This window comes from Curtobacterium sp. Curtsp22, from assembly GCF_059492135.1.
This window is the reverse complement of the sequence record NZ_CP168519.1, coordinates 963864-1021258: the sequence shown is the minus strand read 5'-3', so window position 1 is coordinate 1021258 and position 57395 is coordinate 963864. Positions and strand designations below refer to the sequence as shown.

The window sequence follows — 57395 nt, the reverse complement described above, 5'->3', positions numbered from 1 at the left end:
GACCTGGTTCGTGGTCTTCGTCGCGTCGATGACGAGCTGGACCGCCGGCGACCGCCCGAAGGTCGTGTAGACGATCTGCCCGCCACGGTCGTCCCGGATCCAGTCGACGTCACCGAGCGAGAAGCACGGCAGGTCGGAGACCGTCGGGACGGCCACACCGCAGTGGTACAGGGCCACCTCGGGGTCGCCCCACGCCGCCGTCGACTGGGCGTTCGTGTTCCGCAGGTCGAACTTCGAGTCGACCGCTGCCGGCAGCCGGACCTGCACGGCCGCGCATGCGGCGGCGTCGGCGGAGGGCGCCGGGGACATCGCGACGGCGTTCGTGCAGCCGGTCAGACCGGCCGCGAGGGCGATCACGACGCCCACGATCGCGGTCTTCCGGGTGGGGCGGCGCACGGTGTCCATCGACGTCCAGGCTACCGTTCTCGTGTGGACGCGACGTACGACGCCTGGGCCGGACCGACCGTGGGGGAGCTCGGCGAACTCGTCGTCCTCGACCGCATCGTGCGCCGGTTGCCCGCCGGAGCGCCGCTGCTCGGCCCCGGCGACGACTGCGCGGTCGTGGCGGCACCGGACGGCCGGTTCGTGGTGACCACGGACATGATGGTGCACGGGCCGGACTTCCGCTGGGCCTGGTCCGCACCCGAGGACGTCGGGTGGAAGGCCGCGGCGACGAACCTGTCCGACGTCGCCGCGATGGGTGCGGTGCCGACCGGTCTCGTGATCGCCCTGGCGGCACCGCAGGACACCCCCGTGGCGGTGCTCGAGTCCTTCGCGGACGGGGTGCGCCTGGCGGTCGACGCCCTGGCGCCCGGCTGCGGTGTCGTCGGCGGGGACCTCTCCACGTCGTCGGCGTTCACGGTGTCGGTGACGGCGTTCGGCGACCTGGAGGGCCGTGCCCCCGTCGTCCGTTCTGGTGCCAGCCCCGGGGACGTCCTCGCCGTCTCGGGGGAGCTCGGGCCGGCGGCGCGTGGGTTGACGCGGCTCTTCCGCGAGGGTGTGGACGCCGGCGGCGAACCCTCCCGCGAGGCGGTCGTGGCGAGCGGCGCGGACACGGACCCCGACGTCGGACGACAGCGGCGCCCGGTCCCGCCGATCGCGGACGGGCCACGCGCGGCGTCCGCGGGTGCGACGGCGATGCTCGACCTCTCCGACGGGCTGGCGATCGACGCCGGACGGCTCGCCCGGGCCAGCCGGGTGACACTGGCGCTCGACGAGGCCTCCGGCACCGGGCCCGTCATCGACGAGGTGGCGCTGCACGGCGGCGAGGACCACGGGCTGCTCGCCGCGTTCCCGCCCGGTGCCCCGCTGCCAGGGGGGTTCCGTCGGATCGGCGTCGTGCTCGACCGGGGCGATGCGGACCTCGTGCGCGGGGGAGTGCCCGTGCCGACGACCGGGTGGGACCCCTACGCCGACTGGGACGGCGCGGCCGGCTGACCGGTTCGCGGGCGCGGGCGGCGTCAGGCGGCGGCGACCACGGCCTCCCACGCGACGGTCTCGCCGTAGCTCCGCTTGCTGAACGGCTCGAGCCCCGCGGGCCACGTCGGCTCGGGGGAGCGCTTGCTCCGCTCCACGACGACCACCGCGGCCGCCGTGAGCCGCGGCACGAGCGTCTCGAGCACCTCGGCCAGCTCGTGCTCGGTGACGTCGTACGGCGGGTCGATGAACACCAGGTCGAACGTCCGCACGGTGCCGCGCAGGTACCCGAGCACCGGCTGCGGCTGCACGTCGATCCGCACGCCGGGAACCCGCTGCTGCACGGCCTTCGCGTTCGCCCGGCAGGCCTGCGCCGCCGCCGACGCACGGTCGACGAGCACGACCTCGACCGCACCGCGGGACGCCGCCTCGAGCCCGAGGGCGCCCGTGCCGGCGTAGAGGTCGGCGACGGAGGTGTCGTCGACGAGCCCGCGTGCCTCGAGCGACGAGAACAGCGCCTCGCGCACCCGGTCGCTCGTCGGCCGGGTGCCGGACTTCGGCACCCGGAGCGTCGTGGAGCCGGCGGCGCCGGCGATGATGCGGGTCATGCAGCCACCGTAGCGGGCCGCCGGGCGCTCCAGGAGTTCTCCACAGGCGGTCCAGGAGGCGCGGATCGCGTCGGTGCCGCCGGGTACCGTTGACGTGTGGTCACGACCGGAACGACAACCGAGCCGGCGGTGCCGGACCTCGGCCCCGCACCGCTCGACGCGCGGTTGTCGACCGTCCTCGGTGGACGGACGGCGAGCGCGATCGAGAAGGCGTTCGGGTACCGCACGGTCGGCGAGTTCCTCGAGCACGCACCCCGGCGCTACGCCGAACGCGGCGCCCTGACCGCGCTCGACTCCCTCGCGATCGGCGAGTCGGTGACGATCGTGGCCGAGGTCGTCGACGTCCGCGAACGGACGATGCGTGCGCGCCGCGGCTCGATCCTCGAAGCCAAGATCGGTGACGGCAAGGGGCTGCTCACCCTGACGTTCTTCAACCAGGGCTGGCGGACGAAGGACCTCGTGCCCGGTGCCCGTGGCATCTTCTCCGGCAAGGTCGGCGACTACCGCGGCGCACGGCAGCTCGCCCACCCCGACTACGAGCTGTTCGACCGCGACGACCCCCGGGCGACGGCGGACCCCGAGTCCGAGGAAGCCATCCGCTTCTCGCGCCAGCCGATCCCGATCTACCCGGCGACGTCGACGCTGACCTCGTGGCAGATCGCCAAGTCGATGGCGATCGTGCTCGACACGCTGCCCGACGTCCCGGACCCGATCCCCGCCCGGGTGCGGACCCGGCTCGACCTCGTGCCGTTCCGCAAGGCCCTCGAACTCCTGCACCGCCCCGAGAAGGTCGCGGACTTCAAGCGCGCGCAGGACGCCCTCCGCTACCGCGAGGCGTTCGTGCTCCAGACCGCCCTCGTGCAGCGCCGGATCGCCGCGCGCGCCACGGCCGCGACGCCGCGCTCCGCCGCGCCCGGCGGGATCCTCGAACGCTTCGACGCCACGCTGCCGTTCACCCTCACGGACGACCAGCGGTCGGTCGGCGCCGAGATCGCCCACGACCTGGCGGCGGACTGGCCGATGCACCGCCTCGTGCAGGGCGAGGTCGGCTCGGGCAAGACCCTCGTGGCGATCCGGGCGATGCTCACCGTGGCCGAGTCCGGCGGGCAGTCGGCGCTCATCGCCCCGACCGAGGTCCTCGCGGCGCAGCACCTCCGGTCGATCGTGAAGTTCCTCGGCCCCGACCTCGCGGCTGAGCTCCGGCCGGTGATCCTCACGGGGTCGCAGTCGACGGACGAACGGCGGCGGGCCCTGCTCGCAGCGGCGTCCGGCAGCTCGCGGCTGGTGGTCGGCACGCACGCGCTCCTCGGCGACCGGGTGGACTTCGCCGAGCTCGGCCTCGTCGTGGTGGACGAGCAGCACCGCTTCGGGGTCGAACAGCGCGAAGCACTCCGCACGAAGGGGGCCACACCGCCGCACGTGCTCGTCCTCACCGCGACGCCCATCCCGCGCACGGTGGCGATGACGGTGTTCGGCGACCTTGACGTCTCGACGATCACCGGGCTGCCCTCCGGCCGCGCCGGCGTCGAGACCTTCACGGTGCCGCTCGCCGAGCACCCGGGCTGGGAGTCCCGCATCTGGACCCGCATGGCCGAGGAACTCGCCGACGGCCGACAGGCCTTCGTGGTGTGCCCGGCGATCGACGACGCCCACACGGAAGACGACGGCGAGCCCGACCCGGCGAACGACGACGCCCCGAAGCGCGCCCCGGCCACCGTGCTCGCCACGGCGGAACGGATGCGGACGATGCCCGTGCTCGCCGACCGCCGGATCGAGGTCCTGCACGGTCGCATGACGGCGGACGAGAAGGACCGCGTGATGACCTCCTTCGCGGCCGGCGTGGTCGACGTCCTCGTGGCGACGACCGTGATCGAGGTCGGCGTCGACGTGCCGAACGCCTCGATGATGGCCGTGCTCGACGCCGACCGGTTCGGCGTCTCGCAGCTCCACCAGCTCCGCGGGCGCATCGGCCGCGGCCAGTACGCCGGCGTGTGCCTGCTCGTGACCGCGGCCGAGGCCGAGACGACCTCGCGGGAACGGGTCGACGCGGTGTCGGCGTCCGACGACGGGTTCGAGCTCGCGCGGGTCGACCTCGAGCTCCGGCGCGAGGGCGACGTGCTCGGCGAACGGCAGTCGGGCGGGCGGTCGTCGCTCAACCTGCTGCGCGTCGTGGAGCACGCCGACCTCATCGTCGACGCGCGCGAGGAAGCCGAGCGCGTGCTGGAGCCCGATCCGCAGCTCGACGGGCACCCCGCGCTCCGCGAAGCCCTGGCCCGGCGGCTCGACGAGTCCGACGCCGCGTTCCTCGGCAAGAACTGAACGCCGGTATCGTCGCTGGCATGGCGCAGATCGCGGTGGTCCCCGGTTCCTTCGATCCCGTGACCCTCGGGCACCTCGACGTGATCGGGCGTGCGGCGGGGCTCTTCGACGAGGTGCACGTGCTCGTCGTGCACAACCCCGACAAGCGGCCCGCGATGTTCGACGCGGTCGACCGTGTCCGCCTCATCGAGGAGTCGCTCGTCGAGACGGGCGTGTCCGACAACGTCCGGGTCGGGGAGTGGACCTCGGGGCTGCTCGTCGACTACTGCCGGCAGGTCGGTGCGAAGGTCCTCGTCAAGGGCGTCCGATCCGGCGAGGACGTCGCGTACGAGACCCCGATGGCGATCATGAACCGCCACCTCGCCGACGTCGAGACGGTGTTCCTGCTGCCCGAGGCCGCCCGCGCCCACGTGTCGAGCTCGCTCATCCGTCAGGTGGCGTCCCTCGGCGGCGACGTGACCCCGTACGTGCCGCAGGTGGTCGCGGCGGCCCTCCACGAGCACACCGGGCGCTGAGCGCCGGACGCACGGAACCGGACACGCCCGCCCCCGCCTCGACTCGCAGGCCCGAGCGATGTAGGCTTGTCGATCGTGTCTTCCCACGTGAACAGCCCCTACGCCCTGCGCGTGCGCGACCTCGCGCACCGGCCGGGCGAGATGCGCGAGCACTCGCTCGACATCGCGGTGCCGGATGCGATGGGAGCGGGTGTCATCTCCGTCCGGGAAGGTGCCGAGATGCACATCGACCTCCGGCTCGAGGGCCTGCACGAGGGCGTCCTCGTCTCCGGGCACGCCAGCGCCGAGGCCGAGGGCGAGTGCTCCCGGTGCCTCATCGACATCAGCGAGCCCGTCGAGGTCGATTTCGCCGAGCTGTTCGCGTATGATGCCTCGGAGGATTTCGACTTCTTCGTTCACGATGACCACGTGGATTGTGAACAGGTCGTTCGAGATGCGGTGGTGCTGGCGCTGCCGTTCCAGCCGGTCTGCCGACCGGACTGCCCAGGCCTCGACCCGGTGACGGGCGAGCGACTGGCCGACATCGGCGAGCAGCGCGCTCACGAGGTCCTGGACCCGCGGTGGGCTGCGCTGAGCGGCATCACCCTCGACGACGCGACGAGCGGCGGCGAGGACACCGACGCAGCCAGCACGACCACGCCCCAGACCACCGAGGGTCAGGAGCGGTCCGACGCCGACCAGGCCGACTGACCGCCGCCCCTCGCCACTGACCACCGACCAACCGAAAGAGAACCACCATGGCCGTTCCCAAGCGCAAGCAGTCCCGTGCCAACACGCACGCCCGTCGTTCGCAGTGGAAGGCCGCGCCGGTCCAGCTCGTGAAGACGATCGAGAACGGCAAGGTCACCTACAGCCTCCCGCACCGCGCCAAGGTCGTCGAGGACTCCGCCGGCACGCCCCTGTACATGGAGTACAAGGGCCGCAAGGTCGCCGACGTCTGATCGGACCACACGCATGACAGCGACGTCCGGCGCCACGGGGTCCCGCCCCGTGGGGCCGGACGTCGTTCGTCTGCAGGGGATCCTCGGGGCCGACATCGACCTCGAGCTCCTGCAGCTCGCCCTGACCCACCGCTCGTACGCGTACGAGCACGGTGGCATCGGGCACAACGAACGCCTCGAGTTCCTCGGGGACTCGATCCTCGGCCAGGCCGTGACCGTGAAGCTCTACCGGTCCTTCCCCGACCTCGACGAAGGCGACCTCGCCAAGCGGCGCGCGAGCCTGGTGTCCACGGTCGCCCTCGCCGAGATCGCCCGCATGATCGGGCTCGGACAGTACCTCCGGCTCGGCAAGGGTGAAGAGCAGACCGGTGGCCGCGACAAGTCGTCGATCCTCGCCGACACGGTCGAGGCCGTGATCGGCGCGACCTACCTCTCCGCCGGCCCCGACCCGGCGACCGCGCTGGTGCTCCGGCTGGTCGAACCGCTCCTCATCGACCCGGACCGCTTCGGCGCCGCGATGGACCCGAAGACGAGCCTGCAGGAACTCGCGTCGAGCCTGTCGCTCGGCAACCCGTCGTACCGCGTGACCGAGGCCGGTCCCGACCACGACAAGACCTTCCACGCCACGGTCGTGCTCCAGGGCGAGGACGTCTCCACCGGTACCGGGTCGAGCAAGAAGACCGCCGAGATGGCAGCGGCGCTCCAGGCGTGGACGCAGCTCTCCGGCCGGGCGGCCTGACCGCGTGCCCGAACTGCCCGAGGTCGAGGTCGTCCGCGCCGGCCTCGAACCCGCCGTCAGCGGCGCGCGGGTCCTGAACGTGGACGTCGTCGACGACCGGGCACTGACCCGGCACGACGGTCCGGCCGAGGACTTCGCCGACCGCCTGACCGGGCGCACCATCGCCGCCGCGGTCCGTCGTGGCAAGTTCCTCTGGATGCCCCTGCAGCCCGAGCACGAGGGCGACCGACCCGAGGCCCTCGTGGCCCACCTCGGCATGAGCGGTCAGATCCTGCTCGGCCGCGGGCGCGAGGCGGCGAAGCACCGACGGATCCTCCTCGACGTCCAGCCCACTGGCACCGACCGCGACGGCTCCCCGGAGCCACCGGTCGAGCTCGAGTTCGTCGACCAGCGCACGTTCGGCTCGATGGCGATCGACGAGATGGTCCCGACGATCGACGGGGCGCCGGCCGGTTCCGCCGGACACGTCGACGAGGTCGATCCCGACGCCGTGTGGCGCCGGAGCATCCCGAAGCAGGTGTCGCACATCGCCCGCGACCCGCTCGACCCCGCGTTCGACGACGACCGCTTCATCGCCACCGCCCGGAAGCGCTCGAGCGGCATCAAGCGCGTCCTGCTCGACCAGGGCGTCGTGAGCGGCATCGGGAACATCTACGCCGACGAGTCCCTCTGGGCGGCCAGGCTGCACTACGACCGGCCGGCCGAGCGGCTGACCCGCGCCGACCTGCACGGCCTCCTGGCCGAGGTGCGGCACGTCCTCGGCCGTGCGCTGGAGGACGGCGGCACGAGCTTCGACGCGCAGTACGTCAACGTGAACGGGCAGTCCGGGTACTTCTCGCAGCGGTTGCACGTGTACGGGCAGCAGGGGAAGCCGTGCCCCCGGTGCGGCACCACGATCGTGCGTGAGGCCTTCATGAACCGATCGAGCCACATCTGCCCCGTGTGCCAACCACGCCCACGCCGTCGCACGCGTTAGCCTGACGCCCAACCAGAGCATCCGGAGACCGCATGTACTTGAAGAGCCTGACCATCAAGGGGTTCAAGTCCTTCGCGCAGCCGACGACGTTCGCGTTCGAACCGGGCGTCACGTGCATCGTCGGCCCGAACGGCTCCGGCAAGTCCAACGTCGTGGACGCCCTCGCCTGGGTGATGGGGGAGCAGGGGGCGAAGACCCTCCGTGGCGGCAAGATGGAGGACGTCATCTTCGCGGGCACCTCGACGCGCGGTCCGCTCGGCCGTGCGCAGGTGCTGCTGACGATCGACAACGCCGACGGCCTGCTGCCGATCGAGTACTCCGAGGTCACGATCTCCCGCACGCTCTTCCGCAACGGCGGCAGCGAGTACGCGATCAACGGCGAGAACTGCCGCCTGCTCGACGTCCAGGAGCTCCTGAGCGACACCGGCCTCGGCCGTGAGATGCACGTCATCGTCGGCCAGGGCCAGCTCGACAAGGTCCTGCACGCGACGCCCGAGGACCGCCGCGGCTTCATCGAGGAGGCCGCGGGCATCCTGAAGCACCGTCGACGCAAGGAGAAGACCCTCCGCAAGCTCGACGCGATGCAGACGAACCTGACGCGCCTGTCCGACCTCGCGGGGGAGATCCGCCGCCAGCTGAAGCCCCTCGGACGCCAGGCCGAGGTGGCGCGCAAGGCCCAGTCGGTCGCCGCGGTCGCCCGTGACGCCAAGGCCCGCATCCTCGCCGACGACGTCGTCCGCCTGCGCCGCGAGCTCCACGAGCACCAGGAGGTCGAGGCCGGACGCAAGTCCGAGCGCATCGTGCTGCAGGAACGGCTCGACCAGACCCGTGCCCGCCAGCAGCACGTCGAGCAGAGCATGGTCGGCGACGACGTCGACCGCGCCCGCACGGTGGTGCACCGGCTGGAGAGCGTGCAGGAGCGGCTCCGCGGCCTGTCGAGCCTGGCGAACCAGCGCCTGATGTTCCTCGCCCAGCAGGCCGACGCACCGCAGCAGGGCCCCACGATCACGCCGGAGCAGGTGCAGGGCGTCCGGAACGAAGCCGACCGGCTCGAGGCGCAGGCGGCGGAGATGACCGGCGGCACGGCCGTGGCGGCGCAGCGGGTGCAGGCGGCCCGTGCGGCGCTCGACGCCCTCGACGAACGGATCGCCGCCCAGGCGGCCCTCGTCTCGCAGCACGACCTCGAGGCCCAGCGCCTCGGGTCCGCGGTGGACGTGGCGACGTCGAAGCGCGGCTCCGCGGCGGCCGACCGGGAACGGCGCGAGCGGGCGCTGGCCGAGGCGGGGGAGCGGTCCGAACGGGCGGCTGCGGCCCTCGCCGAACTCGGCGCGGACCCGTCCGAGGGCATCGACGAGGACGCGCTGACCGCCGCGCTCGAGACCGCCCGCGAGCAGCAGGAAGCGGCCCAGGCGGCGCGTGACGAACTCCGTGACCGCCTGCACGCCCTCGAGCGCGAACGGGACGCCCTGGACGCCCGTGTCGCCGCGCTCGGCATGTCGATCGACGTCCGTGACGGTTCGCAGGCGCTCATCGAGGCCGGGCGCGACGGCATCGTGGGTCGCCTCGCGGACCGTCTCAGCGTGACGCCCGGGTTCGAGGGGGCGATCGCGATCGCCCTCGACGGGCTCGCCGACGCCGTCCTCGCCGACGACCGGTCCGTCGCGCTCGACGCCGTCGCGCACGCCCGCACCGAGGACATCGGACGCATCGACGTCGTGGTCGCCGATGCCGACGCCCCGCCGTCCGGACTGCCCGCGCGGCTCCCGGCCGGGGTCCGCCGCGCACTCGACCTCGTGCAGGGTCCGCCGGCGATCGCCGCGATCCTGCGGGACACGCTCGTCGCCGACACCGACGGGGTCGACCTGGAGGCGGTGCTCACCGCCGCACCGCAGGCCACGGTGGTGACGCGGTCCGGTGACCTCGTCCGTGCGGTCCGCGTGACGGGCGGCGGGGAGCGCGTGACCTCGCGCATCGAACTCGTCGCGGAACGCGACGACGCCGTGACCCGCCGCGACGCGATCGCGCGCGACGCCGAGGACGCGGCCACGCGCCTCCAGGCCGCCCGCACCGCCGTCGAGGACGCACGTCGCGCGGCGGACGACGCGGACGCTGCCTCGCGCGCCCACGCCCGGGCGAAGGCGGAGTACGACCGGACCAGCGCGTCGACCCGCGCGAAGGTGGAGAACGCGGCCGCCGAGGTCGAGCGACTGCGTGCGGCCCTCGCCGAGACCGACGGTGCGGTCGAGGCTGCCGAGGCGGCCCTGGCCGAGGCGGAACGCGCACGCCAGGAGTTCGCCGACCGTCCGCGCCCCGTCGTCGACGCGTCCGAGCGCCCCGGGTTGCAGGACGCGCTCGAGGCCGCACGCGCCGCCGAGATCGAGCAACGCATCCAGGTCGAGACCGTCCGCGAGCGTGTCCGTGCGGAGCGGACCCGCGCCGACCAGCTGGAGCGGCAGCTCGAGGCCGAACGTGCCGCAGCGGCGGAGGCCGCACGACTCGCCGTGATCCGCCGTGGGCAGATCGCCGTCGCCGAGGACGTGCTCGCCGACCTGCCCGGGCTGCTCGGTGCCGTCGACCGGTCCCTCGCCGAGGCCCGCGTGCAGCTCGCCACCGAGGAGGCCGAGCGGTCGAAGCGGAACACCGAGCTCCAGACGATCCGGAACGAGGAGCGCGAACTCCGCGACCGCCTGCAGTCCATCACCGACGGCGTGCACTCGCTCGAGATGGAGATCTACGAGAAGAAGCTGCACGTGTCCGGCGTGCTCGACCGGGCGCAGAGCGAGCTCGGGCTCGTCGAGGCCGTGCTCGTCGCCGAGTACGGGCCACACGTGCCGGTGCCGGTGGACGTCCTGATCGACCCCCGGGTCCTCGCCCGGAAGCACCGCGACGCCGAGCGGGCGGCCGCTGCCGCCGCGGCGGGGACGGCCCTGGACGGCGCGGTGCCGGAGGCGACGGTGGAGGACGGGGCCGAGCCGCGCCTCCAGTCCGACGACTCGCCGACCGACGGCGACTCGCCGACCGACGCCGACCCGACCGACGCCGACCCGACCTCCGACGACGACGACGACCTGGTCGAACCGGTCGACGCGGAGTCGACGCTCCCGGGCGGTCCCGCCCTGCCCGAGTTCGACGCCACCGAGGACGTCGACCCCGCCGACGTCGAGACGGTGCCGTACGTCCGCGCCGACCAGGAGCGACGGCTCAAGGCCGCTGAGCGGGACCTCGGGCAGCTCGGCAAGGTGAACCCGCTCGCGCTCGAGGAGTTCCAGGCGCTCGAACAGCGCCACGCGTTCCTCGCCGAGCAGCTCGAGGACCTGCAGAAGACCCGGACCGACCTGATGACGATCATCGACGAGCTCGACCAGAAGATGCAGACGATCTTCGAGTCCGCGTTCGACGACACGAAGGAGGCGTTCGACGTCATCTTCCCGATCCTCTTCCCCGGCGGCTCCGGGTCGATCACGCTGACGAACCCCGACGACCTGCTGAACACCGGCATCGAGGTGCAGGTGAAGCCCGCTGGCAAGAAGATCGACCGGCTGACCCTGCTGTCCGGCGGCGAGCGGTCCCTGGCCGCGGTGGCGCTGCTCGTGGCGATCTTCACCGCCCGCCCGTCGCCGTTCTACATCATGGACGAGGTCGAGGCGGCGCTCGACGACGCCAACCTCGGGCGGCTGCTGACGGTGTTCGAGCGGCTGCGGGCGTCGTCGCAGCTCATCGTGATCACGCACCAGAAGCGCACGATGGAGATCGCGGACGCGCTGTACGGGGTCTCGATGCGGCAGGACGGCGTCTCCGCCGTCGTCGGCCAGCGCGTGCAGAAGCGGTCGCCGGAGCCGGCGGTCGCGTAGGCCCGAGTCCGAGACTCGGCTCCGCGGACAGTTTCGTGCCCTCGCGACCACGAAACTGTCCGCATGGCCGAGACTCGGCGCACCGCCGGCCTGCGGGACCACAGACGGACGGGAGGCGCGGTGCCAGCTGGCACCGCGCCTCCCGTCCGCCAGGCGGCCGCGACTAGTGCGCGTCGGCCTCGACGGCCTCCTTCGGCTCGCCCGTCGGGGTGAGCCCGCGCTCCTGGCGACGCTTCGACACCACGAGCGACGCCACCGTGGCGACCGCGATCGTCAGCATGATGAAGCCCAGCGAGAACCAGATCGGGATCTCCGGAGCCCACTCGATGTGCTCGCCGCCGTTGATGAAGGGCAGCTCGTTGACGTGCATGGCGTGGAAGACGAGCTTGACGCCGATGAACCCGAGGATGACCGCGAGGCCCTGCCCGAGGTAGATGAGGCGTTCGAGCAGCCCGGCGATGAGGAAGTACAGCTGACGGAGCCCGAGCAGCGAGAACGCGTTCGCGGTGAACACGATGAAGGCGTCCTGCGTCAGCCCGAAGATCGCGGGGATCGAGTCGAGCGCGAAGAGCACGTCGGTGAGGCCGATCGCGACCATCACGAGCAGCATCGGCGTGAAGAGGCGCTTGCCGTCGACCTTCGTGGTGAGGCGGTCGCCGTCGTAGTGGTCCGAGGTCGGGATGACGCGCTTGAGGATGCGGATCAGGCGGGAGTCACCCTCGTCGCCACCGTGGTCGTTGCCGCTGCGGGCCTGCGACCAGGCGAGCCAGAAGAGCAGCGCGCCGAACAGATAGAACACCCACGAGAAGTTGTCGATGATCGTGACGCCGAGGGCGATGAAGATGCCGCGTGCGACGAGGGCGATCGCGACGCCGACGAGCAGGACCTTCTGCTGGAACTCCTTCGGCACGGCGAAGCTCGTCATGATGATGAGGAAGACGAACAGGTTGTCGACCGACAGTGCCTTCTCGGTCAGCCACCCGGCGAAGTACTCACCGCCGGCCTGTCCGCCGCCGAAGACGAGGATGCCGACACCGAAGAGGATCGCGAGCCCGACGTAGAACGCCGACCAGAACGCGGATTCCCTGATGTGCGGGACGTGCGGGGTGCGCACGTGCGAGAAGAAGTCGAACACCAGCAGCGCGAGGATGCCTGCGATGGTGAGGAGCCAGACGAAGAGTGGGACGTCCACGGGTTTCCTTCAGGTCGATGGGCGCAACCAGGTGGTGGGTACGCCGAGGCCTGAAGGTCTCTTCCGCCGCGGTCCGCACGATGTGTCGACCACGACCGGCGCCCCGGGCCCGGATCGTTCCGGACCGTACTGACGGGGACACCGAGGAGGAATACTCCCCTTCGTGGTGTCGAGCGTACCGGGCGCGGCCCACATGCGCCGCGCTCTAAGCTGGGAACATGGCGAGTTCCTGGTCACTGTCCTCCCGGCTGCGCGGGCTGTTCCAGCGCAAGACGATCGACGAGACCACGTGGGAGGACCTCGAGACGGCGCTCATCGGTGCGGACTTCGGCCCGGACATCGCCGACGAGATCATCGAGGACCTCCACGCGCGCGTCGACCGCTACGGCACGACGGACCCCGCCGACCTCCAGCGGATGCTGCGCGAGGTGCTCGAGGAACGGCTGTCGAAGCTCGACACCACGCTGAAGCTCAGCAACCGGCCGGCGGTCGTGCTCGTCGTCGGGGTGAACGGCGTCGGCAAGACCACGACCATCGGCAAGTTCGCGAAGTTCCTCAAGACGTACGACCGCACCGTGCTCGTCGGTGCGGCGGACACCTTCCGCGCCGCCGCGGTCGAGCAGGTCGCGACGTGGGCGGAGCGAGCGGGCGTCGAGGTCGTGCGACCGGCCCAGCCCGGGCAGGACCCGGCGTCGGTCGCCTACCAGACGGTCGAGAAGGCCATCAGGGACAACACCGAGATCGTCGTCATCGACACCGCCGGCCGACTGCACACCAAGGCCGGGCTGATGGACGAGCTCACCAAGATCAAGCGCGTGGTCGAGAAGCAGACCGAGATCGCCGAGGTCCTGCTCGTGCTCGACGCCACGACCGGCCAGAACGGCCTCGCGCAGGCACAGGCGTTCATCGAGGGCGCCGGCGTCACCGGCCTCGTCATCACCAAGCTCGACGGCTCGGCCAAGGCCGGGTTCGTGCTGAGCGTGCAGGAGAAGACGGGCATCCCGATCAAGCTCATCGGCCAGGGCGAGGGCATCAACGACCTCACCGGTTTCACCCCGCACGTGTTCGTGCAGAACCTCGTCGGCTGATTCCGGGTACCGTCTGCGCAGTACAGGGATCGTCCAGGTACACGGAAGGAGCCCTCACATGCCCGCTCTGCTGATCATCGCGATCATCGTCGGCCTCGTCCTGCTCTTCAGCGGCATCTTCGTCGGTGCCCTGAAGTTCCTGCTGTGGGTCGGGATCGTCCTCATCATCCTGGCCGTCATCGGCTGGCTGCTCAGGAGCATCCGCGGTCGCGCGTAGCGACCGACGCGTCCGTCACGGACGCATGCGCGGAACGGGAGGCGCGGTGCCAGCTGGCACCGCGCCTCCCGTCCGTCGTCCGTCCGGTCCCACCGCTCAGACGGCCTGGCGACCCGGCGTCGCGTCGAGCAGGTGGGACAGGTGCTCCGGCACCGTGCCGCCGCGGGTGACCGTGGCACGCGCCCAGAGGCGCCCGGCCCGGTAGGACGACCGGACCAGCGGCCCGGCGAGGACCCCGGCGAAGCCCATCTCCTCGGCCACCTCGCGCAGGGCGACGAACTCCTCGGGTGCGACCCACCGCGCGACCGGCAGATGCCGCGGCGACGGGCGGAGGTACTGCGTCAGCGTGATGATGTCCGTGCCGGCGTCGTACAACCGCTGCAGGGCGTCCTCGATCTCGATGCGCTCCTCGCCCATGCCGAGGATCAGGTTCGACTTCGTGACCAGCCCCGCGTCGCGTCCCTGCGTGATGACGTCGAGGGAGCGCTCGAAGGTGAACGCCGGGCGGATGCGCTTGAAGATCCGGGGCACGGTCTCGACGTTGTGGGCGAAGACCTCGGGGCGGGCGGCGAACACCTGTCCGAGCTGGTCCGGGCGGCCGTTGAAGTCGGGCACGAGGATCTCGACGCCGGTGCCGGGGGAGTGCTCGTGGATCTGGCGGATCGTCTCCGCGTAGAGCCAGGCGCCACCGTCGGGCAGGTCGTCGCGGGCCACACCGGTGACCGTGGCGTACTTGAGGCCCATCTCGGCGACGGAGTCCGCGACCCGGCGGGGCTCGTCGCGGTCGAGCGGCTCGGGCTTGCCGGTGTCGATCTGGCAGAAGTCGCAGCGGCGCGTGCATTGCGAGCCGCCGATGAGGAAGGTGGCCTCGCGGTCCTCCCAGCACTCGAAGATGTTCGGGCAGCCGGCCTCCTGGCAGACGGTGTGCAGCTGCTTGCTCCGCACGAGGCCGGACAGCTCGCGGAACTCCGGGCCCTGGGTGGCGCGGGTCTTGATCCACGCCGGCTTGGTCTCGATCGGGGTCTCGGCATTGCGGGCCTCGACGCGGAGCATCCGGCGGCCTTCGGGGGCGAGGGTCATACGAGGGTCTCCTGTCGTGTGGGCGTGGTGGCGGGCGTGCCCGCGGCGCTGCTGATCCGGTGTCCGGCGTGCATGCCCCGCTCTGCGGCGCGGAGGCGGTCGAGCACCACGGGGACGATCTCGTCGACCGTCACGGTGCGACCTGCTGCGCGGCTGAGGGTGGTCACCCCCGCGTCGCTGATCCCGCACGGCACGATCGCGGCGTAGGCGTCGAGGCTGTTCGTGCAGTTGATCGCGAGGCCGTGGCTCGTCACCCCCTCGGCGACGTGCAGGCCGATCGCGCCGACCTTGGCGTGCGGGGCACCGGCCGGGCCGGGGACCCAGGCGCCGCTGCGTCCCGGGACCCGCTCGGCGAGCACACCCACGGCGGCCGCCGCGTCGACGATGACCTGCTCGAGGTCCCGCACCCAGGCGACGACGTCGAGCGGCTCGGCCAGCCGGACGACCGGGTACGCGACGAGCTGCCCCGGTCCGTGCCAGGTGATCCGTCCGCCGCGGTCGACGTCGACCACGGGGGAGCCGTCCGTCGGCAGGTCGGACGGTTCGGTGCGACGCCCGGCGGTGTACACGGACGGGTGCTCGCACAGGACGACGGCCCCGGGTGAGCGGCCGGCGACGACGTCGGCGTGGAGGGCCCGCTGCAGTGCGAGTCCCTCGGCGTGGTCCAGCAACCCGGACGGGCGCACGATGTCGAGTTCCGGCATGCGCGCCAGGCTACGACAGTTTCTGTACTCCGTCCAACAACGGCATCGACGGGTGTCCGGAGGTCACGGCACGCGGACGTCCTGCCACGTTGCCGTGCGGAGCTCCTCCTCGTACAGCGCACGAGCCCGTGGCAGGTGGCGTCGTTCGACCGCGAAGACGTGCACCGCGATGCCCGCCCACAGCACCCCGGGGAAGAGCGCGAGCACGACGTCCTGCCAGTCGGTCGCGTCGAACAGCTGCGGGACGACCAGCGCGAGGATCAGGACGGCCAGGACCGCGGAGAGCCACGCGAACCAGCTGGTCCGGTCCACGAAGTGTGCGAGCCACCGGACCCGCCGTCGGGCGGGGACGCCGACCGGCTCCGGACCCCCTCGAACCCACTCCCGCAGCGCCCGCTGGGTGGCGTACCCGCCGATGGTGGCCCAGGCGACGACGACGAGGACGGTCACGAGCACCCCTGCGCCGATGCCGACGGCCACGACGGTCGACACCGGGATCGCGAACCGCGACGCGAACACGGCGGCGGCGAACCCGCAGAGCAGTGCGACGGCAGCGGCGCGGGCCCAGCCGCCGAGGTCGATCTCCCGGAGGTGCATGCGACGGACAGTAGTCCGGGGCTTGACCTGAAGCGCGGTTGAGGGTGTCGGGTGGGGCCATGCGCATCCGCCAGGTCCAGCTCGCCACCCGCTCCCTCGACGACACCGCCCGCTGCTACGAGCGACTCGGGTGCGCCGTGCTCGCCGACGACGACTCGGTCCGGGTCACGGTCGGGGCGTCGCAGCTCGTCTTCCGGGAGCTCGACGGGATGACCGGGGCGCACCACCTCGCGTTCACGATCCCGACCGGGACGTTCGCGGACGCGAAGCGCCGGGTGGCCGAGGTCGCGACGGTGCTCGGGGCGGACGGTGCCGACGAGTTCGAGGGGCCGGCGGGCTGGGACTCGCGGTCGGTGTACTTCGAGGGGCCCGACCGGCAGCTGCTCGAGCTCATCGAGCGACGGGAGCTCCCCGACGGCAACGCCGCGCCGACCGCCGGACAGGGCGCGCCGGCCACCGGGCAGGCCGCGCCGCTCGCCCCGCTGTTCGTGTCGGTCAGTGAGGTCGGCATCGCCGTCCCCGACGTCCCCGGGGCGGTCGAGGCCCTCCGCCAGCACGGACTCGACCCCTACGCCAACCCGCCGGGGCCCGACTTCGCCCCCGTCGGCGACGTCGACGGGCTGCTCATCCTGGTGTCGCCCGGTCGGCAGTGGTTCCCGACGCTCGACCGAGCCCCGTCGTCGGCTCCGGTGGTGGTCGATCTCGGGCTCGGCACGACGGTGGAACTCGCCGAGGGCGTCCTCCTGCGGTGAACGGGCGAGAGCGTCCGGGCGGGGCCTTGTAGAATCGACGGATCATGGCGCAATTCGGTTCACTCTCCGATCGGCTGACCGAGACCTTCCGCAACCTGCGGAGCAAGGGTCGGCTGACTCCGTCCGACGTCGACGGCACCGTCCGCGAGATCCGGCGGGCGCTCCTCGACGCCGACGTCGCGCTCGAGGTCGTCAAGGCGTTCACCGCAGCCGTCCGCGAGCGGGCCCTCTCCGACGAGGTCAACCGTGCGCTCAACCCGGCGCAGCAGGTCGTCCAGATCGTCAACGAGGAACTCGTCGGCATCCTCGGCGGCCAGCAGCGGCGTCTCGAGTTCGCGAAGCGGCCCCCGACGGTCATCATGCTCGCGGGCCTCCAGGGCGCCGGCAAGACCACGCTCGCCGGCAAGCTCGGCAAGTGGCTCAAGAAGGACGGCCACACGCCGATGCTCGTCGCGGCGGACCTCCAGCGTCCGAACGCCGTGCAGCAGCTGCAGGTCGTCGGCGAACAGGCCGGCGTGCACGTGTTCGCGCCGGAGCCCGGCAACGGCGTCGGCGACCCGGTCAAGGTCGCGAAGAACGCCATCAAGGCCGCGGTCGACCAGCAGTACGACACCGTCATCGTGGACACCGCCGGTCGTCTCGGCGTCGACGCCGAGCTCATGAAGCAGGCCGCGAACATCCGCAAGGCCGTCGACCCCGACGAGGTCCTCTTCGTCATCGACGCGATGATCGGTCAGGACGCGGTCAACACCGCCCGCGCCTTCCAGGAAGGCGTCGACTTCACCGGCGTCGTCCTCTCGAAGCTCGACGGCGACGCCCGCGGTGGTGCGGCCCTGTCGGTCGCCAGCGTGACCGGCCGTCCGATCATGTTCGCCTCCACGGGCGAGGGGCTCGACGACTTCGAGCCGTTCCACCCGGACCGCATGGCGAGCCGCATCCTCGACCTCGGTGACATCCTCTCCCTCATCGAGCAGGCGCAGGGTGCCTTCGACGAAGAAGAAGCGCGCAAGGTCGCCGAGAAGATCGCGAGCGACTCGTTCACGCTCAACGACTTCCTCGAGCAGATGCAGCAGCTCCGCAAGGCCGGCTCGATCAAGGGCATGCTCGGCATGCTCCCCGGCGCCAAGGGCATGCGCGAGGCGCTCGACAACTTCGACGAGCGCGAGATCGTCCGCACCGAGGCGATCATCCAGTCGATGACCCCGCAGGAGCGCGAGCTGCCGAAGCTCCTCAACGGCTCCCGCCGCCTCCGCATCGCCAAGGGTGCCGGCTCCACCGTGACCGAGGTCAACGCCCTCGTGAACCGGTTCGAGCAGGCCGCGAAGATGATGAAGACCGTCGCCCGCGGTGGCGTCCCGCAGATGCCCGGCATGGGGCCGATCCCCGGTATGCACGGCGGCAAGAAGCAGCAGCAGGGCGGCAAGAAGAAGTCCAAGGTCGGCAACCCGGCGAAGCGTGCGGCGCTCGCCGCGGGTGCGGCCGCGGCGCCGCAGCAGGCGCCGAAGGGGTCCGGTCTCGGGCTCGGCGGCGGCAAGGGCGGCAAGGCGCCGACCGAGGAAGAGCTCGCGTCGCTGCAGAAGTTCCTGGGTCGCTGACGCGGCTCGCGATCGCAACCAGTTGACTGACTGGAGGCGCGGTGCCGGCTGGCACCGCGCCTCCCGTCCGTCGGTCAGCGCTTGGACCGCTTGAGCCAGGCCCGCAGGTCGGCGTACGTCCCGTCGTCCTCGCCGAAGAGGACGACGTTGCGCGCGGCGTCCAGCCAGGCACCGGTGGACGGGCGCACCTCACCGAGGGCACCGAGCAGGTCCCCCATGCCGATCAGCCGGACCGACCCGGTCGTGACGCTGTCCATGAGCGCCCGTTCCGCGGCGACCTCGCAGACGTAGGCGATGTCCGCGCCCGAGAACCCCTCGGTGCGCTTCGCGAGCGCTGCGGCGTCGATGCCCTCGACGGGTCGGTCCCGCAGGTGGCTGCGGAAGACCGCCTCGCGCGCGGGGGCGTCCGGCGGCAGCACGAGCACGGTGCGGTCGAGCCGTCCGGGTCGGCGGAGCGCGGGGTCGACGTCCCAGGGCTGGTTCGTCGCCGCCAGTACGAACACGCCCTCGTTCCCGCCGTCGATGCCGTCCAGCTCGGTGAGGAGCTGGTTCACCATCCCGCGGACGTGCGAGCTCCGGGTCTGACTGCGCCGTTGTCCGAGCGCGTCGACCTCGTCGAAGAACACCACGCAGGGCGCCGCAGCCCGGGCGGCGCGGAACACGGCCTCGATGTTCCGTTCGCTCTGGCCGACGTAGGGGTCGAGCACGTCGGTGATCGAGACGCTCATGAACCGTGCGCCGAGTTCGCCCGCGACGGCCCGGGCGATGAACGTCTTGCCACAGCCTGGCGGCCCGTACAGGAGCAGGCCACCGCGGAGGCTCTTGCCGTAGAGCGTGCGCAGCTCGGGATTCGCGAGCGGTGCGAGGAACGCCGCGGTCAGGCGCTGCTTCACGGTCTCCATGCCACCGACGTCGGCGAACCGGACACCCGCGCGCTCGACGGAGAACGCCGACGCGGGGTCCGGGTCCGGGCCGTCGTCGTCGACGAACGCCGGTTCGACGATGTGCTCCACCTGCTGCTCGGCGGCGTGCCAGTCGAACCCGGTCGCGGACGGGGGACCGGCGTCGTCCGTCGCGGCGTCGTCCGGTCCGGGCGCGGCGGGGCCGGCCGTCGCGTGGGGTTGCAGTGCCTCGAGCATGAGCGCCCGGGCCGCGGCGTCGTCGGGGGCGACCGAGACCGCTGCCGCCGCTTCGGTCGTGGCCTCGACCCGGCGCCCCGCGTCGAGGAGCAGGCGGCCGAGGTGGACCCGGAGCGTGACGTCCTCCGGAGCGGCCACCACGGCTCGCCGGATCGCGTCGATCAGTGGGTCGTCGTCCATCGGGACTCCTCGTCCGTCGTCGTTCACCACGGGTTCCCCCAGCCGTCGTCGCCGTGGTCGGTCCGGCCCTCGTCGACCTCCTGCCGCACGGGCGTGGTCTTCGGGAACGCGCGCATCGTGCTCCGGATGCGCACCGAGGCGACGACCACCCCGACGAACACGAGTCCCTGTGCCACCACGGCCGCGACCGGCGGGAGGAAGAGCCCCACGACCGAGACGGCCGTCGCGGCCCCGAGCACGCCGACGGTCGTCGTCCACCCGGGGACCGCCCGTCGCGCCGCGCGCACGAGGAACCCCGTCCGGGGCCGGGTCTCGGCGGCGAACCGGAGCACGACGACCACCACGAGCGCGAGTCCGATCACCGGCGGGAGCGTCGTGTACCAGCGGCCGGTGTCCGACGGCGCGTCGAGGGAGACCAGGTACTGGAAGCCGGTCATCAGGGCGCCGGCACCGAGTCCGAACCGGATGCGCGCGAGCGGGTTGAGGACCCCGACGACGAGGTTCCGTCGGGCGAGCGCGTTCGTGGGGTCCGTCGCGAGGATCCCGGCGAACGCGAGCGCGGACTCGCCGTCGTGACCCCGCCGGAGTCGCGACACCGCGAAGTTGTGCCGTGCGCCGCGGTCCTCCGGGGCGAGCTCGAGGCCGCGTCGGTAGGCGGCCTGGGCGTCGCGCTGCCGTCCTGCCGCGAGCAGGAGGTCGCCGTGTCGGCGGTGCGCCATCGGTTCGAGCGGCGCCAGCCGCACGGTCTCGTAGCTCGCACGGAGCGCCTCGGGTCGACGACGCTCGTCGAGCCAGAGGGCGTCGGCCACCGCGAGGTGTGCGAGCCACGACCCGGGATCGGCCTCGACGGATCGGCGCGCGGCGGCGACGGCTCCGGTCTGGTCACCCGAGCGGACCAGGGTCGTCGAGAGGATCCGGAGTGCGACGGAGTCGGTGGGGGCGAGGCCGACCGCGCGTCGGGCCTCGTCCTGGGCCTCGTCCGGACGGTCGAGCGCCAGGAGGGCCAGCGCCCGGACGCGGTGCCCGGCGACCGAAGCGCCCTGGTCCCGTTCGACGACGGCGAGGTCGGCGAGGGCGTCGGCGGGCCGTCCCGCGTCGATCAGCGCGGCCGCGCGCTGGACGGTCGGCCCTGCTCCGCGTTCCGCGTTCCCCCCTGTCACAGGGGAACTGTAGCGGTCGCGCGGACTCCCGCACGTCCCCCAGGACGGGAGGCGCGGTGCCGGCCGGCACCGCGCCTCCCGTTCGTCGGACGGTGACGGTCAGAGCGAGTCGCGCAGCTCGGTGACCAGGTGCCGGACGACGGCGCGGAGGTCCCCGCCGTTCTCCTGCGCGACCTGCAACTGCCGCTGGTAGGAGGCACCGTCCGCGATCATCGTGTCGAGGTGGTGCAGCTCCTGCTGGCACCCGAGACGGTCCGCCACCGGGTCGAGCCGCTGCACGAGGTCGTGCACCTCGTCGGTCACGAGCCGCTCGTCGCCGGCCGCGTTCGTGATGATCTCGGCCTCCATGCCGTACCGGGCCGCGCGCCACTTGTTCTCGCGGACGAACCAGGGCTGCATGGTCGGCAGGGTCTCGCCGGCGTCGAGCCGGTCGGACATCTCGGTGACGAGGCACTGGACGAGCGCGGTCACGGCCCCGACCTCGTGCAGGGTCGAGATGCCGTCGGAGACGCGGTTCTCGAGGGTGCCCCAGCCGGGCGACGGGCGGATGTCCCAGCGGAGGTCCTTGACGCCCTCGATGACGCCGGTGCGGGTGAGGTCGTCGACGACCTCCTCGAAGTTCGCCCACGCGCCGAGTGCCGGCGGCAGGCCACCGGTCGGCAGCTGCTGGAACATCAGGGCGCGGTTCGAGGCGTACCCGGTGTCGGTCCCCGCCCAGAACGGGCTCGAGGCGGTGAAGGCCTGCAGGTGCGGGACGTACGCGAGCATCGCGCCGAGGATCGGCAGCGCCTTGTCGCGGTCGTCGATGCCGACGTGGACATGCACGCCCCAGATGAGCATCTGACGGCCCCACCACCGGGTGCGGTCGATGAGGGTCGTGTAGTGCTCGCTGTCCGGCGTGATCTCCTGCTGGTCCCACACGGCGAAGGGGTGGGTGCCGGCGCACATGACCTGCGCGTCGAGCGGTTCGGCGGCGTCGACGACCTCGCCGATGATGCCGGACAGCTCGCTCGTGGCACCGCTCACCCGCGAGTGGACGCCGGTGACGACCTCGACCGTGTTCGTCAGGAGCTCCTCGGTCACCCGGTCGTGATCACCGAGCCGCTGCTGCACCGCCTGGATGACGGCGGGGGCACGCGGGGTCAGGTCGCCGGTGTCCCGGTCGACCAGGGGGAGCTCCCACTCGACGCCGATGGTCGACGGGCGGGACTCGGTGAAACGGATGTCCATGCTGTACATCCTGCCCGGCTCCTTGTCGGACACGCACAAGGAACCGCACTCCCGGTCGTGCGGATCCGATTCACAGACGATCCACACCGGGCGTACCGTAGTAACGCTCAACAGGGAAGAGGTAGGCATGCAGCTGGTCGTGCGCGGGACGAACGCACCGCTCGTCGGAGAACTCGACATCCCGGTCTCGAAGTACCACGCGCACCGCGCGCTGGTGCTCGCGTCGCTGGCGAAGGGGACGAGCATCGTCTCCGGCATCAGTGCGACCCGGCAGGTCGAGTGGACCGTGGGCACGCTCCGTGCCCTCGGCGTCGACGTCAAGCGTCGCGGGAACGAGTACCACGTCACCGGCCTCGGCGGTCGGTACGAGGCCACCGACGTCGTCGACCACGGCTCCCGGGGCGCCGACGGGCTCCTCAACATGGGCTCCTCGGGCACCACGCTCTACTTCATGACGGGGCTCGCGTCGCTGGCGGACAAGCCGATGACCCTCTCGGGCATGAAGTACTTCCAGCGCCGCCCGATCAAGGCCCTGCTCACCTCGCTCACCCAGATGGGCATCGAGCTCGAGGCCACGAACGACTGCCCGCCGGTCACCGTGCAGCCGAAGCGTCCGCGCGGCGGCGACGTCCAGATCGCCGGCACCCTGTCGCAGTGGATCTCCGGCCTGCTCCTCGTCGCGCCCTTCGCGGAGGAGGAGACCCGGATCCACATCACCGGCGGACGGCTCAACGAGCAGCCGTACGTCGAGCTGACCGTGCGCATGATGCGCCAGTTCGGCCTCACGGTCGAGGTGTCCGACGACTGGCTCGAGTACCGGATCCCGGCGAACCAGCAGGCCACCCCGCACGACTACGTGATCCCGCCGGACATCGGCTCGGCGGCGTTCGGCATCGCCGCGGCCGGCATCCGCGAGTCGAACGTGCTGCTCCGCGGCATGACGGCGTTCACCACCGCCGAGACCGACCACCCGGAGAGCGAGTTCCTCGACCTCGCCACGGCGATGGGCGTCCCGATGCGGATCGACGAGGAGACCGGCTTCGTGCGCATCGAGCACGACGGCTCCCCGCTGCGCCCCCTCGACATCGACTGCCAGCCGATCCCGGACCTGCTGCCGATCCTGTCCACGATGGCGACCTTCGCCGAGGGCACGACCCGGCTCTGGAACGTCGCGCACATCCGGTTGAAGGAGTCCGACCGCGTCGCGGCGATGCTCCAGCTCAACCGACTGGGCGGCCGCGCCGAGCAGGGCGCCGACGAGCTGCGCGTCACCGGTGTCCGTCCTGGTGACCTGCACGGGTCGCCGATGTCCTCGTTCAACGACCACCGCGTGCTGATGTCGCTGGCCGTCGCCGCGTCGAAGGCCGACGGCGTCTCCGCCCTCACCTACCCGCGCGCCTACCGGATCTCCTACCCGACCTTCCTCGAGGCGATGAACTCGGTCGGCCTCGACATGGAGGTCGGCGACGGCGCCGAGGCGCAGATCGCCCGCGACGACCGGATCGACGCCGCCGAGGCCGCTGCGGAGAGCACGGACCTGGGGGAGGAGCAGGAGACGGTGACGAGCGCGCTGCCCGAGCTCGCCGGCGTCGACGCCGACCCGCTCGTCCTCAGCGAGAAGGTCCGCGTCCTCTCCCAGCAGGACCCGGACGGCCTCGCCGTGATCGAGGTCGGCGGCCCCGAGCCGGTGAACACGACGTGGCGCGAGCTGCAGGACGAGGCCGACAAGGTCTCCGCCCTGCTCCTCGAGCTCGGCGTCCGCACGGGCGAGTCCGTGGCGATGCAGCTGCCGAACTGGCGCGAGTTCGTCTCGATCACGCTCGGTGCGATCCAGATCGGTGCCGTCGCGACGCCGATCATGCCCGTGTTCGGTCCCCGCGAGACCACGATGACGCTGGCCCGGTCCCGCGCCCGCGTGGTCTTCCTGCCGAACGTCTTCCGGAAGCGTCGCCCGGCGCTCGAACTGCTCGAGGTCATCGACGAGGCGAAGGCCCAGAAGCGCCGCCTGTCGGTCGAGCACGTGGTCGTGCTCCGCTCCGAGGCCCGCGGGCAGGCGGACAGCCCGACGAACCAGCCGCCGCTGCCCGCCGACGCCGCCGACCGCGTCGCCGCGAGCGAGTGGAACTGGCGCTACTTCGACACCGCGCTCGACTCGGTCCAGGTGGACGTCGATCAGATCCTGTCCCACGCGCCCGGCCCGGACGACGTCTGCCAGCTGCTCTTCACCTCCGGCACGACCGGCGAGCCGAAGGGCGTGCAGCACCCGCACCGCACGCTCGGCCTGGCGACCGCGATGCACGTCGCGCAGTCCGGCCTGACGAGCGAGGACCGGATCTACATCCCGTCGCCGCTCGCCCACCAGACCGGGTTCCTGTACGGCATGCTCCTGGCCTTCCGGCTCGGCGCACCGCAGGTCATCCAGCCCGTGTGGGACGGCACCGTCGCGCTCGAGCAGGCGTTCGGTGCCGCGAAGGCCACGTTCGTGCAGTGCGCGACGCCGTTCCTGACCGACCTCGTCGACCTCGTCGAGGCCGGGGCCGGACAGCCCGAGTCCCTCCGGATCTTCGTGCCGACGGGCGCCGCGGTGCCCCGCGCACTGGCCCAGCGTGCCGCGACGGTCCTCGGCACCGCGATCCTCGGCGCGTTCGGCACGAGCGAGACCTGCCTCGGGGGGCTCTCCAGCCCGACCGACGACCCGGCGGACGCTTACGGCCACGACGGTCGCGCGCTGCCCGGCATCCGGATCCGCATCGTCGACGACGAGGGGCACGAGCTGCCGGCGGACACCGAGGGCAACTTCGAGCTGCACTCGCCGACGATGTTCGACGGGTACCTCGACCGGCAGGACCTCACGGACGACGTCTTCACCGAGGACGGCTGGTACAAGACCGGTGACCTCGCGAAGGTCGACGCCAAGGGCTTCCTGTCCATCACCGGCCGCGTCAAGGACGTCATCAACCGCGGTGGCGAGAAGATCCCGGTCGTCGAGATCGAGAACCTGCTCTACCAGCACCCGCTCGTCACCGACGTGGCGATCGTCGCGATGCCGGACGCCCGCCTCGGGGAGCGCGCCTGCGCGTTCGTCGTGCCGGCGGCCGGAGCTGAGCAGCTCGACTTCGCCGCGATGCAGCACGCGCTCGACAAGGCCGGCGTGAGCAAGTACTACTGGCCTGAGCGTCTCGAGTACATCGCCGAGCTGCCGCGCAACGCGGTCGGCAAGGTCCAGAAGAACGTCCTGCGCGAGCAGGCAGCCGCGCTCGTCGCGACGAAGGAGAACTGACAGATGACGATGGTCATGGAGCCGCAGACCGAGGCCGCCTTCCAGGAGCTCAAGGCCGAGGTGACCGAGTGGGTCCGCGGTCGCGGCGAGGAGTGGGCGGAGGAGATCGAGCGCACCGGACAGGTCGCGCCCGAGCTGTTCCAGGAGCTCAAGGACAAGGGGTGGCTGTCGCTCGCCGCCCCGGCCGAGCTCGGCGGACGGGGCATCCCGTTCTCGCGCTACCTCGAGATCATGGAGATCGTGTCGCGCTCGCACGCGTCGATCCGCATGCTCGTGCACGTCATCAACGGCACCTGGCGCGCCATGCAGCCGTACGCGACGCCGGAGCAGCTCGACGAGGTCGTGAAGCCGAGCGTCGCCGGCGACAAGCTCGTCGCGTTCACGCTGACCGAGGCGACGGCGGGCACGGGTGCCGACATCCGCACGACCGTCCGCCGCGAGGGCGACACCTACGTGATGAACGGTGAGAAGCACCTCATCACGTTCGGCGTGAAGGCCGACTACTGGCTCATCGCCGCGCGCCTCGAGGGCACCACGGGCCAGGACGGCACCGTCGCGTTCCTCATGCCGAACTCCGGCCTGCCCGGCGCCGAGGTGATCGACGACTCCGACACCATGGGCATCCGTGGCACCGACCACGCGATCCTCCGCTTCACCGAGACCCCGATCCCGGCCTCCGCCCGCTTGGGCGAGGAGGGCCAGGGCCTCGAGGTCGCACTCGGCGGCTTCCTGCTGCCGAGCCGCGTGTCCGTCGCGATGAGCGCCGTCGGCCTCGCCGAGCGTGCGAACGAGCTCGCCGTCGAGTACGCGAACAAGCGCGAGACGTTCGGCAAGAAGCTCTCCAGCCGGCAGGCGATCCAGTTCTACGTCGCGGAGAACTACGCCGACATCGCCGCCGCGCGCGCCCTCGTCCTCGAGGCGGCCCGCGCCTACGAAGAGGGCCGTCCGGACGCAGGCACGCTGTCCAGCGCCTCGAAGATGGTCGCCGTCGACATGCTCGCCCGCGTCACCGACAAGGCACTGCAGGTGCACGGCGGCCAGGGCTACTGGAAGCGCAACGCCATCGAGCGCGTCTACCGTGACGCGCGCGCGCAGCGCTTCGAGGAGGGCACCAACGAGATCCAGAAGCTGGTCGTCGGACGCGCCGTCGTGACCGGCCAGGCCGGGTTCTGACCCGCAACCACTCCATGGCCTGGAGGCGCGGTGCGGGCCCGCACCGCGCCTCCAGGCCCTGACAACGCAAGGAACACATTGGCTGCAACCACTGCTCCCATCGCCCTCATCACGGGCGCTTCCCGCGGCATCGGCCGCCTGCTCGCGCAGAAGCTCGGCCAGCGCGGCGTCACCGTCGTCGTGACGTACAAGGGCAACGCCGACCTGGCCGAGGAGTCGCTCGCCGACGTCAAGGCCGCCGGCGGCGACGGGATCACGGCGCAGGTCGACATCGAGCAGCCCGAGTCGATCGACGCGCTGTTCGACCTGGTCCGCGACACGTACGGGCGTCTGGACTACTTCGTCGCGAACGCCGCCGCGAGCGCCTTCAAGCCCGTCGCGGACCTCAAGCTGCACCACCTCGACCGCAGCTACGCCACGAACGCCCGCTCGTTCGTGCTCGGTGCGCAGCGTGCCGCGCAGCTCATGGACAAGGGCGGCCGCATCGTGGTGGTCACCTCGTACGGGTCGCTCCGCGCGTTCCCGACGTACGCCGCGCTCGGTGCCGCGAAGGCCATGAGCGAGTCCTACATGAAGTACATGGCGGTCGAGTTCGGGCCCCGTCAGATCACCGTGAACGCGGTCAACGGCGGGCTCATCGACACCGACTCGCTCGAGTACTTCTACACGAAGGTGCCCGGTCAGGCGCCGATCGACACCGTGTTCGAGAAGCTCCCCCTGCAGCGACCAGGCACCGCCGACGACATGGCCGACGCGGTGGACTTCCTGCTCTCCGACAAGGCCGGCTACATCACGGGCCAGGTGCTGTCGGTCGACGGCGGCCTGACCGTGATCGCCCCGCCGTTCTGGGCGGACACGACGTCCCCGCTGCGCGACGCGGTCCTGCCGCCGGCCGACGCTGCTGCCGACTCGGCTGTCGACACGGCAGAGTAGGCGCATGAGCACCGTCGCCATGCCCGACCTCGCCGTCGTCTCCTCGCCGTGGACGCTCGGCCCCCTGACCCTGCCGAACCGGGTGGTCATGGGGTCGATGCACACCGGGCTCGAGGTGCACGACGACGGCGGGGCCGGCATGGCGGCGTTCTACCGTGAGCGCGCCGCGGGCGGTGCCGCGTGCATCATCACCGGCGGCATCGCGGTGAGCGACGAGGCCCGTGGTGGCCCGGACTTCGCCGTGTTCGGCGTCGGGGGAGCGGACGAGCGGTTCCGTGCGGCGGTCGACGCCGTGCACGACGCCGGTTCGGTGATCCTCGCGCAGCTCTTCCACGCCGGGCGGTACGCGCTCGCGTCGGGGATGGTCGACCGGCACGGGGAACCCCAGCGTGTGGTGGCCCCGTCCGCGTTGCCGTGGGCGGCTGCCCGTGGCGTGGTGCCGGTCGAGCTGACCGCCGCCGAGATCGAGCAGACCATCGAGGACTTCGCCGACGCCGCCCGGTCCGCGCGGGACATCGGCTTCGACGGCGTCGAGATCATGGCGTCCGAGGGCTACCTCATCAACCAGTTCCAGTCGCCGCTGACGAACCTGCGCGACGACGAGTGGGGCGGGGACGCGGTCCGGCGTCGTCGGTTCACGGTGGCGGTCGTCGACGCCGTCCGCAGGGCGGTACCGGACCTCGCCGTGACGATCCGGCTCTCCGGCGCCGACCTGATGCCCGGCTCGTCGACCGACGACGACGTCGACGCGCTCGTGCACGAGCTGCTGCCCCTCGGCCTCGACGGGATCTCGGTCGGCATCGGCTGGCACGAGTCCCGCACGCCGACCGTGCAGGCCGCGGTGCCGCACGGCGCGTGGCTCGCGTACGCCGCCCGCATCGCCGGCGTCGTCCGCGCTTCGGCGTACCCGGACGTGAAGGTCATCGCGTCGAACCGGATGACGGACCTGCGCGACGGTGAGGCCGTGCTGGCCGACGGGCTCCTCGACGCGGTCGCCCTCGCGCGCCCGTTCCTCGCCGACCCCGCGATCGTGAACCGGTCGCTCGCCGGCGCCTTCGACCTCGTCAACACCTGCATCGGCTGCAACCAGGCCTGCCTCGACCGCTCGATCGTCGGCCAGCCCGTGTCGTGCCTGGTCAACCCGCGCGCCGCCCGCGAGGTCGCCTTCCCCGCTCGCCCGACGACCGACCCGAAGCGCGTCGACGTCGTCGGTGGTGGCCCGGCCGGGCTCGCCGCCGCGGTCGACGCCGCTCGTCGCGGCCACACCGTGACCCTCTGGGAGGCGTCCGACCGGCTGGGCGGACAGTTCGACCTCGCCGCGCTGGTGCCCGGCAAGGAGGACTACGCGGCGACGGTCCGCGCCGCCCGCGCCGAGCTCGAGGACCGCGGCGCGACGATCCACCTCGGTCGGGCCGCCACGGCCGCCGACCTCACCGCGAGCGAGGCCGTCGTGCTCGCCCCCGGTGTCGTGCCCCGGACGATCGACGTCCCCGGTGCCGACCTGCCGCACGTCCGGTCATACGAGCGGGCGCTCCGCGAGGGCGTCCCCGCCGGGACCGTCGCGATCATCGGCGGCGGTGGGATCGGCGTCGACACGGCGGCGTTCCTCGTCGAGTCGCCCGACGAGGCCCGGCGAGCGACCGAGTTCGGCGCCCGCTGGGACCTCGACGTCGCCGACACCGTCGTGGGAGACGTGCCGCAGCGGCTCCCCGTGGCGACCCGCACGCTCCGACCCGGCGGCGACGTGACCGTCCTCCGTCGCTCGGGCAAGTTCGGGCAGGGCATCGGCATCACCTCCCGCTGGGTGGCGATCGGCCGGCTCCGGGACGCCGGCGTGCACCTGGTCGGCGGCGTGCAGGAGTACCTCCGCATCGAGCCCGGTGTGCTCTGGATCCGCGACGAGCACGGCGAGGAACGCGGCGTCCCCGCGGACAACGTGGTGGTCTGCGCCGGGCAGGAGCGGGCGCTCGGGACGGGCGCCGAGGCGGGCGCAGGGTCGTCCGACGGACTCGAGCCGGGCCTGGTGGCAGCCGATGTGCCGTACGCCGTCGTGGGCGGCGCACGCGACGCCCGGAGCGTCGACGCGGTGCGTGCCACGTCCGAAGCGCTCGAAGCGGTTCGGCGACTCGCACCCTGACGGCGCGTCCCGACTCGCTTCTCGCTCGGAAACCTGCAAGAATGAACGGTCGAATCGTGTCCGCTCGACCCTCTATCCAGCGGATCACGTTCTCATCGAGCTTCCACCGTGTGTGCCCCCACGCCCGCGGTCCGGTTCAACCACAACAACACGCAACAGGAGCATTTGTGGCTGTCAAGATCCGTCTCAAGCGTCTCGGTAAGATCCGGGCGCCGTACTACCGCATCGTCGTCGCCGACTCGCGCACCAAGCGCGACGGTCGCGTCATCGAGGAGATCGGTCAGTACCACCCGACCGAGGAGCCCTCGGTCATCAAGATCGAGTCCGAGCGTGCGCTCTACTGGCTCGGCGTCGGCGCGCAGCCGACCGAGCAGGTCGCGGCCCTCCTCAAGCTGACCGGCGACTGGGCCAAGTTCAAGGGCGAGAAGGACACCGAGTCCAAGGTCAAGGTCGCCGAGCCCAAGCAGGCGTTCGTCGTGGACTCCTCCAAGAAGGCCGTCCTCAAGCCGAAGTCGGAGAAGACGGCCCCCGCCGCCGCTCCGGCCGAGTCGGCCGACGAGACCGCAGAGACGACCGAGGCGTAATTCCTTGCTCGAATCCGCGCTGACGCACCTCGTCAAGGGGATCGTCGATCACCCTGACGACGTGCGCGTCGCCAGTTCCACCTCCGCGCGGGGCGAGGTCCTCGAGGTGCGTGTGCACCCCGAGGACCTCGGCCGCGTGATCGGTCGCGCCGGACGGACCGCAAAGGCGCTGCGCACCCTCGTCTCGGCTCTCGCCGACGGCAAGCGGGTGCGTGTCGACGTGGTCGACACCGATTCCTAGGGAGACGACCCAGCTCCGGGTGGGTCGCATCACGAAGGCGCACGGGCTCAAGGGCGGCATCAAGCTCGAGCTCTACACCGACGACCCGGATCGTCGGTTCACGCCCGGAGCAGTGTTCACGCTCCAGGTCCCGGACGACTCGCCCTGGGCCGGCAAGACCATCGCACTCGACGAGCTCCGCTGGTACAACGGCCACCCGGTCGCCTTCTTCGAGGGCATCGGGGACCGCACCGCAGCCGAGACGCTCGCGCGGGCGATCCTCTGGGTCGAGCAGGACGCCGACGCCGAGACCGGTGAGGACGACGCCTGGTACGACCACCAGCTCGTCGGGCTGACGGTCCTCCGCGACGGCGTCGAGGTCGGTACCGTCGCGCGGGTCGACCATCTGCCGGCGCAGGACCTCCTCGCCATCGACACCCCGTCGCGGGGCGAGGTCCTCGTGCCGTTCGTCTCGGCGATCGTGCCCGCGGTGGACATCGCCGCCGGCACCGTCACCGTGACGCCGCCGACGGGCCTGTTCGAGGACCCCGAGGACACGTCCCGACCCGAGACCGTGACGGACTAGCGCGCGTGCGCATCGACATCGTCACGATCTTCCCGGAGTTCTTCTCCGTGCTGGACGTCTCGCTGCTCGGCAAGGCCCGCTCCGGCGGCCTGCTCGACCTGCACGTGCACGACCTCCGCTCGTGGACGACCGACCGGCACCGCACCGTCGACGACACCCCGTACGGCGGGGGAGCGGGCATGGTCATGAAGCCCGAACCGTGGGCGCTCGCGCTCGAGTCGCTGTTCCGGCCCGACGGCTCGTCGACCCTGGTGGTCCCGACGCCCGCCGGCACGCCGTTCACGCAGTCGATCGCGCGCTCGCTCGCGTCGACGTCGGACCACCTCGTGTTCGCCTGCGGGCGGTACGAGGGGATCGACGCCCGGGTCTTCGAGTGGGCCGCGGCGCACGCCACGGTCGTCGAGCTCTCGCTGGGCGACTACGTGCTGAACGGCGGCGAGGTCGCAGCGATGGCGATGATCGAGGCCGTCGGGCGACTCGTGCCCGGAGTCGTCGGGAACCCCGAGTCCCTCGTCGAGGAGTCCCACGAAGACGGGCTGCTCGAGTACCCCTCGTACACGAAGCCCGCGTCCTGGCGTGGCTTCGACGTGCCGGACGTGCTGCTCAGTGGGCACCACGCCCGCGTCGGTGCGTGGCGGCACGAGCAGCAGGTGGAGCGGACGCGGCGCGTCCGGCCGGACCTGCTGCCGGACGCGTAGGGCGCGGCTGGCGCTGCGGGCGTCTCTCGCTCTCGCGGCACGGGCCGCGCCGCACGGCTGTGACCTGTCGCTTTCGCGGCGTCGGCGCCGGCCGCGCACTGCGAGACAGGAGGCGCGGGAGCGGCCCGCACCGCGCCTCCCGGCCCGGACGTGACCACCTGGGCTCGGTGCGCCGCCGGCTGCGGACCGTCAGACGGTCGCGTCGGCGCGCTGGGCGCGACGCAGGGTGAGGACCTCGGGACCGGCGTCGGTCACGGCGACGGTGTGCTCGACGTGCGCGGCGCGCGAGCCGTCGACGCTCTTGAGCGTCCAGCCGTCGTCGTCCTGGAACAGGTCGGCGGTGCCCTGCATGAGCCACGGTTCGATCGCCACGACCAGCCCCTGCTGGAGCTTGAGACCGCGCCCGGGCCGGCCGTCGTTCGGGACGTGCGGGTCGCCGTGCATCGTCCGGCCGACGCCGTGCCCGCCGAACTGCAGGTTCACGTCGTAGCCGGCGTCCTTCGCGACGCGACCGATCGCGTACGAGACGTCGCCGAGCTTGTTGCCCGTGCGGAACTGGGCGATGCCCGCGGTGAGCGCGCGCTCGACGGTGTCGATCAGGCGCTGGTCGTCCTCGCGCGGGGTGCCGACCTGCACCGTGACAGCGGAGTCCGCGACCCAGCCGTCGACGCTCGCGGCGAAGTCGAGGCTCACGAGGTCGCCGTCGACGAGCACACGGTCGTACGGCAGGCCGTGCAGCGCCGCGTCGTTGACCGAGGTGCAGAGGTTCTTGCCGAACGGCGACTTGCCGAACGACGGGTGGTAGTCGACGTAGCAGCTCACCGCGCCGCGGTCGGCGATCATCCGTGCGGCCACCCGGTCGAGGTCGAGCAGGTTCACGCCGACGTCGACGGTGTCGAGCAGTTCGTCGAGGACGTCGGCCACGAACCGTCCGGCGGCGCGCAGGCCGTCCAGCTCGGCGGGGGTGCGGAGTTCGATCATGGGACCATCCTCGCGCGTTTTGCGGACGTGGGTTGCTGTGGCAAGATGGGTAGCCGTGCCCTGGCTGGACTCTGCCACGGGGGAGTCGCCGACACCGGGCACACACCTTCACTTACCGAATTCGATCCGCGGCGACCCGTGTGCGTCCGCAGAGAGTGACCCAATCATGAGCCAGCTCCTCGACCACGTCGATGCAGCGTCGCTGCGCACCGACGTCCCGGACTTCCGCCCCGGCGACACCATCAAGGTGCACGTCAACATCATCGAAGGCACGCGCTCGCGTGTCCAGGTGTTCCAGGGCGTCGTCATCGGACGCCAGGGTCACGGCCTCGGCGAGACCTTCAAGGTCCGCAAGGTGAGCTTCCAGGTCGGCGTCGAGCGCTGGTTCCCGGTGCACTCGCCGATCATCGACCACATCGAGATCGTCACCAAGGGTGACGTCCGTCGTGCGAAGCTCTACTACCTCCGCGAACTCCGCGGCAAGGCTGCCCGTCGCAAGATCAAGGAGAAGCGCGACTCCTGATCGCCTTCACAGTGAGCGTCCGCGAGCCGGACGCCGCTGTCGGCCCCTCGTCCATGTACGGTTGTGCATCGACGGGGGGCTTTCCCTTTTCGTGGACTCCTGCGGTCCGCGACGGGATCCTGTGGTTGAACGAGAGCGGAAATGACGGACACGACTGACGAAACCGGGCGCCGGCCCCGTGTCGAGAAGAAGCGGAACGGTGTCCTCACCTTCCTCCGCGACCTCGTCATCATCTTCATCGCGGCGTTGCTCGTCTCGTTCCTCGTCAAGACCTTCCTGATCCGGTCGTTCTACATCCCGTCGGCGTCGATGGAGAACACGCTGCAGATCAACGACCGGGTGATCGTCAACGAGCTCGTGCCCGACGTGGTGTCCCTCAAGCGCGGTGACGTCGTCGTGTTCAAGGACCCGGGCGGGTGGCTCACCGACTCCGAGGTGCCGAACGTGACGCCGACTACGCAGCCGGCGAAGGCCATCGACTGGCTCCTCACCCAGGTCGGCCTCGGCACCGGCGACAGCGACGACCACCTCATCAAGCGCGTCATCGGCCTGCCCGGCGACAAGGTGTCCTGCTGCAACGACCTCGGGCAGATGTCCGTGAACGGCGTGCCGATCAAGGAGCCGTACCTCAAGCTGCCCACGGGGGAGACCCGCGCCTCGGGGACCGACTTCTCGGTGACCGTGCCGAAGGGCACCATCTGGGTGATGGGCGACAACCGCTACGACTCGAAGGACTCGCGGTACAACGGCGACACCCCGTCGAAGGGGTTCGTGCCGCTGTCCGACGTGACCGGCCGTGCCTTCGTCATCTCGTGGCCGTCGAGCCGGTGGACCTGGCTGGACGACCACCCCGAGGTGTTCGCAGGCGTGGAGGAGCGAGAGAAGTGACCGCCGTCCGGCCGTCGCTCCGGCTCGAGAAGAAGCTCCTGGCCGACGGCCGGGTGACCGTCATCGGGATGGACGAGGTGGGCCGCGGCGCGATCGCCGGGCCAGTCGCGGTCGGGGTCGCTGCCGTGACGCTCGACATCGGCCGGGTGCCCCAGGGGCTCGCGGACTCGAAGCTGCTCACCGCCGCTCGTCGCGAGGCCCTCGACCCCGTCGTCCGCCGGTGGACCCGGACCGCGGTGGGGATGGCGTCCGCCTCGGTGGTCGACGAGCAGGGCATCGTGCCGGCGCTCGGGCAGGCCGGTGCGTCGGCGATCGGGGCCCTCGTGGCGGATGGCCTCTCGCTCGACGGGGCCGTGGTCGTGCTCGACGGCTCGTTCGACTGGCTCACCCGTGCCGTCCCCGTGACGCTCCGGCTGCCGTCCGACCCGCTCGAGGTCGTGGTGCGGGTCAAGGCCGACCGGGACTGCGCCTCGGTCGCTGCGGCCTCGGTCGTGGCGAAGGTCGCTCGTGACGCGCTGATGACGGCTGCGCACGACGAGGCGCCGCACTACGCGTGGGCGTCGAACAAGGGGTACGGGTCGACGGCGCACTACGACGCGATCCGATCGGTGGGGGCGCACGCGCTGCACCGGAAGAGCTGGTTGCACCAGGCGTCGAGCGTGGCGCTGGACGGGTTCGCCGAGATGGACGCGCTGGCGGGCTGAGCGCGTTCGGTCGCGCGTCGGGCTGCGGGTCGGTCGCGGTGTGTCGTCGGTGCTCCCGTCGCCGTAGACTGTGGGCGCGATGGATGACGACGAATTCGACGACTACGACCGCGAGGTCGAACTGGCCCTGTACCGCGAGTACCGCGACGTCGTGTCGCAGTTCCGGTACGTGGTCGAGACCGAGCGACGTTTCTACCTGGCCAACGAGGTGGAACTCGCCCGCCGTGACACCGAACACGATTTCTACTTCGAATTGACGATGAACGACGTCTGGGTGTGGGACGTCTACCGTTCCGACCGCTTCGTGAAGTCCGTCCGGGTGCTGACGTTCAAGGACGTGAACGTCGAGGAACTCACTTCCCGCGAACTCGAGCTGCCGAAAGAACTCGCGCTCGACGAGTGATCTTCACTTCTTTTCGGTGAATCTGAGAATCGCCGAGACAATTGTGCCGGAATGCATTCCGCCCGCTAATGTGAAGGGGATTTCCCGTCCCCTGCACAAGGAGCACGTCATGGCACAGAAGGTCACCGTTCAACTCGTCGACGATCTCGACGACACGCCCATCACCGCCGGCTCGGGTCGGACCGTCGAATTCGCCTTCGACGGATCGTCGTACGAGATCGACCTGACCGACGACAACGTCGACAAGTTCCGTGAGGCGATCTCCGACTACGTCGCCGCTGCGCGCAAGGTCTCCGGCCGTCGTTCCGGTGGGACTGCTCCGAAGGCGGCGCCGAAGCGCGGCAACTCGGAAGAGCTCGCCAAGATCCGTGAATGGGCGAAGGAGAACGGGTACGAGGTCTCGACCCGCGGGCGTATCTCCACCCAGGTGCAAGAAGCGTACGCAGCCGCACACTGAGTGCCCCTGCTGCAGGACCCCGGACGGCTTCGGCCGACCGGGGTCCTTCCTTGTCCTCCACAGGTCGTCGTCCGCCGATTCCCGTCCACAAATCGTCGAGGTGCGACTTGATGGCGCTTCGATTCCCGGGATCGTCGTGGCGGAGGCAACGACATGGAACGAACACCGCTGCGGAACAGCAGTCTCGGACGATTCGGCGAAGAACAGGCCGCGGAATGGCTCGAACGCCACGGGTTCCGCGTCGTCGAACGCAATTGGCGATGCGCCCGCGGGGAGATCGACATCGTCGCGTGGCAGTCCTGCACGCTGTGCTTCATCGAGGTGAAGACCCGGTCGGGGAACGCGACCGGCCATCCGTTCGAGGCGATCACGGCCTCGAAGGTCACACGACTGCGCCGCCTCGTGCCGGCCTGGTTCGCGGACCATCCCGAGGTGTCGGCGCGGATGATCCGCATCGATGCCGTCGCCGTGCACGTCGACGGTGACCGCGTCGGGGTCGAGCACGTGGCGGGTGTGCTGTGACGACGGACATCGGGCGCGCGTCGGCGATCGCGCTCGTCGGGGTCCAGGGGCGCGTGATCGAGGTCGAGGCACACCTCACGAGCCAGCTGCCCGGCTTCAGCATCATCGGGCTGCCGGACGCGGCCCTGGGCGAAGCGCGTGAGCGGGTCCGGTCGGCCAGCGCCGTTGCAGGCTGTCCGCTCCCGGCGCGGCGGATCACCGTGAACCTCACCCCGGCGTCGATCCCGAAGCGTGGTTCCGGGTTCGACCTCGCCATCGCCATGGCGGTCCTCGGGGCCGAGGGCATCGCGCCGCAGGTCTCCCGCGACGTCGCGTACATCGGCGAGCTCGGACTCGACGGGCGGGTCCGGCCTGTGCCCGGGGTCATCCCGATGGTGATCGCCGCGCGGGACGCCGGCATCCACACGGTCGTCGTGCCGTTCGGCAACGTCGAGGAAGCCCGGATCGTGCCGGGCGTCGAGGTGATCGGCACACCGTCGCTCCGGGCGAGCGCGATCACCGCCGGTGCGCTCCTGCCGCCGGTCGAGACCGACCCCGTCCTGCAGCCCGCCGTGGCTGAGGTCCGTCCGGACGTGCACGACCTCGCAGACGTGATCGGCAACGCCGTCGGCGTCCGGGCGGTGATCGCGGCCGCGGCCGGAGGACACCACGTGTTCCTGCTCGGCCCGCCCGGCGCCGGCAAGACGATGCTCGCCGAGCGGCTGCCGGGGCTCCTGCCGGACCTCGACCCCGAGGCAGCGCTCGAGGTCGCGGCCGTCCGCTCCGTCAGCGGGCTCGGCAACCAGTCCTGGAGTGTGCGACCGCCGTGGGAAGCGCCGCACCACTCGTCGTCGGCGATGGCCCTGATCGGTGGGGGCTCGGGGCTCCTCCGCCCCGGTGCCGTGTCGCGGGCCACGCGCGGGGTGCTCTTCCTCGACGAGGCGACCGAGTTCCCGCGGGCGGTCCTCGACGCGCTCCGCCAGCCGCTCGAGTCCGGTCGGATCACGATCCACCGCAGCGTCGGCAGTGCCGAGTTCCCCGCACGGTGCCAGGTCGTGCTCGCGGCGAACCCCTGCCCGTGCGGCAACGCGGGGACCCGGGGTGGCCCGCTGTGCTCGTGCAGCCCGAGCACGGTGCGGAAGTACCTCGGCCGTCTCTCCGGACCGCTCCTCGACCGGATCGACATCCGCGTGGCGGTGCCCCGGGTGACGACGGGCACGATCCGCTCGGCGGAGGGCACCGCGCCCACCACCGCCGAGGCGGCAGCGCGTGTGGCCGCAGCCCGACGTCGGATGGCCGATCGGCTGCTCGGCACCGGCTGGGCCTGCAACGCCGAGGTAACCGGGCCGTGGCTCCGGTCGGAAGGCCGGGCAGAGCCGGGCGCGACGGCACCCCTCGACCGGGCACTCGACTTCGGCACGCTGACGATGCGGGGGTGGGACCGGGTCATGCGGTTGGCGTGGACGATGGCCGACCTCGACGACGTCGAGCGTCCGGGCTCCGCCGAGGTCCGGCGCGCGCTGACGCTGCGGAGCGCGCTGTGACCGCGCCGTCCGGCGACGACACCCTCGCCCGGGTCGTCTGGAGCGTCCTCGCCGAACCGGGCGACGCCGTCGCGGGAGAACTCGTCGCGGCGCTCGGACCGGACGAGTCCCTCGCACTGGTCCGTCGTGCGGCTGCGGGCGGCGCGAGCGAACTCCTCGAGCAGGTCGGTACGGTCGCGTCGTTCGCCGACGGCCCCGACCGGGTCCGCGCGGCGCTCGAGTCGGCGTTCGACCGGTGGCGACCGCGCCTCGGGGGAGCGGACGACCGCGCCGTCGCGGCCAGGGCGTCCGCCACCGCGGTCGGCGCGCGCATCCTCGTCCCGGGCACGCCCGAGTGGCCGAGCGGGTTGGAGGACCTCGGGCCGCACGCGCCGTTCGTGCTCTGGAGCCGATCCGAGCTGGCCGACCCGGTCGGCGCCGCGGGCTGCCGCGGGGCGCTCGCGATCGTCGGGTGCCGGGCGAACACCGTCGCCGGGGCCGAGGCCACGGCGGAGATCGCCTCCGTCGCGGCGGACGACGGCGTCGAGATCGTGTCCGGCGGCGCGTACGGCATCGACGCCGTGGCCCACCGGGTCGCCGTCGCCGCCGGGACCCCCACGACGGCGGTGCTCGCCGGCGGTGTCGACCAGTTCTACCCGGCGGGCAACCACGACCTGCTGCGCAACGTGCTCGGACGGGGCCGGGTGCTGTCCGAGTCGCCACCGGGGACCCGGCCGACGCGGTGGCGCTTCCTGCACCGCAACCGGCTGATCGCTGCCCTCTCGGGGGCGACGGTGGTCGTCGAGGCCGCTGCTCGGTCGGGGGCGCTCAACACCGCCCACCACGCGCTGCACCTCGGTCGTCCGGTGTTCGCCGTGCCCGGGCCCTTCGCGTCGGCCGCCTCGGTCGGGTGCCACCGGTTGATCGCCGACGGGAACGCCCAGATCGTCGTCCAGCCCCGTGACCCGGTCGCAGCGGTGTCCGCGGTCGCCGACCACGACGCGCCGCCGGTGGCGGAGGTCCTCGCCCTCGGGACCCGGTCGGATCCGCACGTCACGCGGGCGCTCGACGCACTCGACCGGCGGCCGCTCCCGGTGGAGGAGATCGCCCGTCGCAGCGGGCTCTCCGTCGACGACACGGCGGACGCGCTCGCCCTGGCGCAGCTCGAGGGGCTGGTGGTGGCCCTGGCCGAGGGATGGTGCCGACGATGACGGACGTCGGACCTACGCTGGGCGGGTGACGGAACGCACCGGGGAACGGCTCGCAGTGGCGGTGGACGCGTTCCTCGCGCACGCCCGCCACGGCCGCGGACTCAGCGAGCAGACCGTCCGCGCCTACGCCAACGACCTCGAGCAGCTCATCGCGTTCGCCACCGCACGCGGAGTCGATCGGCTGTCGGACCTCGGCCTCGAGCTGCTGCGCGACTGGCTGTGGGATGCCGACCACCGGGGCCTGGCTCGGTCCACCATCGCTCGCCGGTCGTCGTCGGTCCGGGCGTTCACCCGGTGGGCGAGCGAGTCCGGGTGGATCACGTCCGACCCGGGCGTGCGGCTCCGGGCGCCGAAGGGGGCGTCGCACCTCCCGCGCGTGGTGTCGTCCGACCAGGTCCGGACGATGCTCGACGGATTGGCCGCTCGGGCTGCGACCGACGATCCCGGCGCGCTGCGCGACCTCGCGGTCGTGGAACTCCTGTACGCGGCGGGGATCCGGGTGAGCGAACTCGTCGGCATCGACGTGCGCGACCTCGATCGGGGCCGGCTGACCGTCCGGGTGCTCGGCAAGGGCGGGAAGGAGCGCGTCGTGCCGTTCGGGGTTCCCGCACGCGACGCGCTCGAGGCGTGGCTCGACCGTGGTCGCCCGGCGTTGCTCACCAGCGCGCAGGCGGGCGACGGCCCCGCGGCGGACGATGGCCCCGCGGCGGGCGGTAGCCGCGTGGCGGTCGGCGGCCGCGCTGCGGGCGGTGGCCGCGCGGCGGTCGGCGGTGCCCGGAACGCCGCGCCGGCAGCGGACGCGCTGTTCCTCGGTGACCGCGGTGGCCGGCTCGGGGTCCGAGGCGCGTACCGGATCGTCGCTCGGCTCCTGCAGGACCTGCCGGGCGAGGGCCCGAGCGGTCCGCACACCTTCCGGCACACGGCGGCGACGCACCTGCTCGACGGGGGAGCGGACCTCCGTGCCGTGCAGGAGCTGCTCGGGCACGCGAGCCTCGGGACGACCCAGATCTACACGCACGTCTCCTCCGCACGGCTGCGGGAGGTCTACCGCACGGCACACCCCCGCGCCTGATCGGACTCACCCCGTCCAGGCGGACTCGGGCAGCAGCACCGGCCACGCCGCCGCGGGCAGGTACGGCGTCGGATCGACGTACCGGTCGTCGAGCCGTGCGCCGACGTGCAGGCACGGGTCCGCTGCCGGACAGTGGCCGACCGACACCGTGCCCACCGCGTCACCCTGCGCCACGGTGTCTCCCGTCGCGACCCCGGGCGCGACGGAGTCGACCGTGCTCCGGAGCCCGCCGCCGTGGTCGATCGTCACGACCCCGCGTCCGGCGACCTGCCCGGCGAACGTCACCGTCCCGTCGTTGACGGCCACCACCACGGTCCCGAGCGGTGCCCCGACGTCGATCCCGCGGTGGCCCGCTGCGTAGTCGTCCGCCGGGGCCTCCCACGGACGGCCGACCACCCGGCTGCCGGTCGGCCACACCCACGGTGCCTCCGCCGTCGCGCGGCCGAGGTCGGCACGGGAATCCTCGAGCGGCGGCGGGACGGCCCGGTCCACCACGGTTGGGACGGCACCGGGTCCGATGACGAGTCGGCCAGTCTCGACCAGCGGTGCGCCGGCCGCCCACCGGTTGCCCGCGGAGAGAAGCGACACGACGAGCGACACGACGAGCACCACGACCGCGCCGACGGCGACGGCGGGGACTGGATGACGGAACGGCATGGGCACAGCCTCCCGGCGGTGGACGCGGAGCGTGTCGGCGGTGCGTCGAACTGTGGAGGGCGAGCCGCGCCTCCTGGCTTGTGGAGGGCGAAGCGCGCCCGATGCGTGCGCAACGGGCGACATCATCGGTGTCGTACGACGTCGACCATGTCGCAACCGGGCGGACGCAACCGTTGCGTGCGCGCGGGAGCGACAACATCGCTGTCGTACGACGTCGACCATGTCGTTCCGAGTCGGACCGCACCCACCCACCCCGCCCACGCGCCGCACCCACCCCCCCGCCCGCGCGCCCGGTTGGCCCCCGCGCCCGATCCGGGAGTACAGTCGGGGCCGCTCCGGAACACGCAACGCCGCTCGGACGGCGAACCAGCCGACCGCCGGGGCACCGTGCAGCATCCCGCACGGCGGCGGGAAACCTGGAGCATCGTGTCGAACGCGACAACGCAGCACGGCGAAGACCGTGCATTCAAGGGGAAGGTCACGCTGTTCGCCATCGCGGCAGCGGTCGGCGGCTTCCTCTTCGGATTCGACTCGTCCGTCATCAACGGTGCGGTCGAGGCCATCAAGGGCGAGTTCGGCCTGTCCGAGGCAGCGAGCGGCTTCGCCGTCGCCTCGGCACTCATCGGCTGCGCGTTCGGCGCCTACTTCGCCGGCCGCCTCGCGGACCGCTGGGGTCGCACGCGCGTCATGTTCTGGGCCGCCGTCCTGTTCTTCGTGAGTTCGATCGGCAGCGCGTTCGCGTTCGCCACCTGGGACCTCGTGATCTGGCGCCTCGTCGGCGGTCTGGGCATCGGCACCGCGTCGGTCATCGCGCCGGCGTACATCTCCGAGGTCTCGCCGAAGGCCATCCGCGGTCGCCTGGCCTCGTTCCAGCAGCTCGCGATCACGCTCGGTATCTTCGCCGCGCTCCTGTCCGACCAGCTCTTCGCGGTGACCGCCGGCGGCGCCTCGGAGCAGGTGCTCGGCCTCGCCGCGTGGCGCTGGATGTTCCTGGTCGGCGTGATCCCCTCGGTCGTCTACGGCGTCCTCGCCATCACGCTCCCCGAATCGCCGCGCTTCCTCCTCGCCAAGGGCAGGACCGACGACGCGCGCGAGGTGATGGGCAAGATCGTGCCGCGCGACACGGTCAACACCAGCCTCGAGGAGATCCAGGACGGCATCAAGAAGGAGGCCAGCGAGAAGAAGGGCTCCATCCGGGGCAACCGCTTCGGGCTCCAACCGATCGTCTGGGTCGGCATCATCCTCGCGGTGCTGCAGCAGTTCGTCGGCATCAACGTGATCTTCTACTACTCGACGACGCTCTGGCAGGCGGTCGGCTTCAAGGAGGACCAGTCCTTCCTCATCTCGACCATCACCTCGGTCGTGAACGTCGCCGTCACCTTCATCGCGATCTTCACGGTGGACAAGCTCGGTCGGAAGCCGCTGCTCATCGCGGGTTCGACGGGCATGTTCGTGTCGCTGCTCATGGTCGCGATCGCGTTCTCGCAGGCGACGATCGTGAACGGCGAGCCGAACCTCCCCGGTGCGTGGGGCGTCATCGCGCTGATCTTCGCGAACCTCTTCGTCGTGTCGTTCGGCGCAACCTGGGGTCCGCTCATGTGGGTCCTGCTCGGTGAGATGTTCCCGAACCGCATCCGTGCGACGGCACTCGGCATCGGGTCCGCGGCGAACTGGATCGCGAACTTCCTCGTCACCATCACGTTCCCCGTCCTGTCCGGCTTCAACCTGACCGTGACCTACGGCATCTACGCGCTGTTCGCCCTGCTCTCCCTCTTCTTCGTCATCGCGAAGATCCCGGAGACCAAGGGCCGCTCCCTCGAGGAGATGGGCATCACGGCCGAGGGCGACACGGTCGACGCCAAGGCCTGACGCGCCAGCGTCACCACCGTCCAGGAGGCGCGGTGCGGGTCCGACCCGCACCGCGCCTCCTGTGCGTCCACCGTCTGCTAGCATCTGATCAGCAGTGCGCTCCGGCGCGCTGACTTCGCGTGTCCACAGCGCCGTCACCGGCGCGGCACCCGACCATCGGTCTCGCTCTCACGAGCGGGCGGTCGCGTGCCAGGGCACCAGGGACCACGACCGACGGTCGTGATCGACACAACCGCAACAGGTCCGCAGCGACGTGCGAGAGCACGGCTGCGCGCCGAGAAGACAGAAGGAGGACGGCACATGGCCGTCGTCACCATCCGCCAGCTGCTCGACAGCGGCGTCCACTTCGGACACCAGACCCGTCGGTGGAACCCGAAGGTGAAGCGATTCATCCTCGCCGAGCGCTCCGGCATCCACATCATCGACCTGCAGCAGTCGCTGGCCTTCATCGACCGCGCGTACGACTTCGTCAAGGAGACGGTCGCGCACGGTGGCACGATCCTCTTCGTGGGCACCAAGAAGCAGGCCCAGGGCTCCATCGCCGAGCAGGCGACCCGCGTCGGCCAGCCGTACGTCAACCAGCGTTGGCTCGGCGGTCTGCTCACGAACTTCCAGACGGTCTCCAAGCGCCTCGCGCGCATGAAGGAGCTCGAGGAGATCGACTTCGACGACACGACGAAGGGCTTCACCAAGAAGGAGCTCCTCATCAAGAAGCGCGAGCTGGACAAGCTCCACAAGACCCTCGGTGGTATCCGCAACCTCACGCGGACCCCGAGCGCGCTCTGGATCGTCGACACCAAGAAGGAGCACCTCGCCGTCGACGAGGCGCAGAAGCTCGGTATCCCGATCATCGGCATCCTCGACACCAACTGCGACCCCGACGAGATCACGTACCCGATCCCGGGCAACGACGACGCGATCCGCTCCGTCGGTCTCCTCACCCGCATCGTCGCCGACGCCGCGGCCGAGGGCCTGAAGACCCGCCACAACGGTGGCGACGACGAGGCTGCGGCCGAGCCCCTCGCCGAGTGGGAGCAGGAGCTCCTCGGTGGCGAGACCGCCGCGCCGGCCGCTGCGACCGCGACGCCCGCCGCCGAGGCCGAGACCCCGGTCGAAGAGAACGACGCTGACGCGCAGGTCGCCGCGAAGGAGATCGGCGAGCCGATCGCCGACGACGCGAAGAACGCAGAGCCGACGGCCGAGGCCGAGGCCGCTGCGGAGACCACCCCCGCCGAGTGACCATCGGGGGCGTCGGGCCGATCGGTCCGGCGCCCCTGCTCCACTCTCCACAAACGCTCAGTCCAGAAAGGACTCCAGTCAATGGCCAACTACAGCCTTGCTGACGTGAAGAAGCTCCGCGAGGACCTCGGGGCCGGCATGATGGACGCGAAGAACGCGCTCGTCGAGGCCGACGGCGACTACGACAAGGCCGTCGAGCTGCTCCGCATCAAGGGCGCGAAGGCCGTCGCCAAGCGCGACGACCGTGCGACCTCCGAGGGTGTCGTCGTCGCGTCGACCGACGGTGGCGCCGCGACCGTCGTCGAGCTCGCGAGCGAGACCGACTTCGTCGCGAAGAACGAGAAGTTCACCACCCTCGCCGACAAGGTCGTCGCCGCGGTCGCCGCCGCCGGTGCCGCCGACGTCGAGGCCGGCAACGCTGCGCCGCTGGACGGCAAGACGGTCGCCGAGGTCATCGACGAGGCCGCTGCCGCCCTCGGTGAGAAGCTCGCGCTCCGCACGGTCACCCGTGTCGAGGGCGACGCGTTCGAGGTCTACCTGCACAAGACCAGCCAGGACCTCCCGCCGCAGATCGCCGTCGTCATCGCCTACTCGGGCTCCGACGCGGCCGAGGCCCGTTCCATCGCGCAGCACGTCGCGTTCGCGAACCCGACCTACCTCACGCGGGACGAGATCCCGGCCGAGGCGATCGAGAAGGAGCGCGCGACCGTCGAGGCGATCACGCGCGAGGAGGGCAAGCCGGAGGCGGCCCTGCCGAAGATCGTCGAGGGTCGCCTCAACGCCTACCGCAAGCAGGTCGCGCTCCTCGACCAGGACTACGCGAAGGACAACAAGCTGTCCGTCGCGAAGGCCGCCGAGAACGCCGGCATCACGATCCAGGGCTTCGCCCGCGTCAAGGTCGGCGCGTAACGAACCCGTGACGGGGCTCGGAACCACCAGGTTCCGGGCCCCGTTTTCGCGCGCCGACACGCGCGAGCACCGACTGGAGGCGCGACCCGCCTCCGCCGGACCGGCTGCGGCCGGGTAGATTCCCACGAGACATTCGACGAAGGGTGCGACCACATGACGAACGAGAAGACCGGACGCCGCCGGGTCCTGCTGAAGCTGTCGGGGGAGGCGTTCGGTGCCGGTTCGCTCGGTGTGAACCCGGACGTCATCAGCACGATCGCGAAGGAGATCGCGGTCGCCGCGCAGGAGGTCGAGGTCGCGATCGTCGTCGGCGGCGGGAACTTCTTCCGCGGCGCCGAGCTCTCCCAGCGGGGCATGGACCGCGGGCGCGCCGACTACATGGGCATGCTCGGGACGGTCATGAATGCCCTCGCGCTGCAGGACTTCCTCGAGCAGGCCGGAGCCGCCACGCGGGTGCAGTCGGCGATCAGCATGACCCAGGTCGCCGAGCCGTACATCCCGCGGCGCGCCGAGCGGCACCTCGAGAAGGGGCGCATCGTCATCTTCGGTGCCGGGGCGGGCCTGCCCTACTTCTCGACCGACACGGTCGCCGCGCAGCGTGCCCTCGAGATCGACGCGCAAGAGGTCCTCGTCGCCAAGAACGGCGTCGACGGCGTCTACACGGCGGACCCGAAGAAGGACGCCACGGCGGAGAAGCTCCACCACGTCACCTACCAGGACGCGCTCCTGAAGGGCCTCAAGGTCGTGGACGCCACCGCGTTCTCGCTCTGCATGGACAACGGCATGCCGATGCACGTCTTCGGCATGGAGGGCGACGGCAACGTCGCCGCCGCGATCCGGGGCGAGCGCATCGGCACGGTGGTCAGCAACTGACCCCGTCCGCTGACTAGACTCGACGCCAGTACCGAAGGAGTAACACCGTGATCAGTGATGTCCTGACCGAAGCCACCGAGAAGATGGCGAAGGCGGTCGAGGTCGCCAAGGACGACTTCTCGACCGTCCGCACCGGCCGCATCAACGCGGCGCTCTTCCAGAAGATCCCGGTCGAGTACTACGGCACGCCGACGCCGCTCGCGCAGCTCGCGTCGCTGCAGACCCCCGAGGCCCGCACGCTCATCGTGACGCCGTACGACAAGACGGCGCTCAAGGAGATCGAGCGCGCGATCGCGACGTTCCCGAACCTCGGCGCCAGCCCGACGAACGACGGTGACATCGTCCGCGTGACGATCCCGGAGCTCACGCAGGACCGCCGCAAGGAGTTCGTCAAGCTCGTCCGGAGCAAGGGCGAGGACCACAAGGTCGTCATCCGCAACATCCGCCGCAAGGCCAAGGACGACCTCGACGCGCTGAAGGGCGAGATCTCGGACGACGAGATCTCCCGTGGCGACAAGGACCTCGAGGCCCTGACGAAGAAGCACGTCGACCAGATCGACGACTCGCTGAAGAAGAAGGAAGCCGAACTCCTCGAGGTCTGATGCACCGTCCGGACCAGGGCGGTGACCGCCCCACAGCAGAGAAGCGTTCCGCCAAGGGGCTGCGTCAGGACTTCGACGCGCGCGCACGAGCCGCACGCACTGACTTCGAGGCGCAGCTCCGGCAGCGGAAGGCCGACTTCGGCGCCCGCAACGAGGCGCTGACGGCACGCACCGGACGCAACCTGCCGGCCGCGATCGGGATCGCCCTGGCGTTCGCGGTCGTGATGCTCGGCTCGTTGCTCATCTGGAAGCCGTCGTTCATGGTCGTCGGGGCGTTCCTGCTCGGCGTCGGCGTCTACGAGCTCGCGAGCGCCATGCGGTTCGCCGGGCGCGACGTGCCGCGCATCCCGAGCGTCATCGTGAGTGTGGCGATCGTGCCGGCGGCGTTCATCGGCGGTCAGATCCCGGCGCTGTTCACGCTCCTCGGCGGCATCGTGTTCATCAGCCTCTGGCGCCTGGTCGAGGTCGCGATCGCGCGTCCGAAGCCGGCCGTGGGGAACGTAGTGCGGGACCTCACGAACGGCTTGTTCGTACAGGCCTACATCACGCTCCTCGGCGCCTGCGTGGTGCTGCTGGCGGCACAGCCCAGCGGGCAGCTCTGGGTGATCGGCTTCATCCTCGTGGTCGTCGCGGTCGACACCGGCGCGTACGCCACCGGGCTCAACCTCGGCAAGCACCCGATGGCGCCCCGGATCAGCCCGAAGAAGACGTGGGAGGGATTCGCGGGCTCGGTCGCCGCCAGCATCATCGTCGGCATCCTCGTCTCGTGGCTCATGCTCGGGCTGCCCTGGTGGACGGGCATCATCCTCGGCGTGCTCATCTCCGGGTCCGCCACGCTCGGCGACCTCACCGAGTCGATGATTAAGCGCGACCTCGGCATCAAGGACATCTCGTCGTTCCTGCCCGGGCACGGTGGACTCCTCGACCGCATCGACAGCATCCTGCCGTCCGCCGCCGTCGCCTACGTGCTGTACCTCGTCGTCCACCACTGAACGGACCCCTGGCCCACGCTCCAGCGCGTCCAGGTCACACCATGGTCCGGTCCTGGCAGAATGTCGCCGTGGCCACCACCTTCCCGAACGCAGACCGCTCCGCCCTCGGATACGACGTCGACGAGGTCGAGCGCTTCCTCGAGGACGCCCGCCGCGCCTACACGGCGAACGACACCGCTCCGGCGATCGAGGCCGCGAAGATCCGGGCCACCGCCTTCTCGATGCGCAAAGGCGGCTACTCCACCGCACACGTCGACGCCGCACTCGAACGGCTCGAGGACGCCTTCGCGGCTCGTGAGCGCGAGCGGGAGATCGCGGAAATCGGGCAGAAGGCCTGGTACGCCGAAGCGCGGTCGAAGGCCTCCGACGTCGTGGCGCGTCTCGAGCGTCCGGACGGGCAGCGCTTCGGTCGCGTCAGCTTCCTCGGCACCGGGTACCACCCGAAGGACGTCGACGCCTTCGCGAAGCGGCTCGAGGGCTACTTCCGCGACGGCAAGCCGCTCAGCCTGACCGAGGTCCGCTCGATCGTCTTCCGACCCAAGCATGGCGGCTACCGCGAAGCGCAGGTCGACGCGCTGCTCGACGCGGTCGTCGAGGTCATGCTCGCTGTCCGCTGACGACGCGCTGGTGGCGGGTGCTTCGCTTTCCGTGATCGTTCCGTTATCCTGGTCGAACTCATGGGCAGGCACACGGCAGACATCAGCTCCGACCGCGATACCCGCGAGCACCTCGGCCTCACGGCCGCCGGTGAGCGCCGCGCGGCACTGAACCGAACCCGCACGGCGGAGAACTCGGTCCTCCCGGCGAACCCGACGGTGGTCACGGCATCGGTGCCGACCGCTCCGGCCGTCGCCCCCAAGTCGGTCGCGGCGAACCGCGTGTCGGACACGACGGACGCGCAGGCGTCGGTCGCCCACACGGTGCCCGCCACCCCTGCCGACCCCCGCATCGTCAAGCAGCGTCGTGCCCGCGCCGTCGCCGCAGCCGCGAAGCCGTCGTCGTCTCCGCAGAGCATGAACACCTTCGTGCGCAAGCGCGCTGCAGTGCCGGTGCTGTCCTTCTTCGCGGTGTCCGGCATCGTCGTCGGCTCGCTGTTCAACCCGCTGCAGCCCGACGTGGCCCAGGCAGCGGTCTCCGCTCCGGTGCTCGTCAAGGCGCCGGCTGCCCCGCAGGAGTACACGGCGCACGGCACCTACGCCGCGTTCGACGTCTCCCGCGACGCGTACGGCGTGACGCTCCCGAAGCCCAAGGTCGTCGAGAAGCCGAAGACCGAGACCGACACCACGGATGCCGACGCGGACACCGCCACGGACGAGACCGCCTCGGTGAGCGCCTCGAACACCCTCGCGGCGACCGCTGCGACGCCGGACCCGGGCAGCGCCCAGGCCATCGCGCAGGAGATGGTGGCCGCGCGCGGCTGGGGGACCGACCAGTACAACTGCCTCGTCTCGCTCTGGAACAAGGAGTCGGGCTGGCGCGTGAACGCGTACAACCCGAGCGGTGCCTACGGAATCCCGCAGGCGCTCCCCGGCAGCAAGATGGCATCGGCCGGCGCTGACTGGCAGACGAACCCGGCGACGCAGATCACCTGGGGCCTCAACTACATCTCCGGCGTCTACGGCACGCCGTGCGGTGCCTGGGGCCACAGCGTCGCGAACAACTGGTACTGATCGGCTGAACGCAGGTGCCGCGGAGCAACCGGCCGCGACGCCCTCGGGGCCGCGGTCCCGAGCAGGACGACGAGCCCACCGGTCTCGACCGGATGATGAGCTCGTGGAAGCGCACCGAGGTGCGTCGCGGCCGTGAGTACCTCGTGCAGCCCATCTCCGCCGCCTCGGCGCAGAAGGAGTACATCTGCCCGGGCTGCGGCGGCACGGTACCGCCCGGCGTGGCGCACGTCGTCGTCTGGCGTGCCGACGGTGTCCTCGGGGACGAGGCCGACCTGGCGTCCCGTCGCCACTGGCACAACCACTGCTGGAGCATCGCATGACCACCGAGATCCGGTCGAACACCGAGCTGCCGGCCCGACGCACCGACATCGAGCTCGTCACGGACGACCACCTCACCCTGGTCGGAGAGCTCGCCGAGCCGCTGGAGCACGCTGCTCGCGGCACGATCGTCACGCTGCACCCGCTGCCGACCGCGCACGGCTTCATGGACTCGCACGTGCTGAAGAAGGCGGCGGCCCGGCTCCCGGCCCTCGCGGACATCGCGGTGCTCCGGTTCAACTTCCGCTCGGTGACGTCCCCGCGCGGCACGTCCGAGGGCGTCTTCGGCGACGGCGTCTCCGAGGGGTTCGACCTGCGCGCCGCCGTCACGGACGTCGTGGACCGCGGTCTGCCGACACCGTGGCTCGTCGGGTGGTCGTTCGGCACCGAGGTGATCCTCAAGCACGCGCTCGAGCACGTCGAGGCCGGCCGGGTCGCCGGTGTCGTCCTGCTCTCGCCGCCGCTGCACCGCGCCACCGACGACGAGATCGCCCGCTGGGCGGAGGTGTCCGTCCCCGTCGTGGCCCTCGTCCCCGAGCACGACGACTTCCTGCAACCGGACGAGGCAGCACGTCGGTTCGCCATCGCGCCGAACGTCCGTGTCGTCCCGGTCGAGGGGGCGAAGCACCTCTGGGTGGGGGAGAAGTACGTCCGGATCGTGCTCGACGCGATCGCGGACCTCGTCGTGCCGGGCAGTGCACCGCTGCCGACGCACGTCACCGACTGACGGACGGGCCGGGTCGCGGGGAACGGGTCGCGTCGCCGACGCGGGCCGGTCCAGGAGGCGCGGGTCGCGCCTCCTGGACCGGCCGACGCTCAGCGCGTGGTCGCGTCCTCGTCGTCGGTGACCGTCGCGTCGTCGGTGACCGACTCGTCGTCGGGCTCGATCACGAGCTCGGCCGGCTCCGCGGCGTCGACCGACGGTGCCGTGCCGAGCAGACCGGTCGCGTTGGTCAGGACCCCGCGGAGGTTCTCGAGGTAGCCGGCGACGGCGTCGCGTTCGGTCCGGATGGCCGCGAGGCGGTCCTCGGACTCGGCGATGATCGCGGCGGTGCGCTCCTCGGCATCGGCGATCATCTTGTGCACGCGGTCCTGGGCGTCCGCGACGATCGTGCGTGCGTGCTCCTGCGCGTCCGAGGTGCTGGAGCGCTCGAGGTCGTCGGCCTCCTGCTGGAGGCGCTCGGCCCGTTCGCGTGCCTCGGTCGCGCGGCGCGTCGCCTCGGCGAGCTGCAGGTTCGCCTCGTCGAGGTACTTCTGCGTCTCGGTGACCGTGTCGTGGTGCTTCTGCAGGTAGTCCTGCTCGGCGTCGTCGCGTCGGGCGGCGAGTTCCGACTCGAGGGTCGTGCGGGCCTCGTCGCGTTCGCGGGCGATCTCGGCACGGACCTCGTCGCGCTCGCGGGTGAGGTCGGCACGGGCCGTGTCGATCTCCTGCCGGAGCGCCGTGCGCTCGGCCTCGAGCGTGCCGAGCTCGGCGGTGCGGCGGTCGGCGATCTCGGTGTCGACCTCGGCGTGTTCGCGTTCGCGGCGGGCGGCGAGTTCGTTCTCGTGCTCGCGGGCGGCGCGTTCCGCGGTCGCCTCGGCCTCGGCGCGCTCCCGCTCGATGCGCGTCGCGTGCTCGTCGAGTTCGCGGGCGATGCGGTCCGCGGTCTCCTGCACCAGCCGGGCGTTCTCGGTGCGGGTCTGCTCCTCGTCGACGCGGAGCTGGGCGCGTGCAGCCTCGATCTCCTGCTCGAGCGCGGCGCGGGCCGAGGCGAGTTCGCGGTCCCACTCGGCGCGGGCGGCCGCGAGCTCCTCGTCGAGGACACGGCGGCGGTCGGCGAGCTCGGTGTCGAGCTCGGCGCGACGGCGGTCGACCTCGGCGGCGAGGTCGGCGCGTCCGGTCTCGAGCTCGAGCGCGTGGGCCTGCTGCTCGTCGTCGCGCTCACGGTGCCAGGCGGCGCGACCCTCGGCGATCTCGCGCTCGAGGGCGTCGCGGCGGGTGGTCTCGTCGCGGTCGAGGTCCTCGACGCGGCGGGCGTGGTCGGCCTCGAACACGCTGCGGCGGTGCTCGGTCTCGCGGTCGAGGTCGGCGGCGGCGCGACGGGCCTCGGCGGACTCGCGCTGGGTGACCTCGCGGAGCTCGGCGACCTCGTGCTCGACCTGGGCGCGCAGCGCGTTCGTCTCGCGGATCGCGACCGAGCGGACCTCGGCCGCCTCGGTCACGGCGGCACCGCGGATCGCGGCGGCCTCGTTGCGGGCGTCCTGCGTCAGGAGCCCGGCCTCGGCGCGGGCGCGTTCGACGGTGTCGGCCGACTCGGCGCGGGCACGGGTGAGCTCGTTCGTCGACCGGGTGCGGGCGTCCTCGAGCGTGTCGCGGGCTTCGTCCTGCGCCTCGCGCAGGGTGCGGTCGGCCTCGGCGCGGCTCGAGGCACGGAGCCGCTGCGCGTCGATGTCGGCCTGGCTGATGAGCCGCGTGGACTGTTCCTCGGCGACGCGGAGGGTCGACTCGAGACGGGTGCCGAGTCCGCTGTACGTGGGGGTGCCGGCCTCGTCGAGCTCGCCCTGCAGCTCGGAGACGCGTGCTTGCAGGAGTCGGATCTCCTTCGCGGCGTCAGCGCGGTCGTTGTTCGACTTGATGAGCTCGCGACGCAGATCGTTCAGCGCGCGGTCCACGTCTTCGCGGCGGTACCCGCGCAGCTCGGTCCCGAACTCTGCCTCGTCGTTCGCCACGTGTTCGCTCCTGGGTGCTCGGCGGAGGGCACAGGGAAGGCCCGGCCACGATTGTAGTGGCGTGCGGGGACGGCGGGCTGTGACCGCCGACAGCGGTAGGGGATGCGCCGCCCAGACTCCCTCGCTATCCTGGAGCGCTGATTCGCGCGCCGACACCCCACCCCCGGCGCGGTAGGGAGAAGATCCGTGCGATTCGTCCTGGCGATCGTCAGTTTCGTCATCGGTCTGCTGCTCGTCGCGCTCGCGGTCGGCCAACGGACCGTGTTCGAGCCACCATCGACCCTCGTCGCGGCATCGTCCTCGAAGAGCTCCGCCCCGGTGACCGTGATCCCGGGTTCGACGCTCAACGCCAACCCCGGCTACCAGCGCATCAACGTCTCCGGCTCCGGCAAGGTGTTCGCGGCCTACGGCAAGACGAGCGACGTCGACGCCTGGATCGGCGACGCGAAGCACACGACGATGCGGTTCGACGCCGAGCAGGCGAAGCTCGTCGGCCGCACGACCGGGTCCGAGTCCACCGTGCCGAACCCCGCGGGAAGCGACCTCTGGTACCAGGAGTACGACAGTGCCGGACAGTTCACCGTCCGTCTGCCCGAGGACGTCAGCGTGATCATCGTCGGCGACGGCACGGCCGCGGCGCCGAGCGACGTCTCGGTCACGTGGCCGCGCGACACCGCGACGCCGTCGGTCGGTCCGCTCCTCGTCGCCGGTGGCGTGTTCCTCGTCGGCGGCATCGTCCTGCTCGTCTGGGCGTTCGTGCACCAGCGTCGTGGTCGCGGACCGCGCCGCCGCAGCGGGGGCTCCCGCCCGCCGCGCGTGCGTGCCTCACGCCGTGCCGCGGCCGCCGGCGCCCAGGTACCGGTCCGCGGTCGTCGCGGCCGCCGGGCGTTCGTGGCGATCCCGGTCCTGCTCGTCGGGGCCCTCGGTCTCGCCGGCTGTTCGTCCGACTACTGGCCGCAGGGGGCGTCCGCGGCCAGCCCGACGCCCACCGCGACGGCGACCGGGACGGCTGCGCAGACCGAGCCGACCGCCGCCACGAAGCAGCAGATCACCCGGATCGTCCAGCGGGTCGCGTACGTGGCGAAGCGTGCCGACGACGCTCGCGACGCGAAGCTCGCCGAGCAGCGGTTCACGGGTGCGGCCCTCGACCTGCGCGCGGCGAACTACACGATCCGCGGCAAGGACTCGGACGTCGACGCCCCGCCGACGATCTCGGGGGAGCAGGTGTGCGTGGCGCTGCCGCAGCAGACCGACTCGTGGCCGCGCACCGTGTTCGCGGTCGTCGCCGAGGACTGCGACGCGAAGTCGGCCCCGCAGGCGCTGACGCTCGTGCAGGACTCCGCCCGCGACGACTACAAGGTCGCCTACGACGTCTCGCTCGAGGCCGCGGCGAAGATCCCGAGCCTCGCGCCCACGTCGATCGGCGCCGCCCTGCTCGCGTCGAACACGAAGCTGCTCGCCATCGCACCCGACGAGATCGCGAAGGCGTACGGCAACATCCTCTCCAAGGACAAGGACAGCTCGTACGCGTCGCTGTTCCAGGCGGACGGCGACGGCCTCCGGTCGACCATCGGCAAGGCCTACAAGGACAAGAAGTCCGAGTCGCTGCCGGACACCGCGAAGATCGAGTACTCGTCCGAGGTCCCCGACGACAGCGCCGTGGCGATCGCGACGGACGGTGCCGGAGCGCTCGTGTCCGCCGACCTGAACGAGGTCGAGAAGGTCACGCCGACCGCGGCCGGCGCCGAGGTGAACACCGAGGGTGCGGTGAAGGCGCTCTCCGGTGTCGACTCCAGCACGAAGGGCATCAGCGCGACCTACGGCGTGCAGCTGCTCTTCTACGTGCCCCCGGTGGGCACCGATGACAAAGTGGTCCTGCTCGGGTTCACGCAGGGCCTGACAGCAGCGAGTGAGGTGCAATGACCAACGTCCCCCCGACCCCGTCCGGTCTCCGCGGAGCCGTCGACCTGTCGTCCCTGGTGGACCGCGCCCAGCGGCCGCCCCAGCCCGGCGGGGCCGCTGCCGGCGGCCCCGGGTCCGGCGTCGCCGCCGGTGCTCCCGGCAGCGAGACCGGTGCCGACCTGACCGTCCCGTCGCTCGTCCTCGACGTCACCGACCAGACCTTCCAGGACGTCCTGCAGCTCTCCACGATCGTCCCCGTGATCGTCGACATCTGGGCCGAGTGGTGCGGGCCGTGCAAGCAGCTCTCGCCGATCCTCGAGCAGCTCACCGCCGAGTACGACGGCCGCGTGCTGCTCGCCAAGGTCGACGCCGACACGAACCCGCAGCTCGTGCAGGCGTTCCAGGCGCAGTCGATCCCGACCGTGGCCGCGCTCATCGGCGGACGCCCCCTCGGGCTCTTCGTCGGTGCGCTGCCCGAGGCGCAGGTCCGCGACGTCTACGAGCAGGTCCTGGCCGCTGCCGCCGAGAACGGTGTCTCCGGCCGCGTCACGGTCGACGGAGCGGCCCCGGCCGACGCCGTCGAGCAGGGTGAGCCCGAGCCGGAGCCGCTGCCGCCGCACCACCAGGCCGCGTACGACGCGATCGAGCAGGGCGACTACGCCACCGCGATCCAGGAGTACAAGACCGCGATCGCGCAGGACCCGCACGACCAGATGGCCGTCGCCGGGCTCGCACAGGTGTCGCTGCTCGACCGGCTGAACGGTCGCACCGCTGACGACATCCGGGCTGCTGCGGCCGCCGGGCCCTCCGACGTGCAGGCGCAGCTCGCGGTCGCCGACCTCGACATCTCGGGCGGGCACGTCGACGACGCGTTCGGCCGGCTGCTCGACCTCGTCCCGACGGTGTTCGGGGACGAGCGCGAGGCGCTCCGCGCGCGGCTCGTCGAGTACTTCGAGCTGATCGGCACCGAGGACCCGCGCGTGGTCGCCGCGCGCCGGCGTCTGGCGAGCGCCCTGTACTGAGCGCCGACGCGCCGGCGCGCCGGCGCCGGGCGCGCGGGGCGCGCCGGGCGCGCCGACGCGAGCGTCGAACCACGAAACCGACGTCGAACCACGGTCGCACCCTGGTTCGACGTCGGTTTCGTGGTTCCACACCGTGGTCCTGCACCGCGGTCGTGGTCGCGTCCGGGACGCGACCGCACGACGGACGGGAGGCGCGGTGCCGACTGGCACCGCGCCTCCCGTCCGTGTCGTGCGCGGGGCTAGCGCGCCAGCTTCAGCCAGACCGCGCCGAGCGGCGGCACCACGAGGTGCGCGGACGCCGGACGCCCCGCCCACGGGGTGTCGTCGGCCGTGACCACGCCGAGGTTCCCCACGCCCGACCCGCCGTACTCGGAGGCGTCGGTGTTGAGGACCTCGTGCCAGGCACCGGCCGCCGGCAACCCGAAGCGTCGCTCGACCGGCACACCGGAGAAGTTCACGAACACCGCGAGCCGGTCGTCGCCGTCCTTCCGCAGGAACCCGAGCGTCGAGTGCGGCGCGTCGCCACCCTCGATCCACTCGAAGCCGTCGGCCGTGGCGTCGTGCGTCCAGAGCGCCGGCGTCTCGCGGTACACCCGGTTGAGCGAGGACACGAGGTCCTGCACACCGCGGTGCCCCGGGTCGTCCAGGAGCCACCAGTCCAGTCCGCGCGCCTCGGACCACTCGCTGGGCTGGGCGAACTCCTGCCCCATGAAGAGCAGCTGCTTGCCGGGGTGCGCCCACATGAACGCGAGGTAGGCCCGCACGTTCGCGAGCTTCTGCCACTCGTCGCCGGGCATCTTGCCGTAGAGCGATCCCTTGCCGTGCACGACCTCGTCGTGGCTGATCGGCAGGGTGAACTGCTCGCTGAACGCGTACACGAACGAGAACGTGATCTCGTCATGGTGGTAGCTGCGGTACGCCGGGTCGCGCTCGATGTACTGCAGGGTGTCGTGCATCCAGCCCATGTTCCACTTCTGGCCGAACCCGAGACCACCCGCGCTGGTCGGCTGCGTGACGCCCGGCCACGAGGTGCTCTCCTCGGCGATCATCACGATGCCCGGGTAGCGCTTGTACGCGGTCGCGTTCGTCTCCTGCAGGAACGAGATCGCCTCGAGGTTCTCGCGTCCGCCGTGGATGTTCGGCAGCCACTCGGTGCGCGAGTAGTCGAGGTACAGCATCGAGGCGACGGCGTCCACGCGGAGCCCGTCGATGTGGAACTCCTCGAGCCAGTAGAGCGCGTTCGCGACGAGGAAGTTGCGGACCTGCGGCTGTCCGAAGTCGAACACGTACGTGCCCCAGTCGAGCTGCTCGCCACGGCGGGGGTCCGGGTGCTCGAACAGCGCGTAGCCGTCGAACTTCGCCAGGGCCCACTCGTCCTTCGGGAAGTGCCCGGGGACCCAGTCCATGATCACGCCGATGCCGGCGGAGTGCAGCCGGTCGACGAGGTACCGGAGGTCGTCGGGGGAGCCGAACCGGGCAGTCGGGGCGTAGTAGCCCGTGACCTGGTAGCCCCACGATCCGCCGAAGGGGTGCTCGGCGAGCGGCAGGAACTGCACGTGGGTGAAGCCCGTGTACTGGACGTGGCCGATGAGTTGATCGGCGACCTCGCGGTAGGACAGCCCCGGACGCCACGAACCGAGGTGGACCTCGTAGACGCTCATCGGACGGTCGTGCGTGGTCGTCCGTGCCCGGTGCTCCATCCACTGCGCGTCGCCGTCGGACCACTCGTGGTGCGACTCGTCGATCACGGAGGCGGTCAGCGGCGGGACCTCGGTCCGCCGGGCGAACGGGTCGGCCCGCTCCACCCAGCCGGAGTCGGTGAGGAGCTGGAACTTGTACCGCTGACCGACGAGGGCGCCGGGCCAGAACAGCTCCCAGACACCGAGGTCGGTCAGGCGACGCATCGCGGTGGTGCGGCCTTCCCAGCCCTCGAAGTCACCGATCACCCGGGCTGCGGTCGCCCGCGGGGCCCAGAGCGTGAACGAGACGCCGTCCACGCCGTCGACCGTGGTGACGTGCGCGCCGAGGTGGTGCCACAGCTGCTCGTCACGGCCCTCGCCGAAGAGGTGCAGGTCGAGCTCGCCGATCGTCGGGGGGAACCGGTAGGCGTCGTCGGTCGTCCAGGTGATGTCGTCGCTGTCGGTCGACGGGTCCGGGTCGTAGTCGGCCTCGACCCGGTACCGTCCGAGCTCGCCGGGGGTCGCGCCGGCCCAGAGGCCGTCGCCCTCGTGCGTGAGCTCGACGTCGTGGCCGTCCGGCCGTACGATCCGCACGGCGGTCGCGAGGTGGCGGACCACACGGACGCTCGTGCCGCCGTCGACGGGGTGCGGTCCGAGGACGTCGTGGGGCTGGGACCAGCGGGCCTCGGCGACCTGCTGGCGGAGCCACTCCTCGACGGGGGCGGGACGCGGGCCGGTCGTCTCCGGCGTGGTGTCGGTCGGACGGGAGGCGCGGGTCGAC

The 57395-nt window shown here is 71.6% G+C and carries 54 protein-coding genes (2 of these 54 cut by a window edge); 41 read left to right on the top strand and 13 right to left on the bottom strand.

Annotated elements, in window-relative coordinates; genetic code table 11:
- A protein-coding gene (locus ACEN8D_RS04835; protein ID WP_071302177.1) for a DUF3515 family protein crosses the window boundary here: on the bottom strand, positions 1-405 show its 5' portion. Its footprint begins 81 nt before the window's first position; 405 of the gene's 486 nt are visible here — the first part of the coding sequence; its start codon is at positions 403-405; the stop codon falls past the left edge of the window.
- A gap of 24 nt (positions 406-429) precedes the next feature.
- On the opposite strand from ACEN8D_RS04835, the gene thiL reads away from it, so the two are divergent.
- Positions 430-1437: a thiamine-phosphate kinase gene (gene thiL / locus ACEN8D_RS04830; RefSeq protein WP_413398390.1), complete on the top strand. Its 1008-nt coding sequence runs from the start codon at positions 430-432 to the stop codon at positions 1435-1437.
- Between the two features lie 23 nt (positions 1438-1460).
- Here thiL and ACEN8D_RS04825 read toward each other — a convergent pair whose 3' ends face one another.
- Positions 1461-2024: an RsmD family RNA methyltransferase gene (locus ACEN8D_RS04825; protein WP_070416420.1), complete on the bottom strand. Its 564-nt coding sequence runs from the start codon at positions 2022-2024 to the stop codon at positions 1461-1463.
- A 129-nt stretch (positions 2025-2153) separates the two neighbouring features.
- Between ACEN8D_RS04825 and ACEN8D_RS04820 the strand changes: the two genes are divergently transcribed.
- From ACEN8D_RS04820 to ACEN8D_RS04790, 7 genes are all read left to right on the top strand, one after another.
- Positions 2154-4343, top strand: coding sequence for an ATP-dependent DNA helicase RecG (locus tag ACEN8D_RS04820; protein ID WP_413398393.1), 2190 nt, complete (start codon positions 2154-2156; stop codon positions 4341-4343).
- A gap of 20 nt (positions 4344-4363) precedes the next feature.
- Positions 4364-4858 (top strand): pantetheine-phosphate adenylyltransferase, encoded by a 495-nt coding sequence (gene coaD, locus ACEN8D_RS04815; protein ID WP_070416419.1) that lies wholly within the window; start codon positions 4364-4366, stop codon positions 4856-4858.
- Between the two features lie 87 nt (positions 4859-4945).
- The gene (locus ACEN8D_RS04810) at positions 4946-5548 is read left to right on the top strand and encodes a YceD family protein (RefSeq protein WP_070416418.1); all 603 of its coding nucleotides are present in this window, start codon (positions 4946-4948) and stop codon (positions 5546-5548) included.
- Between the two features lie 47 nt (positions 5549-5595).
- Positions 5596-5799 (top strand): 50S ribosomal protein L32, encoded by a 204-nt coding sequence (gene rpmF, locus ACEN8D_RS04805; protein ID WP_022905230.1) that lies wholly within the window; start codon positions 5596-5598, stop codon positions 5797-5799.
- Positions 5800-5812: 13 nt separating this feature from the next.
- Positions 5813-6538, top strand: a complete 726-nt coding sequence (gene rnc, locus ACEN8D_RS04800) for a ribonuclease III (protein ID WP_229086630.1) — start codon at positions 5813-5815, stop codon at positions 6536-6538.
- Positions 6539-6542: 4 nt separating this feature from the next.
- A complete protein-coding gene (gene mutM, locus ACEN8D_RS04795; RefSeq protein WP_413398389.1) occupies positions 6543-7514 on the top strand; it encodes a bifunctional DNA-formamidopyrimidine glycosylase/DNA-(apurinic or apyrimidinic site) lyase in 972 nt (323 codons plus the stop codon).
- A gap of 32 nt (positions 7515-7546) precedes the next feature.
- A complete protein-coding gene (locus ACEN8D_RS04790; protein ID WP_495601175.1) occupies positions 7547-11365 on the top strand; it encodes an AAA family ATPase in 3819 nt (1272 codons plus the stop codon).
- 163 nt (positions 11366-11528) lie between these two features.
- Here the strand turns inward: ACEN8D_RS04790 and ACEN8D_RS04785 are convergent, their stop codons facing one another.
- The gene (locus ACEN8D_RS04785; RefSeq protein WP_309779852.1) at positions 11529-12557 is read right to left on the bottom strand and encodes a TerC family protein; all 1029 of its coding nucleotides are present in this window, start codon (positions 12555-12557) and stop codon (positions 11529-11531) included.
- A gap of 218 nt (positions 12558-12775) precedes the next feature.
- On the opposite strand from ACEN8D_RS04785, the gene ftsY reads away from it, so the two are divergent.
- Together ftsY and ACEN8D_RS04775 are read left to right on the top strand one after the other, a co-directional pair.
- Positions 12776-13645 (top strand): signal recognition particle-docking protein FtsY, encoded by an 870-nt coding sequence (gene ftsY / locus ACEN8D_RS04780; RefSeq protein WP_070416414.1) that lies wholly within the window; start codon positions 12776-12778, stop codon positions 13643-13645.
- 58 nt (positions 13646-13703) lie between these two features.
- Positions 13704-13862, top strand: a complete 159-nt coding sequence (locus tag ACEN8D_RS04775) for a DUF4175 domain-containing protein (protein WP_139199230.1) — start codon at positions 13704-13706, stop codon at positions 13860-13862.
- Positions 13863-13958: 96 nt separating this feature from the next.
- On the opposite strand, the gene lipA is transcribed toward ACEN8D_RS04775, so the two are convergent.
- The 3 genes from lipA to ACEN8D_RS04760 form a co-directional block, all read right to left on the bottom strand.
- Positions 13959-14942, bottom strand: a complete 984-nt coding sequence (gene lipA / locus ACEN8D_RS04770; RefSeq protein WP_309779850.1) for a lipoyl synthase — start codon at positions 14940-14942, stop codon at positions 13959-13961.
- On the bottom strand, positions 14939-15646 hold the full coding sequence (gene lipB / locus ACEN8D_RS04765) for a lipoyl(octanoyl) transferase LipB (protein WP_413461800.1): 708 nt from the start codon (positions 15644-15646) through the stop codon (positions 14939-14941). The genes lipA and lipB overlap by 4 nt, the downstream gene beginning before the upstream one ends.
- A gap of 63 nt (positions 15647-15709) precedes the next feature.
- Positions 15710-16243: a hypothetical protein gene (locus ACEN8D_RS04760; protein ID WP_309779848.1), complete on the bottom strand. Its 534-nt coding sequence runs from the start codon at positions 16241-16243 to the stop codon at positions 15710-15712.
- A 59-nt stretch (positions 16244-16302) separates the two neighbouring features.
- On the opposite strand from ACEN8D_RS04760, the gene ACEN8D_RS04755 reads away from it, so the two are divergent.
- Positions 16303-16995 carry a VOC family protein gene (locus ACEN8D_RS04755; protein WP_413399561.1) on the top strand — a complete coding sequence of 231 codons (693 nt, stop codon included), beginning with the start codon at positions 16303-16305 and terminating at the stop codon, positions 16993-16995.
- 44 nt (positions 16996-17039) lie between these two features.
- Positions 17040-18590 carry a signal recognition particle protein gene (gene ffh, locus ACEN8D_RS04750; RefSeq protein ID WP_022905829.1) on the top strand — a complete coding sequence of 517 codons (1551 nt, stop codon included), beginning with the start codon at positions 17040-17042 and terminating at the stop codon, positions 18588-18590.
- A gap of 74 nt (positions 18591-18664) precedes the next feature.
- On the opposite strand, the gene ACEN8D_RS04745 is transcribed toward ffh, so the two are convergent.
- From ACEN8D_RS04745 to ACEN8D_RS04735, 3 genes are all read right to left on the bottom strand, one after another.
- Positions 18665-19909 (bottom strand): ATP-binding protein, encoded by a 1245-nt coding sequence (locus ACEN8D_RS04745; protein ID WP_309779846.1) that lies wholly within the window; start codon positions 19907-19909, stop codon positions 18665-18667.
- A 23-nt stretch (positions 19910-19932) separates the two neighbouring features.
- A complete protein-coding gene (locus tag ACEN8D_RS04740) occupies positions 19933-21069 on the bottom strand; it encodes a tetratricopeptide repeat protein (RefSeq protein ID WP_413461405.1) in 1137 nt (378 codons plus the stop codon).
- 99 nt (positions 21070-21168) lie between these two features.
- The gene (locus tag ACEN8D_RS04735; protein ID WP_217637395.1) at positions 21169-22308 is read right to left on the bottom strand and encodes a glutamate--cysteine ligase; all 1140 of its coding nucleotides are present in this window, start codon (positions 22306-22308) and stop codon (positions 21169-21171) included.
- A 118-nt stretch (positions 22309-22426) separates the two neighbouring features.
- Here ACEN8D_RS04735 and aroA point away from each other — a divergent pair, with 118 nt between their 5' ends.
- The 8 genes from aroA to trmD all read left to right on the top strand — a co-directional run bounded on the left by aroA (position 22427) and on the right by trmD (position 31910).
- Positions 22427-25579 carry a 3-phosphoshikimate 1-carboxyvinyltransferase gene (gene aroA / locus ACEN8D_RS04730; protein WP_413398712.1) on the top strand — a complete coding sequence of 1051 codons (3153 nt, stop codon included), beginning with the start codon at positions 22427-22429 and terminating at the stop codon, positions 25577-25579.
- Positions 25580-25582: 3 nt separating this feature from the next.
- On the top strand, positions 25583-26752 hold the full coding sequence (locus ACEN8D_RS04725) for an acyl-CoA dehydrogenase family protein (RefSeq protein WP_071302165.1): 1170 nt from the start codon (positions 25583-25585) through the stop codon (positions 26750-26752).
- 78 nt (positions 26753-26830) lie between these two features.
- Positions 26831-27685 carry an SDR family oxidoreductase gene (locus ACEN8D_RS04720; RefSeq protein ID WP_309779843.1) on the top strand — a complete coding sequence of 285 codons (855 nt, stop codon included), beginning with the start codon at positions 26831-26833 and terminating at the stop codon, positions 27683-27685.
- A gap of 4 nt (positions 27686-27689) precedes the next feature.
- The gene (locus ACEN8D_RS04715) at positions 27690-29822 is read left to right on the top strand and encodes an oxidoreductase (protein WP_413398713.1); all 2133 of its coding nucleotides are present in this window, start codon (positions 27690-27692) and stop codon (positions 29820-29822) included.
- Between the two features lie 167 nt (positions 29823-29989).
- A complete protein-coding gene (gene rpsP, locus ACEN8D_RS04710) occupies positions 29990-30406 on the top strand; it encodes a 30S ribosomal protein S16 (protein ID WP_070416404.1) in 417 nt (138 codons plus the stop codon).
- A 4-nt stretch (positions 30407-30410) separates the two neighbouring features.
- The gene (locus ACEN8D_RS04705) at positions 30411-30647 is read left to right on the top strand and encodes an RNA-binding protein (RefSeq protein ID WP_022902329.1); all 237 of its coding nucleotides are present in this window, start codon (positions 30411-30413) and stop codon (positions 30645-30647) included.
- Between the two features lie 19 nt (positions 30648-30666).
- The gene (gene rimM / locus ACEN8D_RS04700) at positions 30667-31212 is read left to right on the top strand and encodes a ribosome maturation factor RimM (protein ID WP_022905821.1); all 546 of its coding nucleotides are present in this window, start codon (positions 30667-30669) and stop codon (positions 31210-31212) included.
- 5 nt (positions 31213-31217) lie between these two features.
- Positions 31218-31910 carry a tRNA (guanosine(37)-N1)-methyltransferase TrmD gene (gene trmD / locus ACEN8D_RS04695; protein ID WP_070416402.1) on the top strand — a complete coding sequence of 231 codons (693 nt, stop codon included), beginning with the start codon at positions 31218-31220 and terminating at the stop codon, positions 31908-31910.
- 189 nt (positions 31911-32099) lie between these two features.
- On the opposite strand, the gene map is transcribed toward trmD, so the two are convergent.
- Positions 32100-32891 carry a type I methionyl aminopeptidase gene (gene map / locus ACEN8D_RS04690; RefSeq protein WP_413399343.1) on the bottom strand — a complete coding sequence of 264 codons (792 nt, stop codon included), beginning with the start codon at positions 32889-32891 and terminating at the stop codon, positions 32100-32102.
- 166 nt (positions 32892-33057) lie between these two features.
- Here map and rplS point away from each other — a divergent pair, with 166 nt between their 5' ends.
- The 9 genes from rplS (at position 33058) to ACEN8D_RS04645 (ending at position 40173) form a co-directional block, all read left to right on the top strand.
- Positions 33058-33414, top strand: a complete 357-nt coding sequence (rplS, locus tag ACEN8D_RS04685) for a 50S ribosomal protein L19 (protein ID WP_022905818.1) — start codon at positions 33058-33060, stop codon at positions 33412-33414.
- Between the two features lie 141 nt (positions 33415-33555).
- Positions 33556-34302 (top strand): signal peptidase I, encoded by a 747-nt coding sequence (gene lepB, locus ACEN8D_RS04680; protein WP_413399342.1) that lies wholly within the window; start codon positions 33556-33558, stop codon positions 34300-34302.
- Entirely contained in the window at positions 34299-35006 is a 708-nt protein-coding gene (gene rnhB, locus ACEN8D_RS04675; RefSeq protein ID WP_413399341.1) for a ribonuclease HII, read from the top strand. Before lepB ends, rnhB begins: the two co-directional genes overlap by 4 nt.
- 79 nt (positions 35007-35085) lie before the next feature.
- On the top strand, positions 35086-35409 hold the full coding sequence (locus tag ACEN8D_RS04670; RefSeq protein ID WP_070419101.1) for a DUF2469 family protein: 324 nt from the start codon (positions 35086-35088) through the stop codon (positions 35407-35409).
- A 109-nt stretch (positions 35410-35518) separates the two neighbouring features.
- Positions 35519-35866 carry a histone-like nucleoid-structuring protein Lsr2 gene (locus tag ACEN8D_RS04665; protein WP_070416398.1) on the top strand — a complete coding sequence of 116 codons (348 nt, stop codon included), beginning with the start codon at positions 35519-35521 and terminating at the stop codon, positions 35864-35866.
- 153 nt (positions 35867-36019) lie between these two features.
- Positions 36020-36388: a YraN family protein gene (locus ACEN8D_RS04660; RefSeq protein ID WP_070416397.1), complete on the top strand. Its 369-nt coding sequence runs from the start codon at positions 36020-36022 to the stop codon at positions 36386-36388.
- Positions 36385-37911: a YifB family Mg chelatase-like AAA ATPase gene (locus ACEN8D_RS04655; RefSeq protein ID WP_309779836.1), complete on the top strand. Its 1527-nt coding sequence runs from the start codon at positions 36385-36387 to the stop codon at positions 37909-37911. The genes ACEN8D_RS04660 and ACEN8D_RS04655 overlap by 4 nt, the downstream gene beginning before the upstream one ends.
- Positions 37908-39101, top strand: coding sequence for a DNA-processing protein DprA (gene dprA, locus ACEN8D_RS04650; protein WP_413461404.1), 1194 nt, complete (start codon positions 37908-37910; stop codon positions 39099-39101). The genes ACEN8D_RS04655 and dprA overlap by 4 nt, the downstream gene beginning before the upstream one ends.
- A gap of 25 nt (positions 39102-39126) precedes the next feature.
- A complete protein-coding gene (locus ACEN8D_RS04645; protein WP_495601174.1) occupies positions 39127-40173 on the top strand; it encodes a tyrosine recombinase XerC in 1047 nt (348 codons plus the stop codon).
- Positions 40174-40179: 6 nt separating this feature from the next.
- Here the strand turns inward: ACEN8D_RS04645 and ACEN8D_RS04640 are convergent, their stop codons facing one another.
- Positions 40180-40830, bottom strand: coding sequence for a M23 family metallopeptidase (locus tag ACEN8D_RS04640; protein WP_413461935.1), 651 nt, complete (start codon positions 40828-40830; stop codon positions 40180-40182).
- Between the two features lie 426 nt (positions 40831-41256).
- On the opposite strand from ACEN8D_RS04640, the gene ACEN8D_RS04635 reads away from it, so the two are divergent.
- The 10 genes from ACEN8D_RS04635 (at position 41257) to ACEN8D_RS04590 (ending at position 50029) form a co-directional block, all read left to right on the top strand.
- Positions 41257-42699: a sugar porter family MFS transporter gene (locus tag ACEN8D_RS04635; protein WP_071296160.1), complete on the top strand. Its 1443-nt coding sequence runs from the start codon at positions 41257-41259 to the stop codon at positions 42697-42699.
- Positions 42700-42999: 300 nt separating this feature from the next.
- Positions 43000-43938 carry a 30S ribosomal protein S2 gene (gene rpsB / locus ACEN8D_RS04630; protein ID WP_413399136.1) on the top strand — a complete coding sequence of 313 codons (939 nt, stop codon included), beginning with the start codon at positions 43000-43002 and terminating at the stop codon, positions 43936-43938.
- Positions 43939-44019: 81 nt separating this feature from the next.
- Entirely contained in the window at positions 44020-44847 is an 828-nt protein-coding gene (tsf, locus tag ACEN8D_RS04625) for a translation elongation factor Ts (protein ID WP_309888856.1), read from the top strand.
- Between the two features lie 153 nt (positions 44848-45000).
- Positions 45001-45720 carry a UMP kinase gene (gene pyrH / locus ACEN8D_RS04620; protein ID WP_070416390.1) on the top strand — a complete coding sequence of 240 codons (720 nt, stop codon included), beginning with the start codon at positions 45001-45003 and terminating at the stop codon, positions 45718-45720.
- Between the two features lie 47 nt (positions 45721-45767).
- Positions 45768-46322 (top strand): ribosome recycling factor, encoded by a 555-nt coding sequence (frr, locus tag ACEN8D_RS04615; RefSeq protein WP_070416389.1) that lies wholly within the window; start codon positions 45768-45770, stop codon positions 46320-46322.
- Positions 46322-47314 carry a phosphatidate cytidylyltransferase gene (locus ACEN8D_RS04610; protein WP_413399135.1) on the top strand — a complete coding sequence of 331 codons (993 nt, stop codon included), beginning with the start codon at positions 46322-46324 and terminating at the stop codon, positions 47312-47314. The genes frr and ACEN8D_RS04610 overlap by 1 nt, the downstream gene beginning before the upstream one ends.
- Before the next feature lie 68 nt (positions 47315-47382).
- Entirely contained in the window at positions 47383-47931 is a 549-nt protein-coding gene (locus ACEN8D_RS04605; protein WP_413399134.1) for a DivIVA domain-containing protein, read from the top strand.
- Positions 47932-47991: 60 nt separating this feature from the next.
- Entirely contained in the window at positions 47992-48984 is a 993-nt protein-coding gene (locus ACEN8D_RS04600) for an aggregation-promoting factor C-terminal-like domain-containing protein (RefSeq protein WP_413399133.1), read from the top strand.
- 14 nt (positions 48985-48998) lie between these two features.
- Entirely contained in the window at positions 48999-49304 is a 306-nt protein-coding gene (locus ACEN8D_RS04595) for an Rv1322 family protein (protein WP_413399132.1), read from the top strand.
- Positions 49301-50029: an alpha/beta hydrolase gene (locus tag ACEN8D_RS04590; protein WP_413399131.1), complete on the top strand. Its 729-nt coding sequence runs from the start codon at positions 49301-49303 to the stop codon at positions 50027-50029. The genes ACEN8D_RS04595 and ACEN8D_RS04590 overlap by 4 nt, the downstream gene beginning before the upstream one ends.
- 89 nt (positions 50030-50118) lie before the next feature.
- Here the strand turns inward: ACEN8D_RS04590 and ACEN8D_RS04585 are convergent, their stop codons facing one another.
- The gene (locus ACEN8D_RS04585) at positions 50119-52011 is read right to left on the bottom strand and encodes a coiled-coil domain-containing protein (protein ID WP_309779828.1); all 1893 of its coding nucleotides are present in this window, start codon (positions 52009-52011) and stop codon (positions 50119-50121) included.
- Positions 52012-52197: 186 nt separating this feature from the next.
- Between ACEN8D_RS04585 and ACEN8D_RS04580 the strand changes: the two genes are divergently transcribed.
- Both ACEN8D_RS04580 and ACEN8D_RS04575 read left to right on the top strand, forming a co-directional pair.
- On the top strand, positions 52198-53934 hold the full coding sequence (locus ACEN8D_RS04580; protein WP_495601173.1) for a DUF8094 domain-containing protein: 1737 nt from the start codon (positions 52198-52200) through the stop codon (positions 53932-53934).
- The gene (locus ACEN8D_RS04575) at positions 53931-54935 is read left to right on the top strand and encodes a tetratricopeptide repeat protein (RefSeq protein ID WP_413461835.1); all 1005 of its coding nucleotides are present in this window, start codon (positions 53931-53933) and stop codon (positions 54933-54935) included. Before ACEN8D_RS04580 ends, ACEN8D_RS04575 begins: the two co-directional genes overlap by 4 nt.
- A gap of 239 nt (positions 54936-55174) precedes the next feature.
- Here ACEN8D_RS04575 and glgB read toward each other — a convergent pair whose 3' ends face one another.
- On the bottom strand, positions 55175-57395 hold the 3' portion of the coding sequence (glgB, locus tag ACEN8D_RS04570; RefSeq protein ID WP_495601172.1) for a 1,4-alpha-glucan branching protein GlgB. It continues 536 nt past the right edge of the window; only the last 2221 of its 2757 coding nucleotides appear in the window; its start codon lies off the right edge, out of view; the stop codon is at positions 55175-55177.

Bases quoted from the DNA above. Each gene is read 5' to 3' on its own strand.
- ACEN8D_RS04825 (WP_070416420.1), bottom strand. From the start codon at position 2,024: ATGACCCGCATCATCGCCGGCGCCGCCGGCTCCACGACGCTCCGGGTG.
- coaD (WP_070416419.1), top strand. From the start codon at position 4,364: ATGGCGCAGATCGCGGTGGTCCCCGGTTCCTTCGATCCCGTGACCCTC.
- rpmF (WP_022905230.1), top strand. From the start codon at position 5,596: ATGGCCGTTCCCAAGCGCAAGCAGTCCCGTGCCAACACGCACGCCCGT.
- rnc (WP_229086630.1), top strand. From the start codon at position 5,813: ATGACAGCGACGTCCGGCGCCACGGGGTCCCGCCCCGTGGGGCCGGAC.
- ACEN8D_RS04790 (WP_495601175.1), top strand. From the start codon at position 7,547: ATGTACTTGAAGAGCCTGACCATCAAGGGGTTCAAGTCCTTCGCGCAG.
- ftsY (WP_070416414.1), top strand. From the start codon at position 12,776: ATGGCGAGTTCCTGGTCACTGTCCTCCCGGCTGCGCGGGCTGTTCCAG.
- ACEN8D_RS04775 (WP_139199230.1), top strand. From the start codon at position 13,704: ATGCCCGCTCTGCTGATCATCGCGATCATCGTCGGCCTCGTCCTGCTC.
- lipA (WP_309779850.1), bottom strand. From the start codon at position 14,942: ATGACCCTCGCCCCCGAAGGCCGCCGGATGCTCCGCGTCGAGGCCCGC.
- lipB (WP_413461800.1), bottom strand. From the start codon at position 15,646: ATGCCGGAACTCGACATCGTGCGCCCGTCCGGGTTGCTGGACCACGCC.
- ACEN8D_RS04760 (WP_309779848.1), bottom strand. From the start codon at position 16,243: ATGCACCTCCGGGAGATCGACCTCGGCGGCTGGGCCCGCGCCGCTGCC.
- ACEN8D_RS04755 (WP_413399561.1), top strand. From the start codon at position 16,303: ATGCGCATCCGCCAGGTCCAGCTCGCCACCCGCTCCCTCGACGACACC.
- ffh (WP_022905829.1), top strand. From the start codon at position 17,040: ATGGCGCAATTCGGTTCACTCTCCGATCGGCTGACCGAGACCTTCCGC.
- ACEN8D_RS04745 (WP_309779846.1), bottom strand. From the start codon at position 19,909: ATGGACGACGACCCACTGATCGACGCGATCCGGCGAGCCGTGGTGGCC.
- ACEN8D_RS04735 (WP_217637395.1), bottom strand. From the start codon at position 22,308: ATGTACAGCATGGACATCCGTTTCACCGAGTCCCGCCCGTCGACCATC.
- aroA (WP_413398712.1), top strand. From the start codon at position 22,427: ATGCAGCTGGTCGTGCGCGGGACGAACGCACCGCTCGTCGGAGAACTC.
- ACEN8D_RS04725 (WP_071302165.1), top strand. From the start codon at position 25,583: ATGACGATGGTCATGGAGCCGCAGACCGAGGCCGCCTTCCAGGAGCTC.
- ACEN8D_RS04715 (WP_413398713.1), top strand. From the start codon at position 27,690: ATGAGCACCGTCGCCATGCCCGACCTCGCCGTCGTCTCCTCGCCGTGG.
- map (WP_413399343.1), bottom strand. From the start codon at position 32,891: ATGATCGAACTCCGCACCCCCGCCGAGCTGGACGGCCTGCGCGCCGCC.
- rplS (WP_022905818.1), top strand. From the start codon at position 33,058: ATGAGCCAGCTCCTCGACCACGTCGATGCAGCGTCGCTGCGCACCGAC.
- lepB (WP_413399342.1), top strand. From the start codon at position 33,556: ATGACGGACACGACTGACGAAACCGGGCGCCGGCCCCGTGTCGAGAAG.
- ACEN8D_RS04670 (WP_070419101.1), top strand. From the start codon at position 35,086: ATGGATGACGACGAATTCGACGACTACGACCGCGAGGTCGAACTGGCC.
- ACEN8D_RS04665 (WP_070416398.1), top strand. From the start codon at position 35,519: ATGGCACAGAAGGTCACCGTTCAACTCGTCGACGATCTCGACGACACG.
- ACEN8D_RS04660 (WP_070416397.1), top strand. From the start codon at position 36,020: ATGGAACGAACACCGCTGCGGAACAGCAGTCTCGGACGATTCGGCGAA.
- ACEN8D_RS04640 (WP_413461935.1), bottom strand. From the start codon at position 40,830: ATGCCGTTCCGTCATCCAGTCCCCGCCGTCGCCGTCGGCGCGGTCGTG.
- rpsB (WP_413399136.1), top strand. From the start codon at position 43,000: ATGGCCGTCGTCACCATCCGCCAGCTGCTCGACAGCGGCGTCCACTTC.
- tsf (WP_309888856.1), top strand. From the start codon at position 44,020: ATGGCCAACTACAGCCTTGCTGACGTGAAGAAGCTCCGCGAGGACCTC.
- pyrH (WP_070416390.1), top strand. From the start codon at position 45,001: ATGACGAACGAGAAGACCGGACGCCGCCGGGTCCTGCTGAAGCTGTCG.
- ACEN8D_RS04610 (WP_413399135.1), top strand. From the start codon at position 46,322: ATGCACCGTCCGGACCAGGGCGGTGACCGCCCCACAGCAGAGAAGCGT.
- ACEN8D_RS04600 (WP_413399133.1), top strand. From the start codon at position 47,992: ATGGGCAGGCACACGGCAGACATCAGCTCCGACCGCGATACCCGCGAG.
- ACEN8D_RS04590 (WP_413399131.1), top strand. From the start codon at position 49,301: ATGACCACCGAGATCCGGTCGAACACCGAGCTGCCGGCCCGACGCACC.
- ACEN8D_RS04575 (WP_413461835.1), top strand. From the start codon at position 53,931: ATGACCAACGTCCCCCCGACCCCGTCCGGTCTCCGCGGAGCCGTCGAC.